Source organism: Bradyrhizobium genosp. SA-3, from assembly GCF_004212635.1.
GTDB lineage: Bacteria > Pseudomonadota > Alphaproteobacteria > Rhizobiales > Xanthobacteraceae > Bradyrhizobium.
Genome location: NZ_PSRT01000070.1, coordinates 1 through 46020 on the forward strand (window position 1 = coordinate 1; position 46020 = coordinate 46020).

35 protein-coding genes and 2 pseudogenes are annotated in these 46020 nt (G+C 65.5%); 24 read left to right on the forward strand and 13 right to left on the reverse strand.

Translation table 11 applies throughout. From position 1 onward, the window contains the following. The 5 genes from infB to pnp all read left to right on the forward strand — a co-directional run. A partial coding sequence (gene infB, locus CWO91_RS23775; RefSeq protein WP_130216786.1) for a translation initiation factor IF-2 occupies positions 1–2022 on the forward strand: 2022 nt, incomplete at its 5' end. Positions 2023–2176: 154 nt separating this feature from the next. After that, positions 2177–2608 carry a 30S ribosome-binding factor RbfA gene (gene rbfA, locus CWO91_RS23780; RefSeq protein WP_128930393.1) on the forward strand — a complete coding sequence of 144 codons (432 nt, stop codon included), beginning with the start codon at positions 2177–2179 and terminating at the stop codon, positions 2606–2608. Then, complete coding sequence (gene truB / locus CWO91_RS23785) at positions 2605–3723, forward strand: tRNA pseudouridine(55) synthase TruB (protein WP_165405661.1); 1119 nt, start codon at positions 2605–2607, stop codon at positions 3721–3723. Before rbfA ends, truB begins: the two co-directional genes overlap by 4 nt. Before the next feature lie 2 nt (positions 3724–3725). Next, a complete protein-coding gene (rpsO, locus tag CWO91_RS23790) occupies positions 3726–3995 on the forward strand; it encodes a 30S ribosomal protein S15 (protein ID WP_008540131.1) in 270 nt (89 codons plus the stop codon). Between the two features lie 377 nt (positions 3996–4372). Further along, entirely contained in the window at positions 4373–6535 is a 2163-nt protein-coding gene (gene pnp / locus CWO91_RS23795) for a polyribonucleotide nucleotidyltransferase (RefSeq protein ID WP_130216788.1), read from the forward strand. A gap of 118 nt (positions 6536–6653) precedes the next feature. Here pnp and katG read toward each other — a convergent pair whose 3' ends face one another. Continuing rightward, positions 6654–8819 carry a catalase/peroxidase HPI gene (katG, locus tag CWO91_RS23800; protein ID WP_130216790.1) on the reverse strand — a complete coding sequence of 722 codons (2166 nt, stop codon included), beginning with the start codon at positions 8817–8819 and terminating at the stop codon, positions 6654–6656. A 113-nt stretch (positions 8820–8932) separates the two neighbouring features. On the opposite strand from katG, the pseudogene CWO91_RS23805 reads away from it, so the two are divergent. From CWO91_RS23805 to CWO91_RS23815, 3 genes and pseudogenes are all read left to right on the forward strand, one after another. Beyond that, positions 8933–9858: pseudogene (locus CWO91_RS23805) on the forward strand (LysR substrate-binding domain-containing protein). Positions 9859–9865: 7 nt separating this feature from the next. Next, positions 9866–10330 (forward strand): GNAT family N-acetyltransferase, encoded by a 465-nt coding sequence (locus tag CWO91_RS23810; RefSeq protein WP_130216792.1) that lies wholly within the window; start codon positions 9866–9868, stop codon positions 10328–10330. Further along, entirely contained in the window at positions 10327–10923 is a 597-nt protein-coding gene (locus CWO91_RS23815) for a glutathione S-transferase family protein (protein WP_130216794.1), read from the forward strand. Before CWO91_RS23810 ends, CWO91_RS23815 begins: the two co-directional genes overlap by 4 nt. 108 nt (positions 10924–11031) lie before the next feature. On the opposite strand, the gene fabI is transcribed toward CWO91_RS23815, so the two are convergent. From fabI to fabA, 3 genes are all read right to left on the reverse strand, one after another. Beyond that, the gene (gene fabI / locus CWO91_RS23820) at positions 11032–11829 is read right to left on the reverse strand and encodes an enoyl-ACP reductase FabI (protein ID WP_130216795.1); all 798 of its coding nucleotides are present in this window, start codon (positions 11827–11829) and stop codon (positions 11032–11034) included. Positions 11830–12029: 200 nt separating this feature from the next. After that, the gene (fabB, locus tag CWO91_RS23825) at positions 12030–13253 is read right to left on the reverse strand and encodes a beta-ketoacyl-ACP synthase I (RefSeq protein WP_128940693.1); all 1224 of its coding nucleotides are present in this window, start codon (positions 13251–13253) and stop codon (positions 12030–12032) included. Positions 13254–13292: 39 nt separating this feature from the next. Next, positions 13293–13814, reverse strand: coding sequence for a 3-hydroxyacyl-[acyl-carrier-protein] dehydratase FabA (gene fabA / locus CWO91_RS23830; protein WP_130216797.1), 522 nt, complete (start codon positions 13812–13814; stop codon positions 13293–13295). A gap of 311 nt (positions 13815–14125) precedes the next feature. Between fabA and irrA the strand changes: the two genes are divergently transcribed. Further along, a complete protein-coding gene (gene irrA / locus CWO91_RS23835) occupies positions 14126–14617 on the forward strand; it encodes an iron response transcriptional regulator IrrA (RefSeq protein ID WP_091882249.1) in 492 nt (163 codons plus the stop codon). Positions 14618–14778: 161 nt separating this feature from the next. Here irrA and CWO91_RS23840 read toward each other — a convergent pair whose 3' ends face one another. Next, entirely contained in the window at positions 14779–15309 is a 531-nt protein-coding gene (locus CWO91_RS23840) for an SH3 domain-containing protein (RefSeq protein WP_130216799.1), read from the reverse strand. A 331-nt stretch (positions 15310–15640) separates the two neighbouring features. Here CWO91_RS23840 and CWO91_RS23845 point away from each other — a divergent pair. Then, positions 15641–16641: pseudogene (locus CWO91_RS23845) on the forward strand (2-hydroxyacid dehydrogenase). 13 nt (positions 16642–16654) lie between these two features. Here CWO91_RS23845 and CWO91_RS23850 read toward each other — a convergent pair. Further along, positions 16655–17458 carry a HesA/MoeB/ThiF family protein gene (locus CWO91_RS23850; protein ID WP_091882261.1) on the reverse strand — a complete coding sequence of 268 codons (804 nt, stop codon included), beginning with the start codon at positions 17456–17458 and terminating at the stop codon, positions 16655–16657. Between the two features lie 232 nt (positions 17459–17690). On the opposite strand from CWO91_RS23850, the gene CWO91_RS23855 reads away from it, so the two are divergent. Both CWO91_RS23855 and CWO91_RS23860 read left to right on the forward strand, forming a co-directional pair. After that, positions 17691–19049, forward strand: a complete 1359-nt coding sequence (locus CWO91_RS23855) for a serine protease (protein WP_165405662.1) — start codon at positions 17691–17693, stop codon at positions 19047–19049. 367 nt (positions 19050–19416) lie between these two features. Next, positions 19417–20160 (forward strand): ParA family protein, encoded by a 744-nt coding sequence (locus CWO91_RS23860; RefSeq protein WP_130216803.1) that lies wholly within the window; start codon positions 19417–19419, stop codon positions 20158–20160. 372 nt (positions 20161–20532) lie between these two features. Here CWO91_RS23860 and mutM read toward each other — a convergent pair whose 3' ends face one another. After that, positions 20533–21438: a bifunctional DNA-formamidopyrimidine glycosylase/DNA-(apurinic or apyrimidinic site) lyase gene (gene mutM, locus CWO91_RS23865; RefSeq protein WP_130216805.1), complete on the reverse strand. Its 906-nt coding sequence runs from the start codon at positions 21436–21438 to the stop codon at positions 20533–20535. Between the two features lie 81 nt (positions 21439–21519). Here mutM and ubiE point away from each other — a divergent pair, with 81 nt between their 5' ends. The 12 genes from ubiE (at position 21520) to CWO91_RS23925 (ending at position 39872) form a co-directional block, all read left to right on the forward strand. After that, on the forward strand, positions 21520–22281 hold the full coding sequence (gene ubiE, locus CWO91_RS23870; RefSeq protein WP_130216807.1) for a bifunctional demethylmenaquinone methyltransferase/2-methoxy-6-polyprenyl-1,4-benzoquinol methylase UbiE: 762 nt from the start codon (positions 21520–21522) through the stop codon (positions 22279–22281). Continuing rightward, positions 22278–23852: a 2-polyprenylphenol 6-hydroxylase gene (gene ubiB, locus CWO91_RS23875; RefSeq protein ID WP_130216809.1), complete on the forward strand. Its 1575-nt coding sequence runs from the start codon at positions 22278–22280 to the stop codon at positions 23850–23852. Before ubiE ends, ubiB begins: the two co-directional genes overlap by 4 nt. 56 nt (positions 23853–23908) lie before the next feature. Further along, the gene (gene coaBC / locus CWO91_RS23880; protein WP_130216811.1) at positions 23909–25360 is read left to right on the forward strand and encodes a bifunctional phosphopantothenoylcysteine decarboxylase/phosphopantothenate--cysteine ligase CoaBC; all 1452 of its coding nucleotides are present in this window, start codon (positions 23909–23911) and stop codon (positions 25358–25360) included. After that, positions 25357–25815 carry a dUTP diphosphatase gene (gene dut / locus CWO91_RS23885; RefSeq protein WP_130216813.1) on the forward strand — a complete coding sequence of 153 codons (459 nt, stop codon included), beginning with the start codon at positions 25357–25359 and terminating at the stop codon, positions 25813–25815. Before coaBC ends, dut begins: the two co-directional genes overlap by 4 nt. 371 nt (positions 25816–26186) lie before the next feature. Further along, positions 26187–28691, forward strand: coding sequence for a sensor histidine kinase (locus CWO91_RS23890; RefSeq protein ID WP_130216815.1), 2505 nt, complete (start codon positions 26187–26189; stop codon positions 28689–28691). After that, the gene (tsaE, locus tag CWO91_RS23895; RefSeq protein ID WP_130216817.1) at positions 28688–30208 is read left to right on the forward strand and encodes a tRNA (adenosine(37)-N6)-threonylcarbamoyltransferase complex ATPase subunit type 1 TsaE; all 1521 of its coding nucleotides are present in this window, start codon (positions 28688–28690) and stop codon (positions 30206–30208) included. The genes CWO91_RS23890 and tsaE overlap by 4 nt, the downstream gene beginning before the upstream one ends. A gap of 87 nt (positions 30209–30295) precedes the next feature. Beyond that, positions 30296–30613 (forward strand): PilZ domain-containing protein, encoded by a 318-nt coding sequence (locus CWO91_RS23900; RefSeq protein WP_091883010.1) that lies wholly within the window; start codon positions 30296–30298, stop codon positions 30611–30613. Between the two features lie 124 nt (positions 30614–30737). Then, positions 30738–31460, forward strand: coding sequence for a nucleotidyltransferase family protein (locus CWO91_RS23905; RefSeq protein ID WP_130216819.1), 723 nt, complete (start codon positions 30738–30740; stop codon positions 31458–31460). Positions 31461–31681: 221 nt separating this feature from the next. Beyond that, positions 31682–34828, forward strand: a complete 3147-nt coding sequence (gene addB / locus CWO91_RS23910) for a double-strand break repair protein AddB (RefSeq protein ID WP_130216821.1) — start codon at positions 31682–31684, stop codon at positions 34826–34828. Next, on the forward strand, positions 34822–38331 hold the full coding sequence (gene addA, locus CWO91_RS23915) for a double-strand break repair helicase AddA (protein WP_165405663.1): 3510 nt from the start codon (positions 34822–34824) through the stop codon (positions 38329–38331). The genes addB and addA overlap by 7 nt, the downstream gene beginning before the upstream one ends. Positions 38332–38398: 67 nt before the next feature. Then, on the forward strand, positions 38399–38719 hold the full coding sequence (gene trxA / locus CWO91_RS23920; RefSeq protein WP_008540017.1) for a thioredoxin: 321 nt from the start codon (positions 38399–38401) through the stop codon (positions 38717–38719). A gap of 145 nt (positions 38720–38864) precedes the next feature. Beyond that, positions 38865–39872: an ATP-dependent DNA ligase gene (locus CWO91_RS23925; RefSeq protein ID WP_130216839.1), complete on the forward strand. Its 1008-nt coding sequence runs from the start codon at positions 38865–38867 to the stop codon at positions 39870–39872. A 124-nt stretch (positions 39873–39996) separates the two neighbouring features. Here CWO91_RS23925 and CWO91_RS23930 read toward each other — a convergent pair whose 3' ends face one another. The 6 genes from CWO91_RS23930 to CWO91_RS23955 all read right to left on the reverse strand — a co-directional run bounded on the left by CWO91_RS23930 (position 39997) and on the right by CWO91_RS23955 (position 45981). Next, on the reverse strand, positions 39997–40737 hold the full coding sequence (locus CWO91_RS23930; protein ID WP_130216825.1) for a metallophosphoesterase family protein: 741 nt from the start codon (positions 40735–40737) through the stop codon (positions 39997–39999). Positions 40738–40868: 131 nt separating this feature from the next. Beyond that, positions 40869–42212: a bifunctional folylpolyglutamate synthase/dihydrofolate synthase gene (locus CWO91_RS23935; RefSeq protein WP_130216827.1), complete on the reverse strand. Its 1344-nt coding sequence runs from the start codon at positions 42210–42212 to the stop codon at positions 40869–40871. Next, the gene (accD, locus tag CWO91_RS23940) at positions 42209–43150 is read right to left on the reverse strand and encodes an acetyl-CoA carboxylase, carboxyltransferase subunit beta (RefSeq protein WP_130216829.1); all 942 of its coding nucleotides are present in this window, start codon (positions 43148–43150) and stop codon (positions 42209–42211) included. The genes CWO91_RS23935 and accD overlap by 4 nt, the downstream gene beginning before the upstream one ends. Before the next feature lie 112 nt (positions 43151–43262). Continuing rightward, positions 43263–44099 (reverse strand): tryptophan synthase subunit alpha, encoded by an 837-nt coding sequence (trpA, locus tag CWO91_RS23945; RefSeq protein ID WP_130216831.1) that lies wholly within the window; start codon positions 44097–44099, stop codon positions 43263–43265. Further along, the gene (trpB, locus tag CWO91_RS23950; protein WP_130216833.1) at positions 44096–45313 is read right to left on the reverse strand and encodes a tryptophan synthase subunit beta; all 1218 of its coding nucleotides are present in this window, start codon (positions 45311–45313) and stop codon (positions 44096–44098) included. Before trpB ends, trpA begins: the two co-directional genes overlap by 4 nt. Beyond that, complete coding sequence (locus tag CWO91_RS23955; RefSeq protein ID WP_130216835.1) at positions 45310–45981, reverse strand: phosphoribosylanthranilate isomerase; 672 nt, start codon at positions 45979–45981, stop codon at positions 45310–45312. Before CWO91_RS23955 ends, trpB begins: the two co-directional genes overlap by 4 nt. Positions 45982–46020 lie beyond the last annotated feature (39 nt).

Here is a 46020-nt window from a genome sequence, read left to right on the forward strand (position 1 = left end):
GGCCGCGGCCCCGCAGTTGCGGCCGAGCCCGACGAGGAAGAGGCTCCGCGCCAGATCCGTCGCGGTCCCGGCGGCGCCATGCGTCCCGCGGCAGCCCCCAAGACCACGCACAAGCCCGGCCCGCAGAAGGAACGCGGCCGCCTCACCGTCGTCACCGCGCTCAACGCCGATGACGTGCGCGAGCGCTCGATCGCCTCGTTCCGCCGCCGCACCCAGCGCCTCAAGGGCCATGCCTCGAACGAGCCGAAGGAAAAGCTCGTCCGCGAGGTGACGATCCCGGAAGCGATCACCATCCAGGAACTCGCCAACCGCATGTCCGAGCGCGCGGTCGACGTCATCCGCATGCTGATGAAGCAGGGCGCGATGCACAAGATCACCGACGTGATCGACGCCGACACCGCGCAGCTGATCGCCGAAGAGCTCGGCCACACCGTCAAGCGCGTCGCCGCCTCGGACGTCGAAGAAGGCCTGTTCGACCAGGTCGACGATTCCACCGACACCGAGACGCGTTCGCCAGTCGTGACCGTGATGGGCCACGTCGACCACGGCAAGACCTCGCTGCTCGACGCGCTGCGCCATGCCAACGTGGTCTCCGGCGAAGCCGGCGGCATCACCCAGCATATCGGCGCCTATCAGGTGCTGTCGCCCGAGAGCGGCAAGAAGATCACCTTCATCGACACGCCCGGCCACGCTGCGTTCACCGCGATGCGCGCCCGCGGCGCCAAGGTCACCGACATCGTCGTGCTGGTGGTCGCGGCCGATGACGGCGTGATGCCGCAGACGGTCGAGGCCATCAATCACGCCAAGGCGGCAGGCGTGCCGATCATCGTTGCCATCAACAAGATCGACAAGCCCGACGCCAAGCCCGAGCGCGTCCGCACCGAGCTGCTCCAGCACGAGGTGCAGGTCGAATCCTTCGGCGGCGAAGTCGTCGACGTCGAAGTGTCCGCCAAGAACAAGACCAATCTCGACAAGCTGCTCGAGATGATCGCGCTGCAGGCCGAAATCCTCGACCTGAAGACCAATTCGGAGCGTCCGGCCGAAGGCACCGTGATCGAGGCCAAGCTCGATCGCGGCCGTGGTCCGGTCGCGACCGTGCTGGTCCAGCGCGGCACGCTCCGTGTCGGTGACATCATCGTCGCCGGCGCCGAGATGGGCCGCGTCCGCGCGCTGATCTCCGATCAAGGCGAGACGGTGCAGGAGGCCGGTCCCTCGGTGCCGGTCGAGGTGCTCGGCTTCAACGGTCCGCCGGAGGCCGGCGATCGTCTCGCCGTGGTCGAGAACGAAGCCCGCGCCCGCCAGATCACCAGCTACCGTGCGCACCAGAAGCGCGAGAACGCGGCGGCCTCGATCTCCGGCATGCGTGGCTCGCTCGAGCAGATGATGTCGCAATTGAAGACGGCGGGCCGCAAGGAATTCCCGCTGATCGTCAAGGCCGACGTGCAGGGCTCGCTGGAAGCGATCCTCGGCTCGCTGGAGAAGCTCGGCACCGACGAAGTCGCCGCCCGCATCCTGCATGCCGGCGTCGGCGGCATCTCGGAATCCGACGTGACGCTCGCTGAAGGCTTCAACGCCGCGATCATCGGCTTCTCGGTCCGTGCCAACAAGGAGGCCGCTTCGGCCGCCAAGCGCAACGGCATCGAGATCCGCTACTACAACATCATCTACGACCTCGTGGACGACGTGAAGAAGGCGATGAGCGGCCTGCTCGCGCCGACCCTGCGCGAAACCATGCTCGGCAATGCCGAGATCCTGGAGATCTTCAACATCTCCAAGGTCGGCAAGGTCGCCGGCTGCCGCGTCACCGACGGCACCGTGGAACGCGGCGCCAATGTGCGCCTGATCCGCGACAACGTCGTCGTGCACGAAGGCAAGCTGTCGACGCTCAAGCGCTTCAAGGACGAAGTGAAGGAAGTCCAGTCCGGCCAGGAATGCGGCATGGCCTTCGAGAACTATCACGACATGCGTGCCGGTGACGTCATCGAGTGTTATCGCGTGGAGACGATTCAGCGCTCCCTGTAAGTCCAAATCTTACCGAAGCGTTCGGATCTTTTTGAACTGAAATTGCGAGAGTGCGATGGCCGGATTTTTCCGGCCATCCACCTCTCTTCGTTTCAACAGGACAAATGACAATGCCCATGTCCCAAACACGGGCATGATGAGGTGATTTTCGAGAATGCCCCGCCACCATCAAAAGAAGAGTTCCGCAGCCGGAGGCTCGCAACGTCAGTTGCGCGTCGGCGAGCAGGTTCGCCATGCGATGGCCGAGATTCTGGCGCAAGGCAACGTGCATGATGCGGATCTCGAAGGTCACATCATCACCGTGCCGGAGGTGCGGATGTCGCCGGACCTGAAGCTCGCGACAATCTACGTGATGCCGCTCGGTGGCCGCGACACCGAGATCGTCATCGCTGCGCTCGAGCGCAACAAGAAATTCCTGCGCGGCGAAGTCGCGCGGCGCGTTAACCTGAAATTTGCACCTGACATTCGCTTCCGCGTCGACGAACGATTCGACGAAGCGGAACGGATCGAGAAGCTTTTGCGAACACCTGCGGTGCAGAAGGACTTGGAACAGGATCCGGATTCGGATCGGGAAGAAGAACGATGACGATGGACCCGGCTCACGACACGATCAGCGGCGAACAGGCCGATCAACGCGACGTGCAGACAAATAATTTTGCGGATCTGGGCAGCAATTCTCAATCGTACCAGGAGCAGCGCCGCGTCAATAACGACCCGCGCGCCAAGCAGCAGAAGGGCAACCAGCCGCGCCGCGACCGGCGCGACGTCCACGGCTGGGTCGTGCTCGACAAGCCGATCGGCATGACCTCGACGCAGGCCGTCGCCGTGCTCAAGCGCCTGTTCAACGCCAAGCGCGCGGGACACGCCGGCACACTGGACCCGCTCGCCTCGGGCGGCCTGCCGATTGCACTCGGCGAAGCCACCAAGACCGTCCCCTTCGTGATGGACGGCCGCAAGCGCTACCAGTTCACCGTGTGCTGGGGCGAGGAGCGCGACACCGACGACATCGAGGGCCGGGTCACCGCGACCTCCGACCAGCGCCCGACCCGGGAGGCCATCCTGGCCCTTTTGCCCCGCTTCACCGGGGTGATCGAGCAGATCCCGCCGCGCTATTCCGCGATCAAGGTCCAGGGCGAGCGCGCCTATGACCTCGCCCGCGACGGCGAGGTCGTGGAGTTGGCGCCCCGCCCCGTCGAGATTCACCAATTAACCCTTGTGGATCAACCGGATAACGACCGGGCCGTGTTCGAGGCGGAGTGCGGCAAGGGCACCTATGTGCGGGCGCTGGCCCGCGATATGGGCCGGATTCTCGGCACTTATGGCCATATCTGCGCGCTGCGGCGGACCCTGGTCGGCCCATTTGGCGAAAACGACATGATTCCGCTGGATCAGTTGGAGGCTTTGTGCCATAGAGCCGCGTCCGGCGAGGGCAGCCTCGCCGACGCGCTTTTGCCCGTTGAGACCGCGCTGGACGACATCCCGGCACTGGCCGTCACTCGGGCTGATGCGGCAAGGCTCCACCGGGGCCAAGCCGTTTTGTTGCGCGGACGGGATGCGCCCACTTGTAGCGGCACAGTCTATGTCACGGTGGCAGGCCGTCTTTTGGCGCTTGCCGAAGTTGGCAATGGCGAAATCATCCCCAAGCGTGTGTTCAACCTGACCGGCCTGACTGCCAGCCCCGGTCGCAACGAGAGAAATTGACGATGTCGATTGCCGCAGAACGCAAAGCGGAAGTCATCAAGACCAATGCCACCAAGGCCGGCGACACCGGCTCGCCCGAGGTTCAGGTCGCGATCCTGTCGGAACGCATCAATAACCTCACCAACCATTTCAAGACCCACGTGAAGGACAACCATTCGCGTCGCGGCCTCTTGAAGCTGGTCTCGACCCGCCGCTCGCTCCTCGACTACCTCAAGAAGAAGGACGAGGCGCGGTACAAGGCGCTGCTCGAGAAGCACAACATTCGTCGCTAAGAGTTCCTGCGCGCGCCACTGGCGCGCGTTTTCGCGCGTAGTTTCGAACGAAAGCGCTTCTTTAAAGGTTTTTGATCGAGGCTGCGTGCGCGTCGGATGCAAGCCGTTGACGGCGAGCATCCGGGGCATGATCGGCGAAGACCGCGGTTCGGTGTTCGCGTTCGTGCCGACTGACAGTCCAGCAGCAATCCGGCGGCTGGGCACAACGGGCAAGGCGCCCGTATGACCCGAAAGGATGGACGCCATCCGACATCCAAAAACCATGGCAGGATCGCAGGACGCTGATCACCCGCTCCGATCAGCGCCCCGCAATCTTGCGCATGGTTTTTGTTTTTCGAAGCGTCCCTTCTTTCGAGAACCCATGAAAGAAGACCTCTATGTTCAATAAGCATTCAGTCGAGATCGACTGGGGCGGACGCCCTCTCAAGCTCGAAACCGGCAAGATCGCCCGTCAGGCCGATGGTGCCGTCATCGCCACCTATGGCGAGACCGTGGTGCTTGCCACCGTCGTCGCGGCCAAGGCGCCGCGCGAAGGCGTCGACTTCCTGCCGCTGACTGTCGACTACCAGGAGAAGACCTACGCTGCGGGGCGCATTCCCGGCGGCTATTTCAAGCGCGAGGGCCGTCCGACCGAGAAGGAGACGCTGGTCTCCCGCCTGATCGACCGTCCGATTCGTCCGCTGTTCGTCGACGGTTGGCGCAACGAGACCCAGGTGATCGTCACCGTGCTCTCGCACGACATGGAAAACGATCCCGACATCGTGGCGATGGTCGCGGCTTCCGCCGCTCTGACGCTGTCCGGCGTGCCGTTCAAGGGCCCGATCGGCGCGGCCCGCGTCGGCTTTGCCAATGACGAATTCGTCCTCAACCCGACGCTCGACGAGATGGTCGATACCCAGCTCGACCTCGTCGTCGCCGGCACCGCCGACGCCGTGCTGATGGTGGAATCGGAAGCCAAGGAGCTCAACGAAGACGTGATGCTCGGCGCCGTGATGTTCGGTCACCGCCACTTCCAGCCGGTCATCAACGCGATCATCGAGCTCGCCGAGAAGGCTGCGAAGGAGCCGCGCGAAGTCACCGCGATCGACAATTCGGCGATCGAGAAGGAAATGCTCGGCCTGATCGAGCAGGAGCTGCGCGCCGCCTACGCGATCCCCGTGAAGCAAGAGCGCTATGCCGCCGTCGGCGTCGCCAAGGAAAAGGTGCTGGCCCACTACTTCCCGGAAGGGCAGGAGCCGAAATACGACAAGCTCCGCATCGCCGGCGTGTTCAAGGAGCTCGAGGCCAAGATCGTTCGCTGGAACATCCTCGACACCGGCAAGCGCATCGACGGCCGCGACGTCAAGACGGTGCGCAACATCGTCGCCGAAGTCGGCGTGCTGCCCCGCGCCCACGGCTCGGCGCTGTTCACCCGCGGCGAGACCCAGGCGATGGTCGTGACCACGCTCGGCACCGGTGAGGACGAGCAGTACATCGACGCGCTGTCGGGGACGTACAAGGAAACGTTCCTGCTGCACTACAATTTCCCGCCCTACTCGGTCGGCGAGACCGGCCGCCTCGGCGGCACCAAGCGCCGCGAGATCGGCCACGGCAAGCTCGCTTGGCGCGCGATCCACCCGGTGCTGCCGCCGCATCACGAGTTCCCCTACACCACGCGCGTGGTGTCGGAGATCACCGAATCCAACGGCTCCTCCTCGATGGCTTCGGTCTGCGGCGCCTCGCTGGCGCTGATGGATGCCGGCGTGCCGTTGAAGCGGCCGACCGCGGGCATCGCGATGGGCCTGATCCTCGAGGACAAGCGCTTTGCGGTTCTCTCGGACATTCTCGGTGACGAGGACCATCTCGGCGACATGGACTTCAAGGTCGCCGGTACCGAGCAGGGCATCACCTCGCTCCAGATGGACATCAAGATCGAGGGCATCACCGAAGAGATCATGCGCGTCGCCCTTGGCCAGGCCAAGGAAGGCCGCATCCACATCCTCGGCGAGATGGCGAAGGCCCTGACCGCGGCCCGCGCCGAGCTCGGCGAATACGCGCCGCGTATCGAGACCTTCAAGATCCCGACCGATAAGATCCGCGAAGTGATCGGCACCGGCGGCAAGGTGATCCGCGAGATCGTCGAGAAGACCGGCGCCAAGGTCAACATCGAGGACGACGGCACCGTGAAGGTCGCCTCCAGCGACGGCGAGGCGATGAAGGCGGCGATCAAGTGGATCAAGTCGATCGCGTCCGAGCCGGAAGTCGGCCAGATCTATGACGGCACCGTCGTCAAGGTGATGGAGTTCGGCGCCTTCGTGAACTTCTTCGGCTCCAAGGACGGCCTCGTCCACATCAGCCAGCTCGCGGCCAGCCGCGTGCAGAAGACCTCCGACGTCGTCAAGGAAGGCGACAAGGTCAAGGTCAAGCTGCTCGGCTTCGACGACCGCGGCAAGACCCGCCTGTCGATGAAGGTGGTCGACCAGACCACCGGCGAGGACCTCGAGGCCAAGGACAAGGCCGCCGAGGGCGAGAAGGCCCCGCGCGAAGCAGCCGGCGAGTAAGTCCCGCTACACGGTCAAAAGCACGAAGGGCGGCCGAAAGGCCGCCCTTTTTGTTTTATTGCTTCGATCGATCAGCGCACTGCTCTTCACCTCTCCCTATGGGAGAGGTGAATCAGCCTCACGCCGCGAGATCGAACCGATCGAGGTTCATCACCTTGGTCCAGGCCTTGGCGAAGTCCTTCACGAACTTCTCCTTGGAGTCCGAGGTGGCATAGACCTCGGCGAAGGCGCGGAGCTGCGAGTGCGAGCCGAAGATCAAGTCGGAGCGCGTGCCGGTCCACTTCACCGCGTTGGTCTTGCGGTCGCGGGCCTCATAGGTGCCGTCGGCAACCGGCGCCCATTGCGTGCTCATGTCGAGCAGGTTGACGAAGAAGTCGTTGCTCAGCGTTCCCACCTTCGCGGTGAGGACACCATGCTTCGAACCGTTCGCATTGGCGCCGAGCACACGCAGGCCGCCGACCAGCACGGTCAGCTCGGGCCCGGTGAGCTTCAACAGCTGCGCGCGATCGACGAGCGCCTCTTCGGGCATCATGAACTGATGCTTCTTGCCGATGTAGTTGCGGAAACCATCGGCCCGCGGCTCCAGCGGGGCGAAGGAGGCCGCATCCGTCTGCTCCTGCGAGGCGTCCATCCGACCCGGCGCGAAGGCGACCTTGACGTCGACGCCGGCATCCTTGGCGGCCTTCTCGACCGCAGCGGTGCCGCCGAGCACGATCAGGTCCGCAAGCGAGACCTTTTTCGCGCCTGAGGACGCGTTGAAGTCCTTCTGGATCGCTTCGAGCTTGCCGAGAACCTTGGCGAGCTGAGCCGGCTGGTTCACCTCCCAGTCCTTCTGGGGCGCGAGGCGAATGCGTGCGCCGTTGGCGCCGCCACGCTTGTCCGAGCCGCGGAACGTCGAGGCCGACGCCCAGGCGGTCGAGACGAGCTCCGACACCGACAGACCCGAGGCCAGGATCTTGGTCTTCAGCGAAGCAATGTCCTGCTCGCCGACCAGCTCGTGATTCACGGCCGGAATCGGATCCTGCCAGATCAGCGTCTCCTTCGGCACCAGCGGGCCCAAGTAACGCACGAGCGGGCCCATATCGCGATGGGTGAGCTTGAACCAGGCGCGGGCGAAGGCGTCCGCCAACTGATCGGGATGCTCGAGGAAGCGCCGCGAGATCTTCTCATAGGCCGGATCGAAGCGGAGCGAGAGATCCGTCGTCAGCATGGTCGGCACATGCTTCTTGGACTTGTCGAAGGCATCGGGAATAATGGCCTCGGCGTTCTTGGCCTTCCACTGCTGCGCACCCGACGGAGCCTTCGTCAGCTCCCATTCGTACTTGAACAGGTTCTCGAAGAAGGAGTTGCTCCACTTGGTGGGCGTCTGCGACCAGGTGACTTCCGGGCCGCCGGTGATCGCATCGGCGCCGACGCCGGTGCCGTGCTTGCTTTTCCAGCCGAGGCCCTGATCTTCCAGCGCGCCCGCTTCCGGTTCCGGACCGACCAGCGACGGATCGCCCGCACCGTGGGCCTTGCCGAAAGTGTGGCCGCCGGCGATCAGTGCGACGGTTTCCTCGTCGTTCATCGCCATGCGGAAGAAGGTCTCGCGGATGTCCTTGGCCGCCGCGATCGGATCCGGCTTGCCGTTCGGGCCTTCCGGATTGACGTAGATGAGGCCCATCTGCACCGCGCCGAGCGGCTCGGCGAGCTGGCGCTCACCGCTGTAGCGCTCATCGCCGAGCCAAGTCCCCTCAGGACCCCAATAGAGCTCTTCCGGCTCCCAGACGTCGGCGCGGCCACCCGCAAAACCAAACGTCTTGAAGCCCATCGATTCCAGCGCGACGTTGCCGGCCAGCACCATCAAATCGGCCCAAGAGATCTTGCGGCCGTATTTCTGCTTGATCGGCCAGAGCAGACGGCGTGCCTTGTCGAGGTTGGCGTTATCGGGCCAGCTGTTGAGCGGCGCGAAGCGCTGCTGACCGGCGCCGGCGCCACCACGGCCATCGGTGATGCGGTAAGTGCCCGCGCTGTGCCAGGCCATGCGGATCATCAGGCCGCCGTAATGACCGAAGTCGGCCGGCCACCATTCCTGCGAATCCGTCATCAGGGCGGTCAGGTCCTTGATAACGGCGTTCAGATCGAGCGACTTGAACTCCTTGGCATAGTCGAATTCTTTGCCCATCGGATCGGACAGGTCGGAATTCTTGTGCAGCATCTCGATGCTGAGCTGGGTTGGCCACCAGTCGCGGTTCACGCGCGTGGGTTTTCCGCCCGTAAACGGGCACTTCGAAGTGTCATCCATGATTACCTCCTCTGGTGGCGTCCGACGGCGCCTTTGACCAGGTAGAACCACTCTAAGCACCGCCTCCTATCAGGGGAAGTTGACTTTAATGATCGCTGCGATAGGATTTTCTGATGATAAACCTGACGCTGCGCCAGCTCCGCTATTTCGATGCGCTGGCGCGCCACGGTCATTTCGGCGCGCGGCCGAGGCCTGCTCGATCTCACAGCCGGCCTTGTCGATGCAGATCAAGGAGTTGGAAGAGACCCTCGGCGGCCTGCTGCTGGAGCGCAGCGCGCGGCAGGTCGCGCTGACCCGGTTCGGCGAGGAACTCGCGCAACGCGTCCGCGACATTTTGCGCTCGGTCGATGAGCTCGGCGATTTCGCCCGAGCATCACAGGACCGCTTCGCCGGCCGCCTGCGCATTGGCATGATTCCGACCATCGCGCCCTATCTCTTGCCCAAGATCACCAAAAACCTCACGCGCATGCATCCGGAGCTCGACATCCGCGTGCGTGAGACCATGACGCCACGGCTGATCCAGGAGCTGATCGAGGGCCGGCTCGACACCGCCATCGTCGCGCTGCCGGTATCCGAGCCCTCGCTCACCGAGGTCGCGCTGTTCGACGAGAAATTCCTGCTGGTGCGGCCGGGCGCGGACGAGGGCACTCCGGTGCCGTCGCGCGAGATGATGCGCGAGTTGCGGTTGTTGCTGCTCGAAGAGGGACATTGTTTCCGCGATCAGGCGCTGTCCTTCTGCAATATGCAATCGGCGCCGCCGCGCGAGATGCTGGATGCCAACTCGCTCTCGACGTTGGTCCAAATGGTCAGTGCCGGCATCGGCGTCACCTTGATCCCGGAGATGGCGGTGCCGGTGGAGACGCGATCGGCTTCGGTCTCGCTGGCGCGCTTCCGCGACCCCGAGCCCTCCCGCACCATCGGCATGGTCTGGCGTAAGACCAGCCCGCTGGCGCGACAGCTGCTGCAAATCTCCGAGGTGGTGTGCCTGTCGGCCGGCAAGGCGCGCCCGCGTCAGGCTGCGCGCAGTCAGCGGGCTTGAGCGCCGGATGCCGCATCTGATCATCCGCCCCGCCCGCGCCGACGAATATGACGAGGTCGGCCGCATCTGGATGGAGAGCTGGGTCTCGACCGGCCTCGCTGAGGCCAGCGACTTCCTGCTGGCCAACCTGCGTGCGCGCATCCGGCGCGAGATCGAGAACGGCTGGAGCCTGTTCGTCGCCGACGACAACGGCACGATCGCCGCCATGCTGGCGCTGCATCTGCCGAAGCGCTATCTCGACATGCTTTTCGTCGCGCCCGCCTATCAGGGGCAATCGCTCGGACGGCAATTGCTCGCCTTCACGCGCACGCAACTGCCCGACGAAATGCACCTGCGCTGCGTGCGCGAGAACGAGAAGGCCTGGCGCTGGTACGAGCGCGAGGGATTTGTATTCGAGAAGGAAGAGGTCGAACCGTCGAACGGCTTCATGATGAAGTACTATCGATGGAAGAACAACGGAAATGCCCCATGATCAAGCTCTATTGGTCACCCCGCTCGCGCTCGTTCACGACGCTCTGGCTGATGGAGGAGAGCGGCCTGCCCTATGAGCGCGTGCTGACCGACATCTCGACCGGTGCGCAGAAGGCGCCGGACTATTTGAAGATCAACCCGATGGGCAAAGTGCCGGCGCTGACCGATGGCGACGCCGCGCTCGGCGAGGCCGCTGCGATCTGTGCCTACATTGGCGATCGCTATCCCGAGACCAAGCTCGCTCCCGCTGTGACCGATCCGCGCCGCGCGCGCTATCTGCAATGGCTGTTCTTCTCGCCGGGCTGCATCGAGCCCGCCATCATCCAGATTTACACCAAGATCGAGATCCCGGCCTCAACCGCGGCCTGGGGCAGCGCGACACAGGTCTTCGACGTGCTGGAAGCCGCGCTCGAGAAGGGGCCGTGGATTTTGGGCAACGATTTTTCCGCTGCCGACATCACCATCGGCTCCGGCCTGAACTTCGCGGTGCGCCTGTTCAAGATGGTGCCGTCGCGCCCGGCGTTCGATGCCTATCTCGCGCGCTGCATGGCACGGCCGGCATTCCAGCGCGCCGAGAAGATCGCGGCGGGGTAAACGAGCTCTCGTAGGGTGGGCAAAGCGTAAGCGTGCCCACCATCTGTTTCGAATTGTCGAGAGATGGTGGGCACGTCGCTTGCGCTCCTTTGCCCACCCTACGGCGTCCTATTCCGTCTTCAAATCGTCAGGTCTCGGCATCAGGATGATGTTGTAGCCGGAATCGACGTAGTGGATCTCGCCGGTCACGCCGCCGGAGAGGTCCGACAGCAGATACAGCGCCGAGCCGCCGAGCTCGTCGAGCGTGACGCCGCGGCGCAGCGGCGCATGCTTCTGCATGAATGCGAACATCGCCCGCGCCTCGCCGATGCCGGAGCCGGCCAGTGTCCGGATGGGGCCTGCGGAGATCGCGTTGACGCGGATGCCGCGCGGTCCGAAATCCGCGGCGAGATAGCGCACGGAGGCTTCCAGCGCCGCCTTGGCCACGCCCATCACGTTGTAATTCGGCATCGCACGCTCCGAGGCGCCGAAGGTCAGCGTGATCATGCTGCCGCCCTCCGTCATCAACTCGGCGGCGCGTTTTGCGACCTCCGTGAAGGAGAAGCAGGAGATCACCATGGTGCGCGAGAAATTCTCGCGGCTGGTGTCAGCGTAGCGGCCCTTCAGCTCGTTCTTGTCGGCGAAGCCGATCGCGTGGATCACGAAATCGAGCTGGCCCCACTTGTCGCGGAGCGCAGCGAAGGTCGCATCGACGCTGGCGATATCCTCGACGTCGCACGGCAGCACCAGATCGACGCCGAGCTGCTCCGCCAGCGGCTTGACGCGCTTGCCCAGGGCCTCGCCCTGGAAGGTGAAGGCGAGCTCGGCGCCGTGGGCATGCAGCGTCTTCGCCATGCCCCAGGCGATCGAATGATCATTGGCGATGCCCATGATCAGACCGCGCTTGCCTTTCATCAAACCTTCCATCTCACGATCACCTTCCGCTTTCGTCATGCCCGGGCATAGCCGTCTGAAGGACGGCGTCGCTTCGCTCGCCTATGTCCCGGGCATCCACGCCCTTCGAAACCTGAGGCCAAGACGTGGATGGCCGGGACATCATGCGCGAAGACGCGCTTCGCGCTTTTGCCCTGCCATGACGAGAAATCAACGGTGCGCCAACAACGCCGTCACGCATCCAGCCGGCTGAACACCAGCGTGGCGTTGGTGCCGCCGAAGCCGAAGGAGTTCGACAGCACGGTGCCGATCTTGACGTTGTCGATGCGCTTGCGCACGATCGGCATGTCCGCGAACACGGGATCGAGCTCCTGGATGTGCGCGCTCTCGCAGATGAAGCCGTTGTTCATCATCAGCAGCGAATAGATCGCCTCCTGCACGCCGGTGGCGCCCAGCGAGTGGCCGGTCAGCGCCTTGGTCGCCGAGATCGGCGGGCACTTCTCGCCAACGCCGAAAACTCTGCGGATCGCATCGATCTCCGGCGGATCGCCGGCTGGCGTCGAGGTCGCGTGCGGATTGATGTAATCGACCTTGGTCTTCACCGTCGACATCGCCATGCGCATGCAGCGCTCGGCGCCTTCGCCCGATGGTGCGACCATGTCGTAACCGTCCGAGGTCGCGCCATAACCGACGATCTCGCCATAGATGCGCGCGCCGCGCGCCTTTGCATGCTCGAGCTCTTCCAGCACCAGCACGCCGGCGCCGCCGGCGATGACGAAGCCGTCGCGATTGACGTCGTAGGGACGCGAGGCCGTGGCGGGCGTGTCATTGTACTTCGAGGACATCGCGCCCATGGCGTCGAATAGCACCGACAGCGACCAGTCCAGCTCTTCGCAGCCGCCGGCGAAGATGACATCCTGCTTGCCGATCTGGATCGTCTCATAGGCGTTGCCGACGCAATGGTTCGACGTCGCGCAGGCCGAGGAGATCGAATAGTTCACGCCCTTGATCTTGAACCAGGTCGCAAGCGTCGCGGAGGCCGTGGACGACATCGCCTTCGGCACGGCAAACGGTCCGACGCGCTTCGGTCCCTTGCTGCGGGTGATGTCGGCGGATTCGACGATGGTGCGCGCCGAGGGGCCGCCGGAGCCCATGATGATGCCGGTTCGGATGTTGGAGACTTCGTCAGGCGACAGACCGGAATCCTGGATCGCCTGCTCCATCGCGACGTGATTCCACGCCGCGCCCTGACCGAGGAAACGCATGGCACGGCGGTCGACCACCGTCGCAGGATCGAGCGTCGGCTCGCCTTGCACCTGCGAACGGAAGCCGAGCTCGGCATATTTCTCAGCCCGCGAAATGCCCGACTTCGCCTCGTGCAGGCTCGCAAGCACTTCCTGGGTGTTGTTTCCGATCGACGAGACGATGCCCATCCCGGTGACCACAACCCGCCTCATGACAGCCTCGCCTAAATCGTTGCCTTCTTGGTGATGCGCTCAGCCCAGGCTCGTGCCCTGCTTGAACAGGCCGACCTTCAGGTCCTTGGCGCGATAAATAATCTGGTCATCGACCGAAAGCCACCCGTCGGCGATACCGAGCACGAGCTTTGCCCGCATCACGCGTTTGATATCGACGTTGTACACAACCTTGCGGGCCTCGGTCAGCACCTGGCCGCCGAACTTCAACTCGCTGAGGCCGAGCGCGCGGCCGCGACCTTCGCCACCGCTCCAGCCGAGATAGAAGCCGACCATCTGCCACAGCGCATCAAGACCGAGGCAGCCGGGCATCACCGGATCGTTCTTGAAGTGGCAGCCGAAGAACCAGAGGTCGGGCTTCACGTCGAGCTCGGCGCGCACCAGGCCCTTGCCGAACTCCCCGCCATTGTCGCTAATTTCCGTGATGCGGTCGAACATCAGCATCGGCGGCAGCGGCAACTGGGCATTGCCCGGGCCGAACATCTCGCCGCGGGCACACGCCAGCAGATCTTCGTATTCGTAACCGTTGCGCCTGTTCAGCATGCATGAGCCTCTGTTCTAATCCCGATTGAGCGACGTTTTTTGGCGAAAATGGGCCCCGTCTCGGTCGAAGTCCCGATGGACTGCGGACGGGCCGCCATGCCTGGCTGCGCCAAAATCGGCTAAGCGGAACCGCGCGCTCTCTAACACAGGCATTTCGGGTCGCAAAGCGCGTCCATGAAGGTAAAATGACCGCCTCCCTCGCCCGGTTCCAAGTCTGATTAGAACCTCTCTAGTTGCGAGAAACTTGCATCTGCATCTTTCTGTTCTTATATTGCAGGGAGATATTGTTCACGCGTGCCCGAAATCTGGAAATGAGCGAGAATACCGCGCCCCATCACGACGACGACGTCCATTCCGCGGCCCTCTTGTCCGGCCGCCAGCCGGCCCTGACCGGCTGCCCGTGGCACGACGTCAACGAAATGCTCCAGTCCGCGGGGCTCCGCCCGACGCGCCAGCGCATGGCGCTCGGCTGGCTCTTATTCGGCAAGGGTGCGCGCCACCTCACGGCTGAAATGCTCTATGAGGAAGCGACGCTGGCCAAGGTTCCGGTATCGCTGGCGACCGTCTACAACACGCTGAACCAGCTCACCGATGCCGGCCTGCTGCGCCAGGTCAGCGTCGACGGCACCAAGACCTATTTCGACACCAACGTCACCACGCACCACCACTACTACCTCGAGAACAGCCATGAGCTGGTCGATATCGAGGATCCGCATCTGGCGCTGTCCAAGATGCCCGAGGTGCCCGAGGGTTACGAGATCTCGCGCATCGACATGGTCGTGCGCCTGCGCAAGAAGCGCTGAGATCGCGCTCCAGTGTCGTCCCGGCCTAGCGCGCAATTGCGCGCGGGGGGCCGGGACCCATAACCACAAATCTGAGTTGTTTTTAAAGGCGTCGACCCGCGTGCCTTATCGAGGAATCACGCGGTATGGGTCCCGGCCTTCGCCGGGACGACAATGACGCGTCAGTTCACCTGCTCGTCCGAGTAGACGCCCCAGAGGCGCTCCTGCTGGATCCAGCCGTCAAAACCGTTGCCGGTGACGTGGCACCAGTTTGCGGTGCACTTCCTCACCTGCGTGACGACGCCGACCTGGAGCTTGGCTGCAACCGCGCTATCGGGATCGGGACGGTCGTAGATCGGCGCGAGGTCGTCCTTGTGCTTCATGGTGACGACCGCGGTGCGGCGACCCGACAGCAGCGAGTGATAGACCCAGCCCTCGGCGCCTTCGGAATCGCGCACCCGGCGCCAGTTCTCGAATTCAGCGGTGATTTCGACCGGCAGGCCGGCGCGGGTATAGACCCAGGCCACGTCATTGTCCTTGGTCGGGCCGCCGCGAACGTTGACGTGATCCGACTTGAGGCTGACATAGCGCGGCACCGGCAGCCCGCTGGCGGTCTGGGGGGTGTTGTCCTTCGCCGAATGCGAGGGGCTGACCGAGGCGCTCAACCAGGTACAAACGAGCGCCATCACCGTACAAAAACGCCCCAACGCCATCAAACCCGTCTCCTGTCGAAGACCCGCCCGAGCCGGGTCCTCACCCCAAAATCCAAAACCGTGCCGCATCAGCCCCAGTCCCGCCCCACGCGGGTGTTCCCCAAAGCAGGTCCGCAAGCCCTGGTTCTTGTCTTGGCTCGGCCTTCTGCTAGAGAGGACGGACGCTTGAACAACCAGTTTGCCCCGATTTTCCGGCCGGAAATATCGGGAGAGCTTGAAGGAAACGCCGGGGACGACACGGCAAGGGCAGTGTCGAACAACCGGGTTAATGAGGCCTCAACGGCCGGCCTTTGGTGACAGAGGCGGCCTGCGACGCTTCATGAGGCAGGACATGTCGGTGAAGAAAAAGCCCCTCGTCGTGGTGACGCGCAAGCTGCCGGATTCGATCGAGACGCGGATGCGCGAGCTGTTCGACGCACGGATCAATCTCGACGACACGCCGATGGCGGCCGAGCAGATCGCGGAAGCCGCGCGCACCGCCGACGTGCTGGTTCCGACCGTGACCGACCACATCAGCGCCGATGTCGTCAATCAGCCAGACTGCAAGCTCCGCCTGATCGCCAATTTCGGCAACGGCGTCGACAATATCGACGTCGAGGCCGCGCACGCCCGCGGCATCACCGTCACCAACACGCCAAAAGTTCTGACCGAAGACACCGCCGACATGACGATGGCGCTGATCCTCGCGGTGCCGCGCCGGATGATCGAAGGCGCCTCGATCCTGACCGAAGGAAAACCCTGGCCGGGCTGGTCGCCGACCTGGATGCTCGGCCATCGCATCGGCGGCAAACGGCTCGGCATCATCGGCATGGGCCGCATCGGCCAGGCGGTGGCGCGCCGCGCCCGCGCCTTCGGCCTGCAGATCCACTATCACAACCGCCGCCCCGTCGCGCCGAAGATCGCCGAAGAGCTGGGCGCGACCTATTGGGAAAGCCTCGACCAGATGCTGGCGCGGATGGACATCATCTCGGTGAACTGTCCGCACACGCCGGCGACCTATCATTGCTCTCGGCGAGGCGGCTGAAGCTGATCCGGAAGGACGCCTACATCGTCAACACCGCGCGCGGCGAAGTGACTGACGAGGACACGCTGATCAAGCTGATCGAAGGCGGCGAGATCGGCGGCGCCGGCCTCGACGTCTATGAGCACGAGCCCGCGGTCAATCCAAAACTGGTGCGGCTCGCAAAGGCCGGCAAGGTCACGCTGCTGCCGCACATGGGCTCGGCCACGATCGAGGGCCGTGTCGAGATGGGCGAGAAGGTGATCATCAACATCCGCACCTTCCTCGACGCCCACAAGCCGCCGGATCGCGTGCTGCCGAGCATGCTCTGATCGCGTGCGGCGATCAGGTGCGGTGGGCGCTGAGGTCGGTGACGACGGGCCCATCGCCGTTGAGCGGATTGGCCGGATCTCGCCCGTAGCGCAGCGTCTCGAAGCGCATCGCGCGCGCATCGATCATCAGGAGGCGGCCGATGAGGCCGTCGCCAAAGCCGACGATCTCGCGGATCGCCTCCAGCGCCATCATCGAGCCGAGCACGCCCGCGAGAGCCCCCATGACGCCGGCCTCGGCGCAGGCCGGCACCGTGCCGGGCGGCGGCGCCTCCGGAAACAGGCAGCGATAGGTCGGATTGAATTCGCCCTGCTCGTTCTTCTCATGTGCGCGGATGGTGGTGAGCGAGCCGTCGAAGGTGCCGAGCGCCGCCGTGATCAGCGGCCGCTTCGCGAAGAAGCAGGCGTCCGAGACCAGATAGCGCGTCGAGAAATTGTCCGAGCCGTCGAGCACGAGGTCGTAATCGCCGATCAGGCTGAGCGCATTGTCGGCGTTGAGCCAGGTGGCATGGCCGACGAAACGGACATGCGGATTGAGCGCCGCAATCCGCTCGGCGGCGCTTTCGACCTTGTGCCGTCCGATATCGGGCGTCGTATGGATCACCTGGCGCTGCAGGTTGGACAGCGACACCACGTCGTCATCGACAACGCCGAGCGTGCCGACGCCGGCGGCGGCCAGATACATCAAAGCGGGCGCGCCGAGCCCGCCGGCGCCGATCACCAGCACAGAGGCCCGCTTCAGCGCAGCCTGGCCGGGACCGCCGACATCGCGCAGCACGATATGGCGGGCATAGCGTTCGAGTTCGTCCGGGCTCAGCATCGTCCTTCGTTCCTCTCACCCTCATGGTGCAGAGGCGCAAAGCGCCGTCTCGAACCATGAAAGGCCCCGATCTCGCCCGTGGCCATCCTTCGAGACGCGGCCTTGAGGCCGCTCCTCAGGATGAGGACTTGAGTTCGTGGCCTCTATCGCCACCTGAACCACCCCATCATTGGTCGCGACCAAGGAGATGTGCTTCAATGACATGGCGTTCAATGGGCTGGCTGGATTTGTCATGAGATCGATGCTTGCGGCAACACTGATGTTTGCGGCTGCCACAGGCGCGAACGCCCAGATGACGGCGCCTCAGGCCTCCGGCACCAAGCCGAAGACGGTCCAGACCGTGCCGATCCAGCCTCCCAGGATGCAGACTCCGTCGGCCACAGTGGATGCCATGGCAAGAGCTGAGCGGCTGGCGCTCCAGTCCGACCTCGCCTGGGTCGGCCAGTATAACGGCGCCATCACCGGCGACGTCAGCGAGCGCATGGTCAACGCCATCAAGGAGTACCAGAAGGCCAAGGGCAGCAAGCCGACCGGCGTGCTCAATCCGCAGGAGCGCGCCGCACTTGCCGAGACGGCACGAAAGAAACAGGAGAGCGTCGGCTGGAAGATCGTGACGGAGCCGACCAGCGGCGCCCGGCTCGGCATCCCCGGCAAGCTGGTTCCGCAGCAGGCGAGCGACGCCAACGGCTCGAAATGGACCTCGCCGACCGGCACGGTTCAGGTGCTGCTCAGCCGCCGCAAAGAGGCGAACCCGACCTCGGCAAAGCTCGCCGATTTGGAGAAGGAGCCGTCCGGGCGCAAGGTCGATTACACCGTGGTGAAGCCCGACTTCTTCGTGCTGTCGGGATTGCAGGGTCTGAAGAAGTTTTATGTCCGCGGCACCTTCAAAGGCGACGAGGTCCGCACCATGACGATCCTCTACGACCAGGCGACCGAGAACACGGTCGAGCCGGTCGTGATCGCGATGTCGAGCGCGTTCAATGCATTTCCGTCGGGACCGCAAGCCGGGCCGCCGCCGCGCAAGACCGTTGAATACGGCACCGGCATCGTCGTCAGCGACGATGGTGCGATCGTCACCGACCGCCTCGTCACCGATGGCTGTCTCGCGATCACGATCGCCGGCTATGGCAGCGCCGACCGTCTCGCCGAGGACAAGGAGCACGATCTCGCGCTCCTGCACATTTACGGCGCGCGCGGCCTGAAGCCGCTCAGCCTCGTCGGCGGTACGGCAAAGACGAGTGTCGATGTCGTCGGTATCGCCGATCCGCAGAGCCAGGGCGGCGCGGCCGGCGTGTCGAGCCTCAAGTCCGCGCTGGCGCCGGTGACGAGCAGCGATTTCGCGCTGTCGCCTCCGCCGGCGGTCGGCTTCTCCGGCACCCCGGCCATCGACGCCGACGGCAAGTTCGCGGGCGTCGCGCTGCTGAAGCCGGCGATGGTCGCGGGCCCCGCGACATCAGTGCCGGCGTCACAGGCGGTGATGGTCGCCGCGGAGAGGGTGCGCGATTTCCTCAAGGCGAATGGTGTCGCGGCGAACGGCACCTCGACGGACGCAAAAGCCGCCGTCGTCCGCGTGATCTGCGTGCGGAAGTAGCGCGCTGCAAACGTCTCCATCCTCGTGTCCCGGACTCGCTGCAGCGCTTGCGCTGCTGCGCTGAGCCGGGACCCACGCTTCCTCAAATTCCGTCCAGATGATTTTCTGGGCCCCGGCTCTGCAGCGCATCGCTTTGCGCTGCGCTTTGTCCGGGGCACGACGGTGAAACAGTACGACTACGGATCCGGTAATGGTACGGATTCGCTGGCATTCGCTATTCCGCCATCATCGTTACCGTTGATTCGGACCTCCGCGATCCCCTTTGGATCGGGCCGGCACGTCCTGAGCGAGAAGAGCTCTGCATCGAGATCGATGCACGTTCGCGTGGCGTATTCCTGACCCAAGCATTCCAAAGGATTGATCTTCAATGCACACGATCGTACTGGCTACCCAAAAGGGTGGCAGCGGCAAGAGCACGCTTGCCATTGGCCTCGCGCTCGCCGCCAAGCAGGCCGGCTTCACCGTCCGCCTGATCGAGACCGACCCGCAGGGCACCCTGTCCAGCTGGCAGCGCCGCCGCACCACGGATGATCTCGTCGTCGAGCCGATCTATCACGCCGCCGACATCGCGCCGCGCCTGAAAATGCTGTCCGATAGCGGTCTTCAACTCGCGGTCGTCGACACCGCGGCCGGTCTCAGTGCCGCCACCACCGCTGCGATCCGCCATTCCGATCTCTGCCTGATCCCGGCCCGCCCGAGCGTCGCCGACATCGAGGCGACCGCTTCGACGCTCAGCGTCGCGCGCGCCTGGAAGCGGCCCTTTGCCTTCGTGCTGAACCAGACGCCGATCCGCGGCCAGCGCATCGACAATGCCGCCAACACCCTCGCCGAGGAAGCCGCGCTCGATCTCGCCGAGGTGCTCGCGCGTCCGCTGATCGTGATGCGCAACGATCACCAGGACTCACTCGCGAACGGTCTCGCGGTCAGCGAATTCGCGCCGAGCGGCAAATCGGCGGACGAGATCCGCGGCCTCTGGCAGTGGATCGAGACCCGGCTCGAACTCTCCGCCACAACCCATCTGCTGACCGACCAGATGATGTCGGCTGCGGACGGCATGCTGCATGTCACCGCCGAGCTTTCGGCGGACGAGACCAAGACACTGGCGTCCTGAGCGGGGCGATCGCTCGGACGGCAGCGGGCTCTTCACTATCCGGTTGAAGAGCCCAAGCGACGAAGCAATCCGGCCACCAGCCCGGCCGGGTTGCTTCGCTTCGCGTTTTTTTGGGAAGCTCCATCCATCCGTCATTGCGAGGAGCCCTTGCGACGAAGCAATCCAGGCTATGTCCTCGGAAAGATTCTGGATTCGGGCTCTCGGCACCAGACAGCAGCCGACCTCGCTGTCGGCAGCTCCCCATCCTCCGACTCCGATCCCGTTACATCAAGCGCGGGTCCGCCATCGGCCGGTGCCAAACTCGCAATGACGCTTGTGGTGAACTGGTCGCCCTCGTCGGGACTCAACGCCGTTGGGCCGCTCGCCTGATCCTCACTTCTGACATTTCGGACACCAAAAGGTCGAACGGCCGTTCTGCGTAAACCGCTTGATCGTGCCGCCGCAGCGCGGCGTCGTGCATTTCTCGCCTTCGCGGTCGTAGACCTTGAACGAGTGCTGGAAATAGCCGAGCTCGCCCGAGGTCTGGCGGTGATCGCGCAGTGACGATCCGCCGGCCTTGATGGCGTCGTTCAGCACGGTGTGGATCGCGCCGACCAATCGCTTGGCATGATCCGTCGGCTCGCCCCCGGCAACGCCCTTGCGTTGTCCGGCCTTGGTCGACAACGTCGCGGCGATCCGGCGCGGCGACAGATGCGAGCGGTGCAGCGCCTCGCAGACATAGATGTTGCCGAGCCCCGCCACCACGCGCTGATCGAGCAGCGCCGCCTTCAGGCTCGTGGTCTTGCCGGCGCAGGACCGCGCCAGCATCGCGGCATCGAACTCGTTGCCGAGCGGCTCGGGACCGAGCCCGCGCAGTAGCGGCTCGTCTTCGAGCGCAGCGCGCGCGATCACTTTCATGTAACCGAAGCGGCGCGGGTCGTTGAAGACGATGTCGGCGCCCGAGGACATCCGAAACAGCACGTGGTCATGCGCTGAGTCCTTGCCGCGGAGATAGTGAAACGCGCCGGGCGCGGCATCGTTGTCCGGCTTGATGACGCGGAACGAGCCCGACATGCCCAGATGCATCAGGAGCACGTCGCCGGAGGCGAGATCGGCCATGAGATATTTTGCGCGGCGGCCGAGCCCGGTGACGACCTGCCCCTTGAGCCGCGCCACGAAGTCCGGCTGGAACGGAAAGCGCAAATCCGGCCGCCGGGCCTCCGCGTTGAGGATTTTCGCCCCCTCCATGACGGGCTGAAGGCCGCGGCGGACAGTCTCGACTTCGGGCAATTCAGGCATGGTCGGGCATTCACCTTATGAGGGCGGTGTGATAGCGCCATTGCGGCGGGCGCGCTATGGTCCGCCTCGTGGAGTAGAGTAATGGATCGGCCGGGCGAAACCACGCATTTTGGCTTCAGGGACGTCCCCTTGGGGGACAAGCAGACGCTGGTGAACGATGTGTTTCACAGCGTGGCCTCGCGCTATGATTTGATGAACGACCTGATGTCCGGTGGCCTGCACCGGGTCTGGAAGGACATCATGATCAACGCGCTCGACCCGCCGAGGAGCGACCGGCCGTTCGCGCTGCTCGACGTCGCCGGCGGCACCGGTGACATCTCGTTCCGCGCCGCCAAGGCGGCAGGCTCTGGCTTCCATGCCACCGTCTGCGACATCAACACCGACATGCTGGCCGTGGGCCGCGAGCGCGCCATGAAGCGGCATCTCGAGACCCGGGTCGATTTCGTCGAGGGCAATGCCGAAACGCTCGCCTTCGCCGATCGCAGCTTCGATGCCTATACGATCGCTTTCGGCATCCGCAACGTGCCGCAGATCGACCTTGCGCTACGCGAGGCCTATCGCGTGCTCAAGCCCGGCAGCCGCTTCCTGTGCCTGGAATTCTCGACCGTCGAGATGCCGGGCCTTGATCGCCTTTACAATCTGTTCTCGTTCAAGGTGATCCCGCCGCTTGGCCGCATGGTCACGGGCGACGCCGAGTCCTACCAGTACCTGGTCGAGTCGATCCGCAAGTTTCCAAAGCCAGGCGTCTTCGCCGACATGATTCGCGACGCCGGCTTTTCCCGCGTCAGCTGGCAGACACTCAGCGGCGGCATCGTCGCACTGCATTCAGGCTGGCGTTTGTGATCTCTGCCATTAGCCACATTGCGCGCCTGATCCGCGCCGCGTTCGTGTTCGCGCGTGAAGGCGTGTTCGGCTCGGTCGATCGGAGCCTGGTGCCGCCGCCGGGACAGCTCGCGCTGAAGCTGGCGCGGCTCGTCGAGCGGCGCGGCGTCAAGCACGGTCCGCGGATATCGCGCGCCCTCACCCGAATGGGCCCGGCCTATCTCAAGCTCGGGCAGTTCCTGGCAACGCGCCCCGATGTCGTCGGCGTCATCATGGCGCGCGACCTCGAAAGCCTCCAGGATCGCCTGCCGCCGTTTTCGCAAGCCGAAGCGGAGGCTGCGATCACGACGTCGCTGGAACGGCCCCTGACAGATGTGTTTGCGAGCTTCGGCCCGCCGGTCGCTGCCGCCTCGATCGCGCAGGTGCATCGCGGCGAGATCTTGCGCGACGGCATCCGCAAGCCGGTCGCGATCAAGGTGCTCCGGCCCAACGTCGCCGCACGTTTCCGCCGCGACCTCTCCGACTTCTTCTTTGTCGCGCACAAGGCCGAAGCCTATTCTTCCGAGGCGCGGCGCCTGCGCCTCATCGAAGTCATCAACACCATGTCGCGCTCGGTCGCGATGGAGATGGATCTGCGGCTGGAGGCCGCCGCGCTGTCAGAGATGGCGGAGAACACGCGCGACGACCCTGACTTCCGCGTGCCGACCGTCGACTGGGATCGCACCACGCACAACGTGCTGACGATGGAGTGGATCGACGGCATCGCGCTGAACGATCACAAGCGTCTTGCAGAGGCGCAGGTCGACCTGCCCGATCTCGGCCGCAAGGTGATCCAGAGCTTTTTGCGGCACGCGCTGCGCGACGGCTTCTTCCACGCCGACATGCATCCGGGCAATCTGTTCCTGGATGATACTGGCCGTCTCGTCGCGGTCGATTTCGGCATCATGGGCCGCCTCGGCATGAAGGAGCGGCGCTTCCTCGCCGAGATCCTGCTCGGCTTCATCACCCGCGACTACCGCCGCGTCGCCGAGGTGCATTTCGAGGCGGGCTACGTGCCCGCGCATCATTCGGTGGAGAATTTCGCGCAAGCGATCCGCGCCATCGGCGAGCCGATCCACAACCGCACCGCCGAGGAGATCTCGATGGCGCGGCTGCTGACGCTGCTGCTCGAGGTCACCGGCCTGTTCGACATGAGGACGCGGCCCGAGCTGATCCTGCTTCAAAAGACCATGGTTGTGGTAGAGGGCGTGGCGCGCGGCTTCGATCCCAAGCTCGACATCTGGAAGGTTGCCGACCCCGTGGTGCGCGAATGGATCGAGCGCAATCTCGGGCCGATCGGCCGGGTCCAGGGCGCGCTGGCGGGGACCGGAGACATCGCGCGCGTGCTGATGCGCCTGCCCGAGATCGCCGAGCGGTCGGTGAAGGTGCTGGAGCAGCTCGAGACTATGACGCGGGAGGGCATAGGGCTGTCGCCGGAGAGCATCGCGGCCATGGGCCGCAGCGAGGGCCGCAAGAACCGCTGGCGCACGGTGGCGCTCTGGATCATCGCCGCGACGTTCATCGGCATCCTGATCGCCGTTCGAAATCTATGATTGCACTGCAATCATACGAATGATAGCATCGCTATCATTCCGTGCTGGAGGGCGTCATGGCAAGCCTGACCATCCGCAAGCTCGACGACGCCGTCAAAACCTATCTGCGGCTGCGCTCGGCCAAGAACCACAGGTCGGTCGAGGAAGAGGTCCGGGTCATCCTGCGGGAGCTGATCGAGGGCCGCGAGGAGCCGCTGACGCCGTTTGCGGTGCCGCCTGCGGCAGCCTCAGGTCCGGCACCCCAACGGACCAGCGCCGTTCCCGAGGCCAGCGTCACCCTGATCATCGGCGGCGGCATCGCGGCCTACAAGTCGCTCGACCTGATCCGAAGGCTGAAGGAGCGCCGGATCGAGGTGCGCTGCGTGCTGACCAAGGCGGCGCAGCAATTCGTCACGCCGCTGGCCGTGAGCGCGCTGTCACATGAGCGCGTCTACACCGACCTGTTCGACCCCCAGAGCGAGTTCGATGCCGGCCATATCAGGCTCGCGCGCGACTGCGATCTGATCGTGGTGGCGCCGGCGACCGCCGACCTCCTGGCCAAGATGGCGAACGGCCATGCCGACGATCTCGCCAGCGCCATCCTGCTCGCGACCAATCGCAAGGTGCTGCTGGCGCCGGCGATGAACCCGCTGATGTGGAACAACGCGGCGACGCGCCGCAACGTCGCGCAGCTCCAGCGCGACGGCGCGGTGCTGATCGGGCCCAATTCCGGCGAGATGGCCGAGGCCGGGGAAGCCGGAACCGGCCGCATGTCCGAAGCGATCGAGATCGCCAATGTCGCCGAGCGGCTGCTGCGGCCGCCGGTGCCGCGCCCGCTCGCCGGCAAGCGCGTGCTGATCACCGCAGGTCCCACGCACGAGCCGATCGATCCGGTGCGCTACATCGCCAACCGCTCTTCCGGCAAGCAGGGCTTTGCCATTGCCGCCGCCGCGCAGGCCGCGGGCGCGGAGGTGATCCTGGTCAGCGGCCCGGTCGATCTCAGCGATCCGCAGGGCGTCACGGTGAAGCATGTGGAATCGGCGCGGCAGATGCTGGAGCAGGTGCAGGCCGCGCTTCCCGCCGACATCGCGATCTTCGCCGCCGCGGTCGCCGACTGGCGCGTCGCCAACGAGGGTGAGCAGAAGCTGAAGAAGACGTCGGCCGGCATGCCACCGCTTCAGCTGGTCGAAAACCCCGACATCCTCGCCACCATCTCCAAGCTGACCGACAAGCGGCCGCCGCTGGTGATCGGCTTTGCCGCCGAGACCGAGCATCTCATCGACAACGCCAAGTCAAAGCTCGCCCGCAAGGGCTGCGACTGGATCGTCGCCAACGACGTCTCACCCGCGACCGGCGTGATGGGCGGCGACCGCAACACCGTGCACCTGATCAGTCGCAAGAACGGTGAGAAGAGCGGCGAGATCGCAGTTGATTCCTGGCCGGCGATGACCAAGGAACAGGTCGCCATCGAACTGGTCGCGCATGTCGCAAGGAGCGTGGCCGACAAATCCCGGGAGCCGGCATCTTGAGCACCAAAGTCACGGTCGAACTGCAACGCCTCGCGCATGCCGATGGCCTGCCGCTGCCCACCTATCAGACCGCCGAGGCCGCAGGCCTCGATCTGACGGCTGCGGTTCCGGACAGCGAGCCGTTGACGCTCGCGCCCGGCCAATACGCGCTGGTGCCGACCGGCCTCGCGATCGCCTTGCCGCCGGGCCATGAGGCGCAGGTGCGGCCGCGCTCGGGGCTTGCCGCCAAGCACGGCGTCACCGTGCTGAACTCGCCGGGCACGATCGACGCGGACTATCGCGGCGAGATCAAGGTGATCCTGATCAACCACGGCCAAACCCCCTTCGTGATCAAGCGCGGCGAGCGCATCGCCCAGATGGTGATCGCGCCCGTGGTGCAGGCCGCGCTGGTTCCCGTGGCCACCTTGTCGACGACCGATCGCGGCGCCGGCGGCTTCGGCTCGACCGGCCGCTAGCCGAACTGAGTGTTGGTTACGCCTCCCCCGCTTGCTTGCGGGAGAGGTCGGCGCGTAGCGCCGGGTGAGGGTTTTCGCCTCTTGGGGTTCTCGATCGCGGAGACACCCTCTCCCCAACCCTCCCCCGCAAGCGAGGGAGGGAGTGCACCTGCATCGCGGCAAGCAGATCCCCACGCTAACGCAACGGCATCTCCAGCCGAATCACCCGAAGAACTACGTGCGTTGGAACACCGCGCCCGGCATTTTTGGGGGGGGCGCCTTTGCGTTCACGATCTGGACTCTTACCGGCGGAGTCGCGGTGAGGGTATTGTCTTTTGATTCGCGCGCGACGGGGGTCGCCGCGCGCAAATCCGTGCGATCTTGGGGCAACTATGTCAGGCGTGATCGTGTCGATGCGTCGGACGCTGCTGTCGTGCACATCGTTGGCGCGCAACGGCTTGTTGGGGGGCGCTTTCGCGGCGCTGCTGCCGGTTGCGCCGGCTGAGGCCGCCGACCTCGTCGACACCCTCTCCATCATGCTGGATTTCAACCGGCAGGAACTCGCGGTGCTCGCCACCGCGCTGGCCCTGCTCGGCTTCTCGGTGGTGGCTGCGATCCTGTTGATGCGCACGCGCGTGCGCACGGCGGATAACGAAGCGCGGCTGCGCGCCCGGATCGGGGAACTGCAGCTCCAGGCCGACCGCTTCGGCGCGCTGCTGTTCGCCGAGCCGCAAATCCTGATCTCCTGGCCGGCCGGCGACAATCGCGCGCAAATCTCCGGCGATATTTCCATGGTGCTGACGCGCGATTCTTCGCCACAACGCGTGCTCGCGTTCGGAACCTGGCTGCCGCCGGAACCCGCCCTCCAGATGGATCATGCGGTCGATGCGCTGCGCGAGCACGGCGACGGGTTCCAGCTGACGCTGACCACCGCACATGGCCATACGCTGGAAGCCATCGGCCGCGCCATCGGCGGCCAGGCCATTGTCAGGATTCGCGAACTCTCCGGGCTCCGGCGCGATCTGGCCGAGACTAATCTGCGTTACAAGGCGCTCGCCGACGAGACCGAGATGCTGCGCGGCTTCGCCGCCGCTTCCCCATGGCCGATCTGGGCCAAGGGCGAGAACGGCGCACTGACCTACGCCAACCCGGCCTATGTGCGCGCGACCGAGGCGAACAGCGTCACCGATGCCCAGGAGCGCAAGCTCGAGCTGCTCGACAGCGCCGACCGCACCGCAATGGATCGGGGACTGAAGGACGCCGCCAACTTCAACTCGCGGCTGCCGATCGTGATCGGCGGCGAGCGGCGCATGTATGACGTGCGCGCGGTCAATGTCGCCAGCGGCAGCGTCGGCGTCGCCATCGATGCCAGCGAGGCAGACGCGCTGAGCTCAGCGCTCGTACGCATGGCGGAGGCGCATCGCCGCACGCTGGACCAGCTCTCCTCGGGCGTTGCCGTGTTCGATGGCCAGCGGCGGCTCGCCTTCTACAATGATTCCTACCGGCGGCTGTGGGATCTCGACCGCACCTTCCTCGACGCCAACCCTGACGATTCCAGCGTGCTCGACCAGCTCCGCGCCGCGCGCAAATTGCCGGAACAGCCGGACTTCCGCGCCTGGAAGGCCAAGCTGCACGAGGCCTATCGCGCGGTCGAGACCGCCAAGGACACCTGGTTCCTGCCCGATGGCCGCGCGCTCTCGGTCGTCACCACGCCGAACCCGGAAGGCGGCGTCACCTATCTGTTCGACGACGTCACCGAGAGCCTCGACCTCGCCCGCCGCTTCGACGGCCTGATCCGGGTGCAGCGCGAGACGCTGGACAGCCTCGCCGAAGGCGTCGCGGTGTTCGGCAGCAATGGCAAGGCACAGCTGTTCAACCCGGCCTTTGTCCGGATGTGGAAGCTGTCCAGCGATGCCATGCGCAGCGAGCCGCATATCCAGACAGTCGAAGGCTGGTGCCATCAGCTGTTCGACGACCCTGGCGTCTGGCGCCAGATCCGCGAAGCCATCACCTCGATCGAGAACCGCGCCGACATCCCGCTCAAGCTGGAACGCAAGGACGGCAGCGTGCTTCATGGCATGATCCGCCCGCTGCCTGACGGCGCGACCATGTTGACGTTCCAGGACATCACCGACACCGAGAATGTCGAGCGCGCGTTGCGCGAGCGCAACGAGGCGCTCGAGGCCGCCGACCAGATGAAGGTGGATTTCGTCCACCACGTCTCCTACGAGCTGCGCTCGCCGCTCACCACCATCATCGGCTTCGCGCATTTCCTCAGCGACCCCTCGACCGGGCCGCTCACGCCGAAGCAGGCCGAATATCTCGACTACGTCACCAAATCGACCAACGCGCTGCTGGCGCTGACCAACAACATCCTCGATCTCGCCACCATCGACGCCGGCGCGATGAAGCTGGAACTCGGCCCGGTCGACGTCAGCAAGACCATCGAGCTTGCCGCCGAGGGCATCCAGGACCGCCTCGCCACCGACCGCATCCGCCTCAAGGTCGAGATCGCGCCCGACATCGGCAGCTTCATCGGCGACGAGAAGCGCGTGGTGCAGGTGCTCTATAACCTCCTCGCCAACGCCGTCGGGTTTTCTCCACAGGATTCCACCGTCGGCATCAGCGCACGCCGCACCGAACGCAGCGTGGTCTTCACCGTGACAGATTCCGGGCCTGGAATACCTGCCGACATGAAGGACAAGGTGTTCAACTGGTTCGAAAGCCGTTCGCAGGGCTCGCGTCACCGCGGCGCCGGGCTCGGCCTGTCGCTGGTGCGCTCCTTCGTCGAGCTGCATGGCGGCAAGGTGCGGGTGGATTCGATCGTCGGCCGGGGCACGGTCGTGATCTGCGATTTCCCGACCGACCAGGCGGCGCATCGCGACGCCGCCGAATGACTGAACCCATCACATTCTCCGTCGCGCTCCACAACGAGACGGCCACCGCGCAATTGATGGCCGACCTTGCGCTACTGGTCGGCCCGGGCGATGTCATCACGCTCACCGGCGATCTCGGCGCCGGCAAGACTGCGGCCGCCCGCGCCATGATCCGCTATCTCGCCGGCGACGACGCGCTGGAAGTGCCGAGCCCGACCTTCACGCTGGTGCAGGGCTATGAGCTGCCGCCCTTCCCTGTGATGCATGCCGATCTCTATCGCGTCGAGGACGAGAGCGAGCTCGAGGAGATCGGTCTGTCGCCACTGCCGGACGCAACCCTCGTTCTGATCGAATGGCCCGAGCGTGCGCCTTCGGCGACGCCGGAAGATCGCATCGACATCGCGCTGACGCACCGGCCGGCGCTGGGCTCGAATGCACGCGCCGCCGACGTCACCGGCTACGGCAAGGGCGCCGCCCAAGTCGCGCGGCTTCAGGCACTGCGCGAATTCCTCGACGCATCCGGCTATCTCGACGTGACGCGTCGGCGCATGGACGGCGATGCCTCGACCCGCTCCTATGCGCGGCTGCTGCGCGACGGCGAGATCGTCATCCTCATGAACTTTCCGCAGCGGCCCGACGGCGCGGCTCTCTATAACGGAAAGTCCTACAGCGCTGCGGTGCATCTCGCCGAGAACGTCAAGCCGTTCGTCGCCATCGACGAAGGCCTGCGCGCACAGGGAATCTCCGCCCCCGCGATCCATCATTCCGATCTCGAACACGGCTTCCTGATCACCGAAGACTTCGGCAGCGAAGGCGTGATCGAGGGCGATCCGCCGCGCCCGATTCCCGAGCGCTACGAGGCCGCGACCGATGTGCTGGCCATGCTGCACGGCAGGACGCTGCCGGAAACGCTGCCGCTCGCGGATCAGACCTACGCTATTCCGGTCTTCGACACCGAGGCGCTGCTGATCGAGATCGGCCTGATGCCGGAATGGTATCTGCCCGACCGCAACGCGCCGCTGAGCGAGGAGGCGCGCGCGGAGTTCTTCGCGATGTGGCGCGAGCTGCTGAGGAAGCCGCTGGCGGCGCCGCGGACGTGGATCATCCGCGACTATCACTCGCCGAACCTGATCTGGCTTGGGAATCGCAGCGGTATCGAACGCGTCGGCGTCATCGATTTCCAGGACACCGTGCTCGGTCCGCAATCCTACGATGTGGTGTCGCTGCTCCAGGACGCCCGCATCGACGTGCCGGAAAGCCTCGAGCTGACGCTGCTGTCGCGCTACATCAAGGCACGGCGCGCCGCCGACGCCAGCTTCGATCCGGCCGGCTTCGCCGAGCTCTACGCCATCATGTCGGCGCAGCGAAACACCCGCCTGCTCGGCACCTTTGCCCGGCTCAATCGCCGCGACGGCAAGCCGCATTATCTGCGTCACCAGCCGCGGATCTGGACCTATCTCCAGCGCTCGCTGGCGCATCCCGCGCTCACCCATCTGCGCGACTGGTATCTCGCCAACGTCCCGCCGCCGCAACCCTAATCCGGGGCCGATTTACCGGCCGTTAGCCAAGATGTCGCTATTCTGGCGGCGAGGCAGCCGATCGTCACGGGGCTGGAGCAAGGGCAGATGGCGGCGAAAGCGGATCAGCGCGGAAATAACCGGGTCGTTTTCGAGCGCGGGGTTCCGGCCCAGATGATGGGCATCGACGGCACCTGGCGGCGCGACTGCACCATGGAGGACGTCTCCGAGACCGGCGCCAAGCTGACCATCGACGGCTCGGTCGAGGGCCTGCACCTGAAGGAATTTTTTCTCCTGCTGTCGTCCACCGGACTTGCGTACCGGCGCTGCGAACTGGCCTGGGTCAATGGCGACCAGATCGGCGTCAATTTCCTCAAACTCGGCGACAAGAAGAAAAAGGCGCGCTCCACAGCCATCGGGGCGTGACGGCAACACTCGTCGTACAACCGTCACGGCGGGCGATTAAGGCGGTTGGGATGCGGTGCGGCAGGCCGGGCGGCATGCTAGGATTGCCGCGAAAGCGAAATCGAGGGATTTGAGAAAGCGAAGAATGTCCGTCAAACCGACCAAAGCCATGGTGCTTGCCGCAGGGTTCGGCCTGCGCATGCGTCCGCTGACGGACAAGATGCCGAAGCCGATGGTGCCGGTGGCCGGACAGCCGCTGCTCGACCACGTGCTCGACAAGCTCAGCCATGCCGGCGTGACCGAGGCGGTGGTCAACGTGCATTACCTGCCGGACCAGATCATCGATCACACCGCATCGCGCCAATCTCCGCGCGTGACCATCTCGGACGAACGCGACCAGGTGCTCGGCACCGGCGGCGGCGTGGTCAAGGCGCTGCCGCTGCTCGGCGATGCGCCGTTCTTCCACGTCAATTCCGACACGCTGTGGATCGACGGCGTGCGCTCCAACCTGACGCGGCTTGCGGAAAACTTCGATCCCGCGCGCATGGACATTCTGCTGCTGATGGCGCCGACCGCGACCAGCATCGGCTATAGCGGCCGTGGCGATTACGGCATGCTGCCCGACGGCGCCCTGCGCAAGCGCAAGGAGAAAGAGGTCGTTCCGTTCGTCTATGCCGGCGCGGCGATCATGTCGCCCGCGATCTTTGCCGATGCGCCCAAGGGCGAATTCTCCCTGACCAAGATGTTCGATCGCGCCAACGAGCAGGAGCGGCTGTTCGGCCTGCGCCTCGACGGCGTCTGGATGCATGTCGGCACGCCTGACGCGGTGCATGCAGCGGAAGAGGCGTTTCTGGAGAGTGTGGCGTAGGCCAGCCTCGAACACAGTGCCGTAGGGTGGGCAAAGCAAAGCGTGCCCACCAATCAAGCCAAGACTCGAAGTTGGTATGGGGGGCACGGCGCAAGCGCGCCTTTGCCCACCCTACGGTACCTGTCTTGATCTCGCGAACAGCGGGGACGACTTCCTCGCGGCCCATGACCATTTGAGTCCATCTCCCTATATTGGCGACTGATTCCCGAATCAGGCAGCCCATGCGCGTTTTCAGCGTTCCCATCTCAGTTCCGTTCCTGCGCACGGTCGTCGCGGCCATGCTCGACGGGCGGCTGGTCGATGGCTTCGAGGCGCGTAAGGAGCCGGCGCGGCTTGCCGATGCCACGCTGTATCTGCCGACCCGGCGCGCGATGCGCGTGGTGCGCGAGATCTTCCTCGACGAGATGAAGGCGGATGCGGTCGTGCTGCCGCGCATCGTCGCGCTCGGTGACATCGACGAGGACGAGCTCGCCTTCGCCGACGAGGGCGAGCAGTTTTCGGGTGCGACACCGCTCGACATTCCGCCGCGGCTCGGCGAGCTCGAACGGCGGCTGACGCTGGCGCAGCTCGTGGCGGCCTGGGCCAAGGGCCCGGTGCTGGCGCCGCTGGTGGTTGGCGGCCCAGCTTCGACACTGGCGCTGGCGGGCGACCTTGCGCGCCTGATCGACGACATGGTGACGCGCGGCGTCGACTGGAGCGAGCTCGACGGGCTCGTGCCGGATAATCTCGACCGCTACTGGCAGCATTCGCTCGAATTCTTGCGCATCGCGCGCATTGCCTGGCCCAGCCATCTCGCCGAGATCAAGCGGATCGAGCCGGCGGCGCGGCGCGATCTCCTGATCGCGGCGGAAGCCAGGCGGCTGACCGCCCATCCGAGCGGGCCGGTGATCGCGGCCGGTTCAACCGGCTCGATGCCGGCCACCGCAAAATTCCTCCATGCGGTCGCATCGCTGCCACATGGCGCCGTGGTGCTGCCGGGCCTCGACACCGATCTCGACGATGACGCCTGGCGCACCATCGGCGGGGTGCGCGATGCGCTCGGCAAATTCGCGGAGCATCCGGCCTCGAACCATCCGCAATATGCCATGCACGCGCTGTTGCAGCGTTTTGGCATCAAGCGCAGCGACGTCGAGATTCTCCAGCCGCCGGCAGAAGGCGGCCGCGATCTGCTCGCGTCCGAATCGATGCGGCCCTCGGCCAAGACGGAAGTTTGGCATGACCGGCTGAAGCAGCCGGATGTCGCCGCAAAGATCGCCGGCGGCATGAAGAATCTTGCGGTCGTGGAAGCCCCCAATCCTGAAATGGAAGCCCTCGCGATCGCCATCGCGATGCGCGAGGCGCGGCACCTCGACAAATCGGCGGCGCTGGTGACGCCCGATCGCGCGCTGGCGCGGCGGGTGATGGCTGCGCTGACGCGATGGGACCTCGCCTTCGACGATTCCGGCGGCGACGTGTTGATGGAAACATCCGCCGGCGTTTTTGCCCGCCTCGCGGCAGAGGCCGCGACCAAGGGCCTGGAGCCGCCGACGCTCTTGGCGATGCTGAAGCATCCGCTGTCCCGGCTCGGCCGCGCGCCCAGCGCGTGGAGGGCGGCGATCGAGGGACTCGAGCTCGCGGTCTTGCGCGGCACACGCCCACCCGCGGGCACGGCCGGCCTCTTGCGCGAATTCAACCGCTTTCGCGACGAGCTGGCAAAACTGTGGCGCGGCGAAATCTCCGCGCTCCATAGGGCCGAGCCGCGCGCGCGGCTCAAGGCCGAGGATCTCGACCGCATCCAGGCGCTGATCGATGCCTTGCAAAAAACATTGGCGCCGATCGAGAGCCTGGCCCCGTCAAAACTGTATGACTTCGCCGAGCTCGCGCACCGGCATCGCGAGATCATGATCGAGCTGTCGCGCGACGAGCAGGGCATTCCGCTCGCCTTCGAGGAGCGCGAAGGCCTCGCCCTCGCCAGCGCCTTCGACGACCTGCTGCGCGGCGGCACGACCAGCGGGCTGATGGTGCCGTTGCCTGACTATCCCGATGTCTTCCAGACCGCGTTCGGCGATCGCGCCGTGCGGCGGCGCGACAGGCCGGGCGCCAGGCTGCAAATCTACGGCCCCCTGGAATCGCGCCTGATGCAGGCCGACCGCATCATCATTGGCGGTCTGATCGAGGGCGTCTGGCCACCGGCCCCACGCATCGATCCCTGGCTCAGCCGGCCAATGCGGCACGAGCTCGGTCTCGATCTGCCGGAGCGCCGCATCGGCCTGTCCGCGCACGACTTCGCGCAATTGCTCGGCGGCGGCGAGGTGATCCTCACCCATTCCGCCAAGGCCGGCGGCGCGCCGGCGGTGGCGTCGCGCTTCCTGCACCGGTTAGAGGCGGTGGCGGGCGACGAGCTCTGGAAGGCGGCAGTTCGCGCCGGCGAGAAATACGTGCAGTTCGCGGGCGCGCTGGACCAGCCCGACGAGGTCAGGCCGATCAAGCAGCCGGAGCCTCGACCGCCGCGCGCGACGCGGCCGCTCAAGATGTCTGTCACCGCGATCGAGGACTGGCTGCGCGATCCCTACACGATCTACGCAAAGCACATTTTGCGGCTGGATGCACTCGATCCGGTCGACATGCCACTCTCGGCCGCCGATCGCGGCTCGGCGATCCATGATGCGCTCGGCGAGTTCACGGAAACCTATGCGGCACGCCTGCCCGACGATCCCGCCCGCGTGCTGCGCGCGATCGGCGAGAAGTATTTTGCGCCGTTGCTGGAGCGCCCCGAGGCGCGGGCGCTGTGGTGGCCGCGCTTCCAGCGCATCGCGCGCTGGTTCGGTGAATGGGAGACGGCGCGGCGCGATGCGATCGAGGCCATCACAGCGGAGACCCATGGCGAGATCTCGATCGTGCTCGATCATCAGCGTAGCTTCCGCCTCTCCGCGCGCGCGGACCGCATCGAGCGCCGCAAGGGCGGCTTCTATGCCATCCTCGACTACAAAACCGGGCAGCCGCCAAGCGACAAGCAGGTCCGCATGGGCCTGTCACCGCAGCTGACGCTGGAAGCCGCGATCCTGCGCGAAGGCGGCTTTCCCGACATCGACGCCAGTGCGTCGGTCAGCCAGCTCGTCTATGTCCGCCTGAGCGGCAACAATCCGGCGGGGGAAGAGCGCATCCTCCAGCTCAAGGTAAACAAAGGTGACGAGCCAATTCCGCCGGACACTGCCGCCGCCGACGCAAGAGCCAAATTGGAGGCGCTGATCCGCGCCTTCGAGGACGAGAACCAGCCGTACACCTCGCTGAACCTGCCGATGTGGGCGAACCGCTACGGCACCTATGACGATCTTGCCCGGATCAAGGAATGGTCTGCGGCCGGTGGATTGGGGATCGAGGAATGGTGAAGGCGCCGCGCCCCATCCCCGACGAGGTGCGCGCGCGGCAGGCGCGCGCATCCGATCCGACCGCCTCCGCTTTCGTGTCGGCCAATGCCGGCTCGGGTAAGACGCATGTGCTGGTGCAGCGTGTCATCCGGCTGCTGCTCTCGGGCGTGCCGCCGGAAAAGATCCTCTGCATCACCTTCACCAAGGCCGCCGCCGCCAACATGGCCGAGCGCGTGTTCACCACGCTCGGCCATTGGGTGACGCTGGACGATGCCGGGCTCGATGCGGCGATCCGCGCCGTCGGCATTCCTCACCCCAGCGCAAAACTGCGGCGCGAGGCGCGAAAGCTGTTCGCCTGTGCGCTGGAAACGCCGGGTGGCTTGAAGGTGCAGACCATCCACGCGCTCTGTACCCGCCTGCTCCAGCAATTCCCGTTCGAGGCCAACGTGCCGGCGCGCTTTGCCGTGATCGACGAGCGCGACCAGACCGACATGATGGAGCGCGCCAATCTGAAGGTGCTGCTCGACGCCGCGCGTGATCCGGAGAGCGTCACAGGTCGCGCGCTGCTGACAGCGATGGCGAGCGCCGCCGACGTCACTTTCAAGGAGGTCGTGCGCGAGGCGTGCCTCAGCCGCGACCATTTCATGGCCTGGACTGACGAGGCGGGCAACGCCGAGCTAGCTGCTGCACAGATGGCGGCCGTGCTGGGCGTCGACGCCGGCGACCGCATCGAGGACGTCGAGACCGAGATTCTCGACGGTCCGTTCCTGCCGCGGTCACGCTGGGACGAGATCGCCTTCGCGCTGGAGGACGGCAGCAAGTCCGACAACGACCAGGCCGGCCGGCTCCGCGAAGCAAAGGTCTTTTCCGGCAGCGCGCAGGTCGATGCATATCTCTGCATCTTCCTCACCGACGACAAGCTGCCGCGCAAGGCAGTGCTGACCAAGAAGTTTTGCGATCACAACCCGTCCGTCGCCCGTCTGTTCGAGGCCGAGGCGCAGCGGCTCGGTGGGCTGGTCGAGAAGCGCCGCGCGGTGATCATGCGCGACCGCACCGCGGCCCTGCTGCACATCGCGACCGCTGCCGCCCAAAACTACCGCCGCGAGAAGCAGGAGCGCGGTCTGCTCGACTATGACGATCTGATCGACAAGACGCTGGCGATGCTGGACCGCGTCTCCTCGGGCTGGGTGCATTACAAGCTCGACCGCGGCGTCGATCACGTGCTGATCGACGAGGCCCAGGACACCAGCCCGCGGCAATGGGACATCGTCGCGCACATCATCTCCGAATTCACCGCAGGCGAAGGCGCGCGCGAAGGGCTGAACCGCACCGTCTTCGCGGTCGGCGACGAGAAGCAGTCGATCTTCTCGTTCCAGGGCGCGGCTCCGCACGAATTCGACGCACGCCGGCGCGAGCTGCACCGCAAGTTCACCGCGGCCGGGCTGAAGTTCGATCCGGTCGCTTTCACCTATTCGTTCCGCTCGGGCGCCGCGATCCTGCACTCGGTCGACCACGTTTTCCGCGATCCCGCGATCTACAAGAGCATCCACTCGGTCGAGATCGGCCATCCCCTGCACAATGCGCTCGCCGATGCAGGCCCAAGCGTGATCGAACTGTGGGATCTCGCGGAAGCCGACGAGAGACAGGACATCGAGGGCTGGCGCGCGCCGTTCGACGGCGTTGCCGTCACCAGCCCCGAGGTCAAGCTCGCCCGCCGCATCCAGACCGAGATCAAGCGGCTGGTCGAGAGCGGCACGCTGACGGGACACGAAGGCGAGCGCCGGCCGCTGCGCTATGGCGACATGCTGATCCTGGTGCGGCGGCGCGGCAATGCCTTCGACGCCGTGATCCAGGCGCTGAAGCACGCTGGCGTCCCGGTCGCCGGCGCCGACCGGCTCAAGCTCACCGAGCACATCGCCATCATCGACCTGATGAACCTTGCGGACGCGCTGCTGCTGCCGCAGGACGATCTCGCACTCGCGGTGGCGTTGAAGAGCCCGCTGTTCGGGCTCGATGACGACGACCTGTTCACGCTTGCCTGGGACCGCAAGGGATCGCTGCGCCGCGCGCTCGGCGAACAGGCGGCCACAAGCGAGAAGTTCGCCACGGCATTGCGGCGCCTGGAAGCCTGCGCGACGCGCGCGCGCGAGGAGACGCCGTTCGCGTTCTACGCCTGGCTGCTCGGCGGCGATGGCGGCCGTGCGCGCATCCTGCGCCGGCTCGGCTTTGAGGCCAACGATGCGCTCGACGAGTTCTTGGAGCTCGCACTGAACTATGAGCGCAAGGCGCCGGCCTCGCTGCAAGGCTTCATGGCCTGGCTGCGTTCGGCCGACACCGAGGTGAAGCGCGACATGGAGATCTCGCGCGATGAGGTGCGGGTGATGACCGTGCACGGCGCCAAGGGCCTGGAGGCCTCGGTCGTGTTCATGGTGGACACCACGTCCTCGCCCGCGGACTCGCAGCGGCTGCGGCTGATCCACGTGCCGCGTGGCAATGGCGGCGAGGTGGTGGTCTGGGCCGGCCGCAAGGCCGACGATCCCAAGCCGGTCGCCGAGGCGCGCAAGGCCATGCTCGAGGAGACCGAGGACGAATATCGCCGCCTGCTCTACGTCGCGATGACGCGCGCCGCCGACCGCCTGATCGTCGGCGGCTGCATGCCCGGCAATATGAGGACCGTCCGCAAGCTGAGCTGGTACGATCTGGTCGACACCGGCCTCGCCGGCTCGGGCCTGGACAAGCAGATCATCGAGACGCCGCTCGGCAAGGTGACGCGATTCGCCCGGCCGGAAGACGTCGCAGCGCTGGGCATGCCGGCGAGGTCCGTGGACCAGACAATCGTTTTGCCGGACTGGCTGCGAGCACCGGCCCCGCGCGAGATCGTCGATGAGGATCCCGTGCGCCCCTCGGGCCAGTCGGCTGAAGAGGGCCGCCGCGTACGCACCGGCGAATCGGTGCAGTCCCGCGCGCTGGCACTGCAACGCGGCACGCTGGTGCACCGGCTGCTGCAATCCCTGCCCGACATCGCCGCCCAGCGGCGGCGCGAGGCCGCACGCGACTTCATGGCACGCAATGCCTCGGACTGGCCGGAGGCCGACCGCACCGCACTGGCCGACAAGGTGCTCGCCTTGATCACTGAGCCGCGCTTCGCCCCGGTCTTTGCCGCCGGCAGCCGGGCCGAGGTCGCCATCGTCGGCAAATTGGAGCGGCCGGGCGGCACCCCGGCGCTGGTGTCGGGGCAGATCGACCGGCTGGTCGTTCGCCCCGAGGAGGTCCTGATCGTCGATTTCAAGACCAACCAGGCAGCACCCAGAAGCGCGACTGAAGCACCCGCCGCCTATGTCCGGCAGCTCGCACTGTACCGGGCGGTGCTGGCGCGGCTTTATCCCCAAAAGTCGATCCGCGCCGTCCTGCTCTGGACCGAGGCCCTTGAATATATGGAGATTTCGGCCCCCGCGCTGGACGCGGCGCTGGCATCCCTTCATCTCGGTGTGAGCGTCCTTGACCCGGCAAGGAGCCGTTCATAGGTTGACCCCATGATCCCGGGCGCGATTCCAGGTCGCGCCGATTCTTTCAACCGAGTGAGGTACTCCAATGGCCGTTAGCAAGGTTTCCGACGCCGATTTCGAAGCCGAAGTGCTCAAGGCGAACGGCCCCGTGGTCGTCGATTTCTGGGCCGAATGGTGCGGCCCCTGCCGCATGATCGCGCCCGCCCTCGACGAGATCGCCGGCGCGATGGGCGACAAGGTCAAGATCGTGAAGCTCAACGTCGACGAGAGCCCGAAGACCGCCTCGAAGTATGGCGTGATGTCGATCCCGACCCTGATGATCTTCAAGGGCGGCGAGATGGCCTCGCGCCAGGTCGGCGCGGCGCCGAAGGCGAAGCTCCAGCAGTGGATCACCTCCGCGGTCTGATCCTTCTCGCGCAGGATTATTTTCGAGAACGGCCGGCGAAAGCCGGCCGTTTTGCGTTGGTGGGGCGTGTTCAGCGTATGACGAGCCCCAATCCTTGCCAGCCCCTCCCGCAAGGCGCGCCCGAAGATCGACCTCTCTCGTCGCGATGGAGGCGCGGTCGGTCGACGAAATCCCGCGCGGGAAGGAGTGGCAGTACGAGCCGAAATGGGACGGCTTTCGCTGCCTGCTGTCGCGCAACGGCAGCGACGTCGATCTCCGCTCGAAATCCGGCGAGGACCTCACGCGCTATTTCCCCGAGATCGTTGCCGCTGCCTTGAGACTGAAAGCGGATCGTTTCACACTAGACGGCGAGATCGTCGTACCGCACGGCAAGGGTTTTTCCTTCGACGCATTGCTGCAACGAATCCATCCCGCGGCAAGCCGCGTGAAGAAGCTCTCGCAGGATACGCCGGCGCTCTACCTCGTCTTCGATCTGCTCGCGACGGCGAAAGACAAGCACCTCGCCGGAAAGTCGTTGACCGAACGACGGCCGGCGCTCGAAGCGTTCGCGAAAGCCAACCTCAAGGGCAGCATCTTCCGTCTTTCACCGTCGACAACGAGCTACGCCACCGCCAGAAAATGGCTGGCGCAATCCGGCGGCGGTTCGGATGGCGTCATCGCCAAGAGCATCGACCTGCCCTACCAAGCCGGCACGCGCGACGGCATGCAGAAGATCAAGAAATTCCGCAGCGCCGATTGCGTCGTCGGCGGCTTCCGCTACGCCACCAACAAGATCGCCGGCAGGAACGTGGTCGGCTCGCTGCTGCTCGGGCTCTATGACGACAAAGGTCTGCTGCACCATGTCGGCTTCACCTCGGCGATCAAGGCGGAGCAGAAGCCAGCCTTGACCGATCGGCTCGAAGCATTGATTGGCGAGCCCGGCTTCACCGGCAACGCGCCGGGCGGGCCGAGCCGCTGGTCCACCGAGCGGTCAGCAAAGTGGTGTCCGCTCAAGCCGAAGCTGGTGATCGAGGTCTGCTACGACCATTTCAGCGGCGAGCGTTTCCGCCACGGCACCTCGATCCTGCGCTGGCGCCCTGACAAGGCGCCGCGGCAATGCACATTCGAGCAGCTGAAGCAGAAAGTGGCCAATCCGATGAAGTTGTTGAGATGACGTGCTCTCGTGCCCCGGACGCAGCGCGAAGCGCTGCAGAGCCGGGGCCCAGAAGCCACGAGTTTGGGTCCCGGCTCTGCGGAGCAGCGCTTTGCGCTGCACCGCGTCCGGGACACGAGAGGATTTACCCGAGCCATCCGGTCGCAATTGCCTGTGCCAATTCAGGTTGCCCGTTACGGTGCGCCAACTCCGCCATCGCTTCATGATCATACACGACGTGTCGGAAGGTCACCTGCCAGGCGCCATCAGCGAGTTCGAGAACGGCATAACGCGCGTGCGGCGTGCCGGCTTCGACGACGTGCGGATACGGATGCTTGTCGCGATAACCAGGGCTGCCGACGCTGCCGGGATTGACGATCAGCCGGCCGTCGCGCAGGCGCACGGCGCGGGCGAGGTGAGTGTGGGCACAGAGAATCAGGGATTGGGTGATGCCTTGTGCGAGCTGCTCGATGCGGTCCAGCGGTGACAGCGCCACCGTGCCGTCGGGATGCACGGTGTCGAGCCAGTAGACCTCGTCGCTGCCGGGCGTCGCATGGCACAGGAAGACCTGGTCGCGAAACACACGCGTCATCGGCTGCGCGCGCAGCCAGTCGAGCTGCGCGGCATTGAGCTGCGCATGGGCGGGACGATCCCACGAGCCCATCTTTTCCGGAGCGCGGTCGAGCAGATAGCGGTCGTGATTGCCGAGCACGTGCACGACGTCGAGCGTCATCAGGATCTCGATCGTGCGGCGCGCATCGAGCGGACCGCTCAGCATGTCGCCGAGATTGACGATGTCGGCGATGCCGAGGGCACGGATCTCGGCGAGCACAGCCTCCAGCGCGAGGTGGTTTCCGTGGACGTCGGCAATCGCGGCAAAACGCATTGGCGTTCTCTCTCTTGCCCCGGACGCAGCGCAGCGCGTCTTCCGCGATGCGCTGCAGAGCCGGGGCCCATGTGGCCTCTGGGTCCCGGATCAGCGCTCCGCTTCGCTGCGCTTGTCCGGGACACGGAAGCTCATGCAGGAGGCGTGCCGTTGATTGCCAGCACGTGGCCGGCCAGATACAGCGAGCCGGTGATCAGGATGCGCGGCGGCACGTCGTAGGCGAGTTTCGCCAATGCGCGCAGCGCAGCTTCGATGCCGGGCGCGGGCTCGACGCGCATGCCGAGGCTGCGCGCGGCGTCCGCGAGGCGGTCGACCGGCATCGCGTTCTCGGTATCGGGGATCGGCACCGCGATGATGTGACGGGTGAGACCGGCGAAATTGGCGAGGAAACCCTGCGCGTCCTTGTTGGCCATCATGCCCGCGATGACGACCAGCGGCCGCGACACCCGCTCTTCGAGATCGCCGAGCGCAGCCGCCGCGACACGCCCGCCCTCGGCATTGTGTCCGCCATCGAGCCAGATGTCCGAGCCCTGCGGTCCCCAAGAGAGCAGCTCGCCCGAGGTGATGCGCTGCATCCGCGCCGGCCATTCCGCGCCGACGATACCGGCCTCGAATGCCGCCTGGTTGACCTTGAACGCCGGGACGGCGCGCAGCGTCGCGATTGCAAGGCCGGCATTGTCGAACTGGTGGCGGCCGAACAGGCGCGGCGCCGGAAGATCCATCAAACCACGATCGTCGGAATAGACCAGACGTCCGCGCTCGACATTGACGTGCCAGCTTTCGTTCGCCGCAAACAGCGGCGCGCGCAAGCGCCTGGCCTGTGCCTCGATCACGGCCATCACCTCGCCCGCCTGCTCGGCGCAAATCACGGGCACGCCGCGCTTGATGATCGCGGCCTTCTCGCCGGCGATCGATGCCAGGGTCGACCCAAGGAAGTCCATATGGTCCATGCTGACAGGCGTAATCACGCAGGCCGCCGGGGCATCGATCACATTGGTCGAATCGAGCCGGCCGCCGAGGCCGACTTCGAGCAGCACCACGTCGGCCGGATTCTGTGCGAACAGATGCAAGGCCGCGGCGGTCTTCAGCTCGAACAGGGTCGCAGCCTCGCCGGCATTGACGCGCTCGACCTCTTCGAGAGCGGCGCGCAGTTCATCGTCACTGACGAGCACGCCGCCGCCGACGCGACCCAGCCGGAAGCATTCGTTGATGCGGACGAGATAGGGTGAGGTGTAGGCGTGGACGCGCAAGCCTGCGGCCTCCAGCGTCGCGCGCAGATAAGCGAGCGTCGAACCCTTGCCGTTGGTGCCGGCGATATGGATCACCGGCGGCAGCTTGCTTTCGGGATGGCCGAGCCGCGCGAGCAGGCGGTGCATCCGCTCGAGCCCGAGATCGATGCGTTTCTGATGCAGGGCCGACAGCCGCCCGATCAATTCGCCGAGCGGCGGCTTTGCGCTGTCAGGGGACGCGTTCACGCGTGGGGCGCGGCCGGCGCCGTTTCGGCGGCCGATACGATCTGCGCCGGGCTCGCGACCGGCTGCACCGGCTTCGATGCGCTTTCCTGCGCCGGCGCCTTGGTCAGCAGGCGGCAGAGTCGCGCCAGTGTCGGACGCAATTCGTGGCGATGCACGACCATGTCGACCATGCCGTGCTCCTTCAGATACTCGGCGCGCTGGAACCCCTCGGGGAGTTTTTCGCGGATGGTCTGCTCGATCACGCGCGCGCCGGCAAAGCCGATCAGGGCGCCGGGCTCGGCGATCTGCACGTCACCGAGCATGGCATAGGACGCAGTGACGCCGCCGGTGGTCGGATTGGTCAGCACGACGATATAGGGCAGCTTTGCCTCACGCAGCATCTGCACCGCGACGGTGGTGCGGGGCATCTGCATCAGCGACAGGATGCCTTCCTGCATGCGCGCGCCGCCGGATGCGGCGAACACGATGAACGGCGAATTCTTCTCGACCGCAAGCTCCATTCCGCGCACGATGGCCTCGCCTGCGGCCATGCCGAGCGAGCCGCCCATGAAATCGAAATCCTGCACGGCGACGACGACGGCGGCGCCTTCGAGCTTGCCGTAGCCGACCTTGATCGCGTCGTTGAGGTTGGTGCGCGCACGGGCATCCTTGACGCGATCGACGTATTTCTTCTCATCGCGAAACTTGAGCGGATCGGGCGTGACCTCGGGCAGCGCGACGTCGAACCAGGTCTCGTTGTCGAAGATCGACTTCAACCGGGCCACCGCGCCCATGCGCATGTGGTAGTTCGAGCCGGGAATGACGAACTGGTTGGCCTCGACGTCCTTGTAGAACACGAGCTGTCCGGAATCCGGGCACTTGATCCACAGGTTCTCCGGCGTCTCCCGCCGCAGCATGTTGCGGATTTTCGGCCGGACCACATTGGTAAGCCAGTTCATGGTTTGCTCCGATGTGCGAACCCGCCTCGCGGATCGCCTGAAGGGATATATGGCGGCCGGGCCGCTGCCCGGCAAGCCGCCGTGTCGCCCGCCCCAAGAGCGGAATTATGGCCTATTCCGCCGCCTGTTGCGCGCCCTTGACGCCCTGGGCCAGGGCCGCAGTCAATTCGGCGACGGCGTTGACGGTTTTGCCAGTCGCCCGCCCGTCCGCATCGAGGCTGTTCCTGAGCGCATCGACCAGCGCGGTGCCGACGACCGCGCCATTGGCATGCGAGGCGATGGCGCGCGCAGCCTCCGGCGTGCGGATGCCGAAGCCGACGCAGACCGGCAGTTTTGTGTGTCGCTTGATGCGGGCCACTGCTTCGCTCACCGCCGAGGAGTCCGCAGCCGCAGCACCGGTGATGCCGGTGATCGAGACGTAATAGACGAAGCCCGAAGTGTTGGCGAGCACGGCCGGCAGACGCTTGTCGTCGGTGGTCGGCGTCGCCAGACGAATGAAGTTGAGACCAGCCTTCATCGCGGGGAGACAGAGCTCGTCGTCTTCCTCCGGCGGCAGATCGACGATGATCAGACCATCGACGCCCGCGCTCTTGGCATCGACGAGAAATTTATCGACGCCATAGATGTAGATCGGGTTGTAATAGCCCATCAGCACGATCGGCGTGGTGTTGTCGTCCTTGCGGAAGCCGCGCACCAGCTCGAGCGTCTTCTTCAGCGTCATACCCGCCTTGAGCGCGCGCAGACCCGCGGCCTGGATCGACGGACCATCGGCCATGGGATCGGTAAAGGGCATGCCGATTTCGATCACGTCGGCGCCCGCCTTCGGCAGTGCCTTGATGATCTCGAGCGACGTCGCCGCATCAGGGTCGCCGGCCATCAGGAAGGTCACGAAGGCCGAGCGGCCCTGCTTCTTCAGCTCGGCAAAACGGGTGTCGATACGCGTGGTCACTTGCTCTTGCCCCTGAGGATGTCGCCGACCTGCGGGACGTCCTTGTCGCCGCGGCCGGAGAGGTTGACGACCATCAGGTGATCCCGAGGCCGCTTCGGCGCGAGCTCCATCACCTTGGCGATGGCATGGGCGGGCTCGAGCGCGGGAATGATGCCTTCCAGGCGCGACAACAGCTGGAATGCGGCGAGTGCTTCGTCATCAGTCGCGGAGAGATAGTTCACGCGGCCGACCTCGTGCAGCCAGGAATGCTCGGGGCCGATGCCGGGATAGTCGAGACCGGCCGAGATGGAATGCGCATCCTGGATCTGGCCGTCTTCATCCATCAAGAGATAGGTGCGGTTGCCGTGGAGCACGCCGGGGCGGCCGCCCGCGATCGAGGCCGCGTGCAGCTGCGTGAGGCCGTGGCCCGCGGCCTCGACGCCGAAGATCTCGACCGAGGGGTCGTCGAGGAACGGATGGAACAGGCCCATCGCGTTGGAGCCGCCGCCGATGCAGGCGATCAGCGAATCCGGCAGCCGGCCCTCGACCTCCTGCATCTGCGCCTTGGTCTCGTTGCCGATGATCGACTGGAAGTCGCGCACCAGCGTCGGATAGGGATGCGGGCCCGCCACCGTGCCGATGCAGTAGAAGGTGTTGTGCACGTTGGTGACCCAGTCGCGCAGCGCCTCGTTCATGGCGTCCTTCAGCGTGCGCGTGCCCGACTGCACCGGGAACACCTTGGCGCCCAGCATCTCCATGCGGATGACGTTGGGCTGCTGCCGCTCGACGTCGACGGCGCCCATATAGACCACGCATTCCAGGCCGAAGCGCGCGCACAGCGTCGCGGTGGCGACACCGTGCTGGCCGGCGCCGGTCTCGGCGATGATGCGCTTCTTGCCCATGCGCCGCGCCAGCATGATCTGGCCGAGCACGTTGTTCACCTTGTGCGAGCCGGTGTGGTTGAGCTCCTCGCGCTTCAGGTAGATTTTCGCACCGCCGAGATGCTCGGTGAGGCGCTCGGCGAAATAGAGCGGCGAGGGCCGGCCGACATAGTTCTTGAGGTAGCCGTTCATCTCGGCCTGGAACGCCGGATCGGCCTTGGCTGCGGTATAGGCCTTTTCCAGATCGAGGATCAGCGGCATCAAGGTTTCAGCGACGAAGCGGCCGCCGAAAATGCCGAAATGGCCGCGCTCGTCGGGGCCGCTGCGGTAGGAATTGGGTTTGGCGACGTTCATCGGACACTCAACTCTTGGCTTGTATCTTGGCTGGCGCGCGCGGCGCGAATGAAGGCCTTGATCATCTCGGGATCCTTGACGCCGGGGGCGCTCTCGATACCGGAGGAGACGTCGACGCCGCCGGCGCCGGTGACGCGGAGGGCTTCGGCGACGTTGTCGGCGTGAAGCCCGCCCGAGACCAGATAGGGCAGGGACAGATTGAGATTTTCGAGCAGGTGCCAGTCGAACGGCGCGCCGAGACCGCCGGGGCGGGTTGCATCTTTCGGTGCCCGCGCATCGAACAGGATGCGGTCGGCGACTGCGGCGTAGCCGGGCAGCACCGCGAGATCGGCAGATGTGGCGACCGGCACCGCTTTCATCACCGGACGGCCGAACCGCTGCTTGATGTCGCGCAGCCGCGCCACGCTCTCCTTGCCGTGGAGCTGGAGAATGTCGGGTGACAGCGCGTCCATGATGTTGTCGAGCGTGGCGTCGTCGGCATCGACGGTCAGCGCGACCTTGAGCGCGCGCCGCTTCACCTGGCGGCCGAGCTCGCGTCCCGCGTCCAACGACAGGTGCCGCGGCGACGGCGGAAAGAACACGAACCCCACCATGTCGGCACCCGCCTCGAGCGCCACCTCGAGCGTCTCGGGCGTAGACAGGCCGCAGATCTTGACGAGCAGGGACATGGTCTCAGAGCGGATGGAGGCCGCGGGCCGCGGCCGGAA

Excerpts from the sequence above, each read along its gene's own strand:
- rbfA (WP_128930393.1), top strand. The coding sequence starts at position 2,177 with ATGCCCCGCCACCATCAAAAGAAGAGTTCCGCAGCCGGAGGCTCGCAA.
- truB (WP_165405661.1), top strand. The coding sequence starts at position 2,605 with ATGACGATGGACCCGGCTCACGACACGATCAGCGGCGAACAGGCCGAT.
- rpsO (WP_008540131.1), top strand. The coding sequence starts at position 3,726 with ATGTCGATTGCCGCAGAACGCAAAGCGGAAGTCATCAAGACCAATGCC.
- pnp (WP_130216788.1), top strand. The coding sequence starts at position 4,373 with ATGTTCAATAAGCATTCAGTCGAGATCGACTGGGGCGGACGCCCTCTC.
- katG (WP_130216790.1), bottom strand. The coding sequence starts at position 8,819 with ATGGATGACACTTCGAAGTGCCCGTTTACGGGCGGAAAACCCACGCGC.
- CWO91_RS23810 (WP_130216792.1), top strand. The coding sequence starts at position 9,866 with ATGCCGCATCTGATCATCCGCCCCGCCCGCGCCGACGAATATGACGAG.
- CWO91_RS23815 (WP_130216794.1), top strand. The coding sequence starts at position 10,327 with ATGATCAAGCTCTATTGGTCACCCCGCTCGCGCTCGTTCACGACGCTC.
- fabI (WP_130216795.1), bottom strand. The coding sequence starts at position 11,829 with ATGGAAGGTTTGATGAAAGGCAAGCGCGGTCTGATCATGGGCATCGCC.
- fabB (WP_128940693.1), bottom strand. The coding sequence starts at position 13,253 with ATGAGGCGGGTTGTGGTCACCGGGATGGGCATCGTCTCGTCGATCGGA.
- fabA (WP_130216797.1), bottom strand. The coding sequence starts at position 13,814 with ATGCTGAACAGGCGCAACGGTTACGAATACGAAGATCTGCTGGCGTGT.
- irrA (WP_091882249.1), top strand. The coding sequence starts at position 14,126 with ATGAGCGAGAATACCGCGCCCCATCACGACGACGACGTCCATTCCGCG.
- CWO91_RS23840 (WP_130216799.1), bottom strand. The coding sequence starts at position 15,309 with ATGGCGTTGGGGCGTTTTTGTACGGTGATGGCGCTCGTTTGTACCTGG.
- CWO91_RS23850 (WP_091882261.1), bottom strand. The coding sequence starts at position 17,458 with ATGCTGAGCCCGGACGAACTCGAACGCTATGCCCGCCATATCGTGCTG.
- CWO91_RS23855 (WP_165405662.1), top strand. The coding sequence starts at position 17,691 with ATGAGATCGATGCTTGCGGCAACACTGATGTTTGCGGCTGCCACAGGC.
- CWO91_RS23860 (WP_130216803.1), top strand. The coding sequence starts at position 19,417 with ATGCACACGATCGTACTGGCTACCCAAAAGGGTGGCAGCGGCAAGAGC.
- mutM (WP_130216805.1), bottom strand. The coding sequence starts at position 21,438 with ATGCCTGAATTGCCCGAAGTCGAGACTGTCCGCCGCGGCCTTCAGCCC.
- ubiE (WP_130216807.1), top strand. The coding sequence starts at position 21,520 with ATGGATCGGCCGGGCGAAACCACGCATTTTGGCTTCAGGGACGTCCCC.
- coaBC (WP_130216811.1), top strand. The coding sequence starts at position 23,909 with ATGGCAAGCCTGACCATCCGCAAGCTCGACGACGCCGTCAAAACCTAT.
- CWO91_RS23890 (WP_130216815.1), top strand. The coding sequence starts at position 26,187 with ATGTCAGGCGTGATCGTGTCGATGCGTCGGACGCTGCTGTCGTGCACA.
- tsaE (WP_130216817.1), top strand. The coding sequence starts at position 28,688 with ATGACTGAACCCATCACATTCTCCGTCGCGCTCCACAACGAGACGGCC.
- CWO91_RS23900 (WP_091883010.1), top strand. The coding sequence starts at position 30,296 with ATGGCGGCGAAAGCGGATCAGCGCGGAAATAACCGGGTCGTTTTCGAG.
- CWO91_RS23905 (WP_130216819.1), top strand. The coding sequence starts at position 30,738 with ATGTCCGTCAAACCGACCAAAGCCATGGTGCTTGCCGCAGGGTTCGGC.
- addB (WP_130216821.1), top strand. The coding sequence starts at position 31,682 with ATGCGCGTTTTCAGCGTTCCCATCTCAGTTCCGTTCCTGCGCACGGTC.
- addA (WP_165405663.1), top strand. The coding sequence starts at position 34,822 with ATGGTGAAGGCGCCGCGCCCCATCCCCGACGAGGTGCGCGCGCGGCAG.
- trxA (WP_008540017.1), top strand. The coding sequence starts at position 38,399 with ATGGCCGTTAGCAAGGTTTCCGACGCCGATTTCGAAGCCGAAGTGCTC.
- CWO91_RS23925 (WP_130216839.1), top strand. The coding sequence starts at position 38,865 with ATGGAGGCGCGGTCGGTCGACGAAATCCCGCGCGGGAAGGAGTGGCAG.
- CWO91_RS23930 (WP_130216825.1), bottom strand. The coding sequence starts at position 40,737 with ATGCGTTTTGCCGCGATTGCCGACGTCCACGGAAACCACCTCGCGCTG.
- accD (WP_130216829.1), bottom strand. The coding sequence starts at position 43,150 with ATGAACTGGCTTACCAATGTGGTCCGGCCGAAAATCCGCAACATGCTG.
- trpB (WP_130216833.1), bottom strand. The coding sequence starts at position 45,313 with ATGAACGTCGCCAAACCCAATTCCTACCGCAGCGGCCCCGACGAGCGC.
- CWO91_RS23955 (WP_130216835.1), bottom strand. The coding sequence starts at position 45,981 with ATGTCCCTGCTCGTCAAGATCTGCGGCCTGTCTACGCCCGAGACGCTC.